At 69.5% G+C, this 55,764-nt stretch carries 52 protein-coding genes and 3 pseudogenes (1 of these 55 only partly in view); 30 read left to right on the top strand and 25 right to left on the bottom strand.

The window, feature by feature from the left end:
- On the bottom strand, positions 1-989 hold the 5' portion of the coding sequence (gene ggt, locus GSE44_RS13550; RefSeq protein WP_159349366.1) for a gamma-glutamyltransferase. The gene continues 622 nt to the left of window position 1, outside the view; 989 of the gene's 1,611 nt are visible here — the first part of the coding sequence; it begins with the start codon at positions 987-989; its stop codon lies beyond the left edge, outside the window.
- 386 nt (positions 990-1,375) lie between these two features.
- On the opposite strand from ggt, the gene GSE44_RS13545 reads away from it, so the two are divergent.
- The 4 genes from GSE44_RS13545 (at position 1,376) to GSE44_RS13530 (ending at position 3,641) form a co-directional block, all read left to right on the top strand.
- A complete protein-coding gene (locus GSE44_RS13545; RefSeq protein WP_159349365.1) occupies positions 1,376-1,723 on the top strand; it encodes a tRNA-binding protein in 348 nt (115 codons plus the stop codon).
- A gap of 14 nt (positions 1,724-1,737) precedes the next feature.
- Positions 1,738-2,235: a xanthine phosphoribosyltransferase gene (gpt, locus tag GSE44_RS13540; RefSeq protein ID WP_159349364.1), complete on the top strand. Its 498-nt coding sequence runs from the start codon at positions 1,738-1,740 to the stop codon at positions 2,233-2,235.
- Positions 2,236-2,374: 139 nt separating this feature from the next.
- Complete coding sequence (locus tag GSE44_RS13535) at positions 2,375-2,794, top strand: DoxX family protein (RefSeq protein WP_159349363.1); 420 nt, start codon at positions 2,375-2,377, stop codon at positions 2,792-2,794.
- A gap of 4 nt (positions 2,795-2,798) precedes the next feature.
- Positions 2,799-3,641: a PhzF family phenazine biosynthesis protein gene (locus GSE44_RS13530; RefSeq protein ID WP_159349362.1), complete on the top strand. Its 843-nt coding sequence runs from the start codon at positions 2,799-2,801 to the stop codon at positions 3,639-3,641.
- A gap of 7 nt (positions 3,642-3,648) precedes the next feature.
- Here the strand turns inward: GSE44_RS13530 and GSE44_RS13525 are convergent, their stop codons facing one another.
- On the bottom strand, positions 3,649-4,956 hold the full coding sequence (locus GSE44_RS13525) for a hemolysin family protein (protein ID WP_159349361.1): 1,308 nt from the start codon (positions 4,954-4,956) through the stop codon (positions 3,649-3,651).
- Positions 4,957-5,233: 277 nt separating this feature from the next.
- Between GSE44_RS13525 and GSE44_RS13520 the strand changes: the two genes are divergently transcribed.
- Positions 5,234-8,047, top strand: a complete 2,814-nt coding sequence (locus tag GSE44_RS13520) for a glycosyltransferase (RefSeq protein WP_159349360.1) — start codon at positions 5,234-5,236, stop codon at positions 8,045-8,047.
- Between the two features lie 169 nt (positions 8,048-8,216).
- The gene (locus GSE44_RS13515) at positions 8,217-8,474 is read left to right on the top strand and encodes a hypothetical protein (RefSeq protein ID WP_159349359.1); all 258 of its coding nucleotides are present in this window, start codon (positions 8,217-8,219) and stop codon (positions 8,472-8,474) included.
- Between the two features lie 4 nt (positions 8,475-8,478).
- On the opposite strand, the gene GSE44_RS13510 is transcribed toward GSE44_RS13515, so the two are convergent.
- Genes GSE44_RS13510 through GSE44_RS13490 form a run of 5 tightly spaced genes read right to left on the bottom strand, consistent with a single transcriptional unit; the run spans position 8,479 to position 13,339 of the window.
- Complete coding sequence (locus tag GSE44_RS13510; protein WP_159349358.1) at positions 8,479-8,916, bottom strand: GNAT family N-acetyltransferase; 438 nt, start codon at positions 8,914-8,916, stop codon at positions 8,479-8,481.
- Positions 8,913-9,305 (bottom strand): VOC family protein, encoded by a 393-nt coding sequence (locus GSE44_RS13505; RefSeq protein ID WP_159349357.1) that lies wholly within the window; start codon positions 9,303-9,305, stop codon positions 8,913-8,915. Before GSE44_RS13505 ends, GSE44_RS13510 begins: the two co-directional genes overlap by 4 nt.
- A 4-nt stretch (positions 9,306-9,309) precedes the next feature.
- The gene (locus tag GSE44_RS13500; protein ID WP_159349356.1) at positions 9,310-10,803 is read right to left on the bottom strand and encodes a M81 family metallopeptidase; all 1,494 of its coding nucleotides are present in this window, start codon (positions 10,801-10,803) and stop codon (positions 9,310-9,312) included.
- 5 nt (positions 10,804-10,808) lie between these two features.
- Positions 10,809-12,050: a Zn-dependent hydrolase gene (locus GSE44_RS13495; protein WP_159349355.1), complete on the bottom strand. Its 1,242-nt coding sequence runs from the start codon at positions 12,048-12,050 to the stop codon at positions 10,809-10,811.
- Positions 12,047-13,339 carry an ArgE/DapE family deacylase gene (locus tag GSE44_RS13490; RefSeq protein ID WP_159349354.1) on the bottom strand — a complete coding sequence of 431 codons (1,293 nt, stop codon included), beginning with the start codon at positions 13,337-13,339 and terminating at the stop codon, positions 12,047-12,049. Before GSE44_RS13490 ends, GSE44_RS13495 begins: the two co-directional genes overlap by 4 nt.
- 101 nt (positions 13,340-13,440) lie before the next feature.
- On the opposite strand from GSE44_RS13490, the gene GSE44_RS13485 reads away from it, so the two are divergent.
- Together GSE44_RS13485 and GSE44_RS13480 are read left to right on the top strand one after the other, a co-directional pair.
- Positions 13,441-14,472, top strand: a complete 1,032-nt coding sequence (locus tag GSE44_RS13485) for an arginase family protein (RefSeq protein WP_159349353.1) — start codon at positions 13,441-13,443, stop codon at positions 14,470-14,472.
- Positions 14,460-15,976, top strand: a pseudogene (locus GSE44_RS13480) (YifB family Mg chelatase-like AAA ATPase). The gene GSE44_RS13485 and the pseudogene GSE44_RS13480 overlap by 13 nt, the downstream one beginning before the upstream one ends.
- Before the next feature lie 21 nt (positions 15,977-15,997).
- Here the strand turns inward: GSE44_RS13480 and GSE44_RS13475 are convergent.
- The 8 genes from GSE44_RS13475 to GSE44_RS13440 all read right to left on the bottom strand — a co-directional run bounded on the left by GSE44_RS13475 (position 15,998) and on the right by GSE44_RS13440 (position 24,874).
- Positions 15,998-17,233 (bottom strand): phenylacetate--CoA ligase family protein, encoded by a 1,236-nt coding sequence (locus GSE44_RS13475; protein WP_235924799.1) that lies wholly within the window; start codon positions 17,231-17,233, stop codon positions 15,998-16,000.
- Positions 17,230-18,069, bottom strand: a complete 840-nt coding sequence (locus tag GSE44_RS13470) for an ABC transporter ATP-binding protein (protein ID WP_159349352.1) — start codon at positions 18,067-18,069, stop codon at positions 17,230-17,232. Before GSE44_RS13470 ends, GSE44_RS13475 begins: the two co-directional genes overlap by 4 nt.
- Entirely contained in the window at positions 18,069-19,352 is a 1,284-nt protein-coding gene (locus tag GSE44_RS13465; RefSeq protein WP_159349351.1) for an ABC transporter substrate-binding protein, read from the bottom strand. Before GSE44_RS13465 ends, GSE44_RS13470 begins: the two co-directional genes overlap by 1 nt.
- 40 nt (positions 19,353-19,392) lie before the next feature.
- Positions 19,393-20,460: a branched-chain amino acid ABC transporter permease gene (locus GSE44_RS13460; RefSeq protein WP_159349350.1), complete on the bottom strand. Its 1,068-nt coding sequence runs from the start codon at positions 20,458-20,460 to the stop codon at positions 19,393-19,395.
- A 4-nt stretch (positions 20,461-20,464) separates the two neighbouring features.
- Positions 20,465-21,358, bottom strand: a complete 894-nt coding sequence (locus tag GSE44_RS13455; protein WP_159349349.1) for a branched-chain amino acid ABC transporter permease — start codon at positions 21,356-21,358, stop codon at positions 20,465-20,467.
- 2 nt (positions 21,359-21,360) lie between these two features.
- Positions 21,361-23,262: a long-chain fatty acid--CoA ligase gene (locus GSE44_RS13450; protein ID WP_159349348.1), complete on the bottom strand. Its 1,902-nt coding sequence runs from the start codon at positions 23,260-23,262 to the stop codon at positions 21,361-21,363.
- Complete coding sequence (locus tag GSE44_RS13445) at positions 23,259-24,065, bottom strand: ABC transporter ATP-binding protein (protein ID WP_201306065.1); 807 nt, start codon at positions 24,063-24,065, stop codon at positions 23,259-23,261. The genes GSE44_RS13450 and GSE44_RS13445 overlap by 4 nt, the downstream gene beginning before the upstream one ends.
- A gap of 77 nt (positions 24,066-24,142) precedes the next feature.
- Complete coding sequence (locus tag GSE44_RS13440) at positions 24,143-24,874, bottom strand: glycerophosphodiester phosphodiesterase (RefSeq protein ID WP_159349347.1); 732 nt, start codon at positions 24,872-24,874, stop codon at positions 24,143-24,145.
- Between the two features lie 128 nt (positions 24,875-25,002).
- Between GSE44_RS13440 and GSE44_RS13435 the strand changes: the two genes are divergently transcribed.
- On the top strand, positions 25,003-25,293 hold the full coding sequence (locus GSE44_RS13435; protein WP_159349346.1) for a hypothetical protein: 291 nt from the start codon (positions 25,003-25,005) through the stop codon (positions 25,291-25,293).
- Between the two features lie 5 nt (positions 25,294-25,298).
- Here the strand turns inward: GSE44_RS13435 and GSE44_RS13430 are convergent, their stop codons facing one another.
- Positions 25,299-26,228, bottom strand: a complete 930-nt coding sequence (locus GSE44_RS13430) for a nucleoside hydrolase (RefSeq protein WP_201306064.1) — start codon at positions 26,226-26,228, stop codon at positions 25,299-25,301.
- Positions 26,229-26,248: 20 nt separating this feature from the next.
- Entirely contained in the window at positions 26,249-27,439 is a 1,191-nt protein-coding gene (locus tag GSE44_RS13425) for a M20 aminoacylase family protein (protein ID WP_235924798.1), read from the bottom strand.
- A 471-nt stretch (positions 27,440-27,910) separates the two neighbouring features.
- Between GSE44_RS13425 and GSE44_RS13420 the strand changes: the two genes are divergently transcribed.
- Both GSE44_RS13420 and GSE44_RS13415 read left to right on the top strand, forming a co-directional pair.
- Positions 27,911-29,332, top strand: a complete 1,422-nt coding sequence (locus GSE44_RS13420) for an MBOAT family O-acyltransferase (protein ID WP_159349345.1) — start codon at positions 27,911-27,913, stop codon at positions 29,330-29,332.
- Between the two features lie 19 nt (positions 29,333-29,351).
- Complete coding sequence (locus GSE44_RS13415) at positions 29,352-30,470, top strand: alginate O-acetyltransferase AlgX-related protein (protein ID WP_159349344.1); 1,119 nt, start codon at positions 29,352-29,354, stop codon at positions 30,468-30,470.
- A 19-nt stretch (positions 30,471-30,489) separates the two neighbouring features.
- Here the strand turns inward: GSE44_RS13415 and GSE44_RS13410 are convergent, their stop codons facing one another.
- The 4 genes from GSE44_RS13410 to GSE44_RS13395 form a co-directional block, all read right to left on the bottom strand.
- A complete protein-coding gene (locus tag GSE44_RS13410) occupies positions 30,490-31,275 on the bottom strand; it encodes a GDSL-type esterase/lipase family protein (protein WP_235924797.1) in 786 nt (261 codons plus the stop codon).
- Between the two features lie 113 nt (positions 31,276-31,388).
- Positions 31,389-32,279: a glycosyltransferase gene (locus GSE44_RS13405; protein ID WP_159349343.1), complete on the bottom strand. Its 891-nt coding sequence runs from the start codon at positions 32,277-32,279 to the stop codon at positions 31,389-31,391.
- A gap of 60 nt (positions 32,280-32,339) precedes the next feature.
- On the bottom strand, positions 32,340-32,663 hold the full coding sequence (locus GSE44_RS13400) for a glycosyltransferase family protein (protein WP_159349342.1): 324 nt from the start codon (positions 32,661-32,663) through the stop codon (positions 32,340-32,342).
- A complete protein-coding gene (locus tag GSE44_RS13395; RefSeq protein WP_159349341.1) occupies positions 32,660-34,159 on the bottom strand; it encodes a hypothetical protein in 1,500 nt (499 codons plus the stop codon). Before GSE44_RS13395 ends, GSE44_RS13400 begins: the two co-directional genes overlap by 4 nt.
- Positions 34,160-34,681: 522 nt before the next feature.
- On the opposite strand from GSE44_RS13395, the gene GSE44_RS13390 reads away from it, so the two are divergent.
- The 4 genes from GSE44_RS13390 (at position 34,682) to GSE44_RS13375 (ending at position 37,366) form a co-directional block, all read left to right on the top strand.
- Complete coding sequence (locus GSE44_RS13390) at positions 34,682-34,936, top strand: hypothetical protein (protein WP_159349340.1); 255 nt, start codon at positions 34,682-34,684, stop codon at positions 34,934-34,936.
- Positions 34,937-35,023: 87 nt separating this feature from the next.
- Positions 35,024-35,767 carry a glycosyltransferase family protein gene (locus tag GSE44_RS13385; RefSeq protein ID WP_159349339.1) on the top strand — a complete coding sequence of 248 codons (744 nt, stop codon included), beginning with the start codon at positions 35,024-35,026 and terminating at the stop codon, positions 35,765-35,767.
- Positions 35,719-36,795, top strand: a complete 1,077-nt coding sequence (locus tag GSE44_RS13380) for a glycosyltransferase family 4 protein (RefSeq protein ID WP_159349338.1) — start codon at positions 35,719-35,721, stop codon at positions 36,793-36,795. Before GSE44_RS13385 ends, GSE44_RS13380 begins: the two co-directional genes overlap by 49 nt.
- On the top strand, positions 36,779-37,366 hold the full coding sequence (locus GSE44_RS13375) for a hypothetical protein (RefSeq protein WP_159349337.1): 588 nt from the start codon (positions 36,779-36,781) through the stop codon (positions 37,364-37,366). Before GSE44_RS13380 ends, GSE44_RS13375 begins: the two co-directional genes overlap by 17 nt.
- Positions 37,367-37,375: 9 nt before the next feature.
- Here the strand turns inward: GSE44_RS13375 and GSE44_RS13370 are convergent, their stop codons facing one another.
- Entirely contained in the window at positions 37,376-38,047 is a 672-nt protein-coding gene (locus GSE44_RS13370) for a hypothetical protein (RefSeq protein ID WP_159349336.1), read from the bottom strand.
- 64 nt (positions 38,048-38,111) lie between these two features.
- On the opposite strand from GSE44_RS13370, the gene GSE44_RS13365 reads away from it, so the two are divergent.
- Positions 38,112-38,513: a hypothetical protein gene (locus GSE44_RS13365; protein ID WP_159349335.1), complete on the top strand. Its 402-nt coding sequence runs from the start codon at positions 38,112-38,114 to the stop codon at positions 38,511-38,513.
- Here GSE44_RS13365 and galE read toward each other — a convergent pair.
- A complete protein-coding gene (gene galE / locus GSE44_RS13360) occupies positions 38,480-39,490 on the bottom strand; it encodes a UDP-glucose 4-epimerase GalE (protein WP_159349334.1) in 1,011 nt (336 codons plus the stop codon). The genes GSE44_RS13365 and galE overlap by 34 nt on opposite strands.
- Before the next feature lie 90 nt (positions 39,491-39,580).
- On the opposite strand from galE, the gene GSE44_RS13355 reads away from it, so the two are divergent.
- From GSE44_RS13355 to GSE44_RS13335, 5 genes and pseudogenes are all read left to right on the top strand, one after another.
- Positions 39,581-40,726, top strand: coding sequence for a glycosyltransferase family 4 protein (locus tag GSE44_RS13355; RefSeq protein ID WP_159349333.1), 1,146 nt, complete (start codon positions 39,581-39,583; stop codon positions 40,724-40,726).
- Positions 40,727-41,392: 666 nt separating this feature from the next.
- Positions 41,393-42,778: pseudogene (locus tag GSE44_RS26490) on the top strand (glycosyltransferase); the annotation flags it as partial.
- A 262-nt stretch (positions 42,779-43,040) separates the two neighbouring features.
- Entirely contained in the window at positions 43,041-43,385 is a 345-nt protein-coding gene (locus tag GSE44_RS26485) for a glycosyltransferase (protein WP_408015107.1), read from the top strand.
- A gap of 49 nt (positions 43,386-43,434) precedes the next feature.
- A pseudogene (locus GSE44_RS25705) lies at positions 43,435-45,267 on the top strand (DUF6212 domain-containing protein).
- Positions 45,173-45,715 carry a hypothetical protein gene (locus GSE44_RS13335; RefSeq protein ID WP_159349329.1) on the top strand — a complete coding sequence of 181 codons (543 nt, stop codon included), beginning with the start codon at positions 45,173-45,175 and terminating at the stop codon, positions 45,713-45,715. The pseudogene GSE44_RS25705 and the gene GSE44_RS13335 overlap by 95 nt, the downstream one beginning before the upstream one ends.
- A 39-nt stretch (positions 45,716-45,754) precedes the next feature.
- Here the strand turns inward: GSE44_RS13335 and pcaF are convergent, their stop codons facing one another.
- Positions 45,755-46,963, bottom strand: coding sequence for a 3-oxoadipyl-CoA thiolase (gene pcaF / locus GSE44_RS13330; protein WP_159349328.1), 1,209 nt, complete (start codon positions 46,961-46,963; stop codon positions 45,755-45,757).
- 221 nt (positions 46,964-47,184) lie between these two features.
- Complete coding sequence (locus tag GSE44_RS13325) at positions 47,185-47,682, bottom strand: GvpL/GvpF family gas vesicle protein (protein WP_159349327.1); 498 nt, start codon at positions 47,680-47,682, stop codon at positions 47,185-47,187.
- 281 nt (positions 47,683-47,963) lie between these two features.
- Here GSE44_RS13325 and ugpB point away from each other — a divergent pair, with 281 nt between their 5' ends.
- The 9 genes from ugpB to GSE44_RS13275 form a co-directional block, all read left to right on the top strand.
- A complete protein-coding gene (gene ugpB / locus GSE44_RS13320; protein WP_159349326.1) occupies positions 47,964-49,313 on the top strand; it encodes a sn-glycerol-3-phosphate ABC transporter substrate-binding protein UgpB in 1,350 nt (449 codons plus the stop codon).
- 49 nt (positions 49,314-49,362) lie between these two features.
- Complete coding sequence (ugpA, locus tag GSE44_RS13315; protein WP_159349325.1) at positions 49,363-50,244, top strand: sn-glycerol-3-phosphate ABC transporter permease UgpA; 882 nt, start codon at positions 49,363-49,365, stop codon at positions 50,242-50,244.
- Positions 50,244-51,161 carry a sn-glycerol-3-phosphate ABC transporter permease UgpE gene (gene ugpE, locus GSE44_RS13310; protein ID WP_159349324.1) on the top strand — a complete coding sequence of 306 codons (918 nt, stop codon included), beginning with the start codon at positions 50,244-50,246 and terminating at the stop codon, positions 51,159-51,161. The genes ugpA and ugpE overlap by 1 nt, the downstream gene beginning before the upstream one ends.
- Before the next feature lie 4 nt (positions 51,162-51,165).
- Positions 51,166-52,233: a sn-glycerol-3-phosphate ABC transporter ATP-binding protein UgpC gene (gene ugpC, locus GSE44_RS13305; RefSeq protein ID WP_159349323.1), complete on the top strand. Its 1,068-nt coding sequence runs from the start codon at positions 51,166-51,168 to the stop codon at positions 52,231-52,233.
- Positions 52,234-52,286: 53 nt separating this feature from the next.
- On the top strand, positions 52,287-54,320 hold the full coding sequence (locus GSE44_RS26250; RefSeq protein WP_201306063.1) for a glycosyltransferase: 2,034 nt from the start codon (positions 52,287-52,289) through the stop codon (positions 54,318-54,320).
- Positions 54,290-54,610: a hypothetical protein gene (locus GSE44_RS13290; RefSeq protein WP_159349320.1), complete on the top strand. Its 321-nt coding sequence runs from the start codon at positions 54,290-54,292 to the stop codon at positions 54,608-54,610. The genes GSE44_RS26250 and GSE44_RS13290 overlap by 31 nt, the downstream gene beginning before the upstream one ends.
- A 66-nt stretch (positions 54,611-54,676) precedes the next feature.
- Entirely contained in the window at positions 54,677-54,955 is a 279-nt protein-coding gene (locus tag GSE44_RS13285; RefSeq protein WP_159349319.1) for a hypothetical protein, read from the top strand.
- Positions 54,956-55,031: 76 nt separating this feature from the next.
- The gene (locus tag GSE44_RS13280) at positions 55,032-55,571 is read left to right on the top strand and encodes an NUDIX hydrolase (RefSeq protein WP_235924796.1); all 540 of its coding nucleotides are present in this window, start codon (positions 55,032-55,034) and stop codon (positions 55,569-55,571) included.
- A partial coding sequence (locus tag GSE44_RS13275) for a hypothetical protein (protein WP_201306062.1) occupies positions 55,568-55,764 on the top strand: 197 nt, incomplete at its 3' end. The genes GSE44_RS13280 and GSE44_RS13275, both read left to right, overlap by 4 nt.

Below are 55,764 nucleotides of genomic sequence, written 5' to 3'. Positions count from 1 at the left end.
ATGCCGCGCAGCTTCGTCAGGTAATCATCCGAGAGCAGCTTCGCGAGCGGCACCTCGACCTGCGAGGGATCGGCGAGGAAGGCGTCACGGTCCCGGTAGACCAGGCGCGCGGCCTCCAGGTGGCGGTGCAGGCGGGTGGCGGTCAGCGGCCCGCCCGGGTCGGGGAAGCCCTCGAGGATGCCGAGCAGCATCAGCACCAGCAGGCCCGAGCCATTGGGCGGGCACTGGAACACATCCATGCCCTGCCACTGGCGCGAAATCGGGTCGACGAAGTTGGCAACGTTCTGCCCCTCCGCGAAATCCTCCTCCGTGTGCAACCCGCCGGCGGCGCGCAGGGTGGCGACCATGTCGGCCGCGATCTCGCCGGTGTAGAAGGCGCGCGCGCCGTCCTTGGCGATGGCGCGCAGGGTCTTCGCCAGCTCGGGCTGGGTGAAGCGATCTCCGAAGGCATAGGGCTTGCCGTCCTTCAGGAAGCGCCGCGCCGTCTGCGGCTGCTTGGACAGCTTGGCCACGCTGTCCTCCCAATCCGCCGAGACGCGGGAGGAGACGGCGAAGCCTTCCTCTGCATAGCGAATGGCCGGCTGCAGGATCTGGTCCATCCCGAGCTTGCCATGGGCCTTGTTCAGCGCTTCCCAGGCGGAGATGGCGCCGGGCACCGTCACCGAATGGACCGAGGTGTTGACCATGGCGGTCAGGCCGGCGGCGCGCAGCGCCTCGGGCGTCGCGGCGGCCGGGGCGCGTCCGGAGCCGTTGATGGCGATCACCCCGCCCGAGGCAGGGGCGTAGAGGCAGAAGCAGTCGCCGCCGATGCCGGTGGATTGCGGCTCCACCACGCAGAGGGTCGCGCAGGCGGCGATGGCGCCGTCCAGCGCGTTGCCGCCCGCGCGCATGATATCGAGCGCCGCGAGGGTCGCCGCCGGCATGGAGGTGGCGGCCATCGCGTTGAGGGCCATGGCCGGGCTGCGGCCGGGAAGGTGAAGGTCACGCATCAGGTCGAACTAAGCCCCCGTCGATGAGCAGGCCCGCCCCCTTGGGTCGGCCAAGGCCGGGGGGCGAGGAAGAAGATTGCGCCCATCACGTCCTCGACGATCAGGATGCGTCCGAGGGGGATACGCCTGGATTGCCGAAGGCGAAAGGCGGGGGTGTTAAGGATTCCTTCGGCCGACTTTCCGGGAGGGTGCCGCCGGGTCTGCCGACGCCTTCCCACTCAGGAGGCATCGGCCCCGGGTCCGGCCCCCGCGGAGCCCCAAAAATGGGCCCGCGGCCGCTGCCGAAGCCGCGTTTCTTCCCTGGAATGTGACCTTTCACGAGGCCGGCGGGGACCTTGGAGCCCCCTGCCCTTCCGCCCCGGCTCCACCTCCGCTATGCGCCGGGGATGGAAGACGCGACGCCCGCCACCCTCGCCGAATTCGACCGCATCGACATCCGAGCCGGCACGGTGGTGGACGCCAAGCCCTTTCCCGAGGCGCGCAAGCCTTCCATCAAGCTCTGGGTCGATTTCGGTGAGGGGATCGGCGTCTGGCGCTCCTCCGCCCAGGTCACGGTGCATTACGCGCCCGAGACTCTGATCGGCCGGCAGGTGATGGCCGTGGTGAACTTCGCGCCGCGCCGGATCGCTGGTTTCGCGAGCGAGGTGCTGGTCCTTGGCGTCCCCGATGCGGAGGGCGCGGTCGTGCTGCTGCGTCCCGACCTGGCGGTGCCGAACGGCGCCCGGATGTTCTGAGAGGACCGCAATTCATGCCCCCGCGTTACTACACCGTCACCTGGGACCAGCTTCACCGCGATGCCAAGGCGCTGGCTTGGCGGCTGGTCGGCAAGGGGCCGGTTTCGGGCGGCTTCAGCGGCATCGTCGCCATCACGCGCGGCGGGCTGATCCCGGCCGCCATCGTGGCGCGTGAACTGGATTGCCGGCTGATCGAGAGCGTCTCCGTCATCACCTATGATGATGAAAAGAAGGGCGAGCCCATAGTCGCCAAGCCCCCGGTGGCGGCCGGGGACGGCACCGGCTGGCTGGTGCTGGATGACCTCGTGGACACAGGTACCACCGCCCGCGTGGTCCGGGCCATGCTGCCGGGCGCGCATTTCGCGACGATCTACGCGAAGCCCGCCGGCAAGCCCCTGGTGGATAGCTTCGTCACCGAGGTGAGCCAGGACACCTGGATCCTCTTCCCCTGGGACACCGAGCCGCAATTCGTCGCGCCGATCGCCCGCACGGCCGCCGGTGGAGCTGCCTAGAGCAGATCGTCCCTGTCCGCGAGCGTGATCCACCCGGCGGAACGGGCAACTCGCCGGAACGCTGGCGAAACGGTACAGACCGCCGCATGATTTGGGCCGCGAGCCGGCCGCACCTCGCGGTCCGGAGGGGGAATTCACCATGAGCGCCACGCCGCGGCCGATCGCCGCCATCCTGGATAGCCGCGTCTTCGGCGTGCTGATGCGGATCATCCTCACCCTTCCCTATTGGGCGAGCGGCCTTGTGAAGCTGGCGGATTTCAGCGGCGCCCAGGCCGAGATGGGCATGTTCGGCCTGCACCCGACCGCTCCCTTCGCTATTGCCGTCATCATCACCCAGCTGGTCGGCGCGGCGCTGGTCATCCATGGGCGCCACGCCTGGCTCGGCGCCGGGGCCCTGGCGGTCTTCACCCTGCTGACCATCCTCCTTGTCCATTCCTTCTGGACCAAGACCGGCGAGGCGGCGGTGATGACCATGCATGTGGCGGTGGAACATATCGGCATGTGCGGCGGCCTGGCCCTGGCCGCCATCCAGGCACATTGGGCGCGGCAGCATCGCTGAGCCGATGCAGGTTCAGCGCATTGCAGCCTTCTCGAATGGCGACTCGGGCGGAAATCCGGCCGGGGTGGTGATCGCCCCGGCACTGCCCGACGCGCCTGCCATGCAGGGCATCGCTGCGGAGGTCGGCTATTCCGAGACAGCCTTCGCCGCGCCCGAAGGCAATGGCTGGCGCGTGCGCTACTTCGCCCCGGCCATGGAGGTGCCGTTCTGCGGCCATGCAACGATCGCCCTCGGAGCGGCCCTCGCGCTGCGCCAGGGAGATGGGCGGTTTCCCCTGCGGCTGAACCAGGCGGAGATCACGGTAGAGGGCTGGCGGGAGGGAGGCCGGCTGCAGGCGGCGCTGCAGTCGCCGCCCACCACCAGCACGCCGGCCCGGGACGACCTGGTCGAACGTACCCTCTACCTTTTCGGGTGGGATGCATCGATGCTCGATTCGAGGATTCCGCCTTCCGTCGCCCAGGCCGGCGCGCGGCATTTGGTCCTTGCGCTGAGAGACCATGCCACGTTGCGGGACATGCACTACGCCATGGATGCCGGGCGCGCGCTGATGGAGGCAGAGGGACTGGTGACCATCGCCATCGTCCATTCCGCGGCACCGGATCTCTTCCATGCCCGCAACGCCTTCGCCGCGGGAGGCGTGGCGGAGGACCCGGCCACCGGCGCAGCGGCCGCGGCCCTGGGTGGCCTGTTGCGCGACATCGGCTGGCCGCATGGAGGTCGGATCACCATCCAACAGGGAGACGACATGGGCATGCCATCCCGTCTCCTGACCAGCATCCCGCATGGACAGGGTGTGTCGGTTCGCGTGTCCGGTCAGGCCCGGATCATGGCGGAGGTGGAGGGCTGAGCGCCCCTCAGGCAGCCAGTGGATCGTCCTTCGCCACCAGCACCTTGTCGACGCGGCGTCCGTCCATGTCCATGATCTCGAAGCGCCAACCGCCGAAGACGATCCGGTCGCCCTCCTTCGGCACGCGGCGCAACAGGGCCAGCATCAGCCCGGCCACCGTGTGGTAGCTGCCAGGCTGCGGCAGCACGGGAAGGTCCAGCCGGGCGCGCAGCTCGTCGCTCGGCATCATGCCGTCCAGCAACAGGCTACCGTCATGGCGCTCCACCGCCGGGCCAGCCCCGGCGGGTTGCGCCGCGGGGGCGCCCAACTCGCCAACGATGGCCTCTAGCAGGTCCGAGGCGGTCACCACCCCCTCGAAAGAGCCGTATTCATCCATCACCAAGGCTAGTCCGAGTGGATCCTGGCGAATCCGCTCCAGTGCATCGAGGGCGGAGAGGTTATCGGGAAGCACCATCGGCTGGCGCAGCACGCCCGCCACCGAGAGGGGCTGGCCGGAGAGCACCTGGTCGAGCAGATCCTTGGCGGCGGCGACGCCGACCACATTGTCCACCCTTCCGTCGGCCACGACGAATCGGTTGACCGTCTCGCCCTTCAGCTTCTCGGACACTTCTTCGGAGGTCGCGTTGCGGTCGAGCCAGGCGATCTCGGGGCGGGGCGTCATGAGGGCGCGGATCGGCTTATCAGCGAGACGGAGCACGCGCTCGATCATGTGGCGCTCCTCGGTCTCGAGCGCCCCGGCCTCGGCGCCCTCGGCCACCACCGCCTTGACCTCCTCTTCCGTCACGGACTGCTCAACCGAATGGTGGGCACCGAGCAGGCGGAGAACGAGGGCGGAGGAGGTGGACAGCACCCAGACAACGGGCGCCGAAACGCGCGAGAGCGCCGACATGGGACGGGCGACCAGCGCCGCGATTCGCTCAGGGTGCCGCAGCGCGAGTTGCTTCGGCACCAGCTCACCGAGGATCAGGGAGAGATAGGTGATCAGCACGACGACGATGACCAGCGCCGCCTCGGTGCCATAGGGTGCGACGAAGGGAATAGAGTCCAGCGCCGGCCCGAGGGTGGCCGAGAGCCGCGCGCCACCGAAGGTGCCGGCCAATACGCCGATGAGGGTGATGCCGACCTGCACCGTCGGCAGGAAGCGCTGCGGATCATCCGCCAATTCCATTGCCGTTCCGGCACCGACCGAGCCGGAGCGCTCCAGCGCCGTGAGGCGGGCGCGTCGCGAAGACACGATCGCGAGCTCGCTCATCGCGAAGACGCCGTTCAGCAGCACCAGCAGCAGGATGATGCCGATTTCCAGGAGCACCGACATGGTGTGGGGGAGATTCCTTTTCGTTCGATCGTGATGGGCGGGAGGCCAAAATAGCGCCTTGTCACCCGTCAGCCTAATCCGGACAGCGAGTCACGCCGCAGGGGCGTTCACGGCGTATTCCGCCGCTACGTACCGCGCCGCAATATTGCCCAGATTGGGCCGGACGGGCGCCTCAGCCAGGGGCCTTTATGGGATGGAGCGCAGAAGGCGCCCAGACCATGCCAGCTCGGATCGGCCGGGCGGTGGTCCGGGCCCTCGCGCCGGAGCCCTGCACGCGATGAACGCGCACGTTGCCCCGCGCCCGACCCCCGGTTCTTCGGCCGGACAGTCATTCCGGCCTGCCCCTTCGCGCCTGGCGCGCCAGCGTGGGACGCTGCTGGTGCTGGTCCTCGTGGCCCTGGCCCATCTGGGAAGCTGGTGGGTGCTGAATCGTCCTGTCGAAATGCCCGGCTTCCGCGGGCAGGTGAACGGCCTCGCCTTCGCGCCCTATCAGCGCGGCCAGAGCGCCGAAGGCAATAACTGGCCGACCGCCGACCAGATCGAAGGCGACCTGCGCAAGGTGGCCCCACTCACCCGCCACATCCGCACCTATGCGGCGCATGGCGGCATCGAACGCATCCCCGAGATCGCCTGGAACACGGGCCTCGACCTGAAGATCACCCTTGGCTCCTGGCTGGATAAGCGTCTCGACCGCAACGCAGCCGAGATTCGGCGCCTGGTGCAGATCGCGCGAGAGAGCCGCAACGTCGAGCGCGTGCTAGTCGGCAACGAGGCGGTGCTGCGCGGCGACGTCACCCCGGCGCAGATGGTCGGCTATATCGAACAGGTGCGGCGCCAGGTGCGCCAGCCCGTCTCCACCGCCGAGCCCTGGCACGTATGGATGGACCACCCGGAACTCGGCAATGCGGTCGACTACATCACCATCCACCTCCTTCCCTATTGGGAGGGGCTGCCGGTCGATGACGCGCTGCGTTTCATCATGGAGAAGTACGATGCCGTGCAGGCGCGCTTCCCCGGCAAGAAGATCGTGATCGGCGAGGTGGGCTGGCCCTCCGACGGCGTGGCCCAGGGCGCCGCCCGCGCCACCCGCGTGAACCAGGCGCTGTTCATGCGCAGCTTCTTCAACATCGCCGAACAGCGCGGCCTTGAATACTTCGTCATGGAAGCCTTCGACCAGCCGTGGAAGGTCTCATTCGAAGGCCGTGCCGCCGGCCACTGGGGCATGTATGACCTCGACCGGCACCAGAAGTGGCCGCTGACGGGGCCCGTGCAGGAGACGCCGGGCTGGCTTGGCTGGGCGCTCGGCGCGAGCCTTGCCGCCTTCCTCGCCACCTTCTTCTTTCTCTCCCGCCGGCCCGACATCCGCTGGCAGGGCAAGCTGATGCTGGCCGTGCTGTCCCAGGGCTTCGTCGCCCTTGGCACCTGCGTGGTGCTGGCGATGACCGAAACCTACATGTCCACCACCGCCGGCGTGGTCTGGAGCTTCCTGATCGCGGGCCAGGTGCTGCTGCTGGCGCTTCTGCTGTCGGATGGCTTCGAGCTGGCGGAGACGGTGTTCGGCCGGGTGAGCAAGCGCCGCTGGCCCGCCCTGCCCGCCACCGAGGGCGCGCGCCTGCCCAAGGTCTCGATCCACCTGCCGATCTGCAACGAGCCGCCGCACATGGTCCGCCAGACGCTCGATGCCCTGGCTGAGTTGGACTACCCGGAGTTCGAGGTGCTGGTGGTGGACAACAACACCACCGACCCGGCGATCTGGGAGCCGGTGGCCGAGCATTGCGCGCGCCTCGGTGCCCGCTTCCGCTTCTATCACCTTGGCAAGTGGCCCGGCTTCAAGGCGGGCGCGCTAAACTTCGCCCTGCGCGAGACGGCGCCGGATGCCGAGATCGTCGGCGTGATCGACAGTGACTATCTGGTCCGCCCGGACTGGCTGCGGCGGATGGTGCCCTTCTTCGATCGCCCCGAGGTAGGCTTCACGCAGAGCCCGCAGGACTACCGCGACGCCCATGGCGGTCTCTTCAAGCGGCTGATGTTCTGGGAGTATGCCGGGTTCTTCAAGGCGGGCATGGTCACGCGCAACGAGCGCAACGCCATCATCCAGCACGGCACCATGACGCTTATCCGCAAGTCCGCGATGGTGCAGGCGGCGGTGAACGGCAAGTTCTGGGCCGAGTGGTGCATCTGCGAGGACAGCGAGCTTGGTCTGCGCCTGATGCGCCAGGGCTGGGAGGCGGTGTACTGCCCGGACAGCATGGGCCGCGGCGTGATGCCGGACGACTTCTCGGCCTATCGCAAGCAGCGCCATCGCTGGGCCTTCGGCGCGGTGCAGATCGTGAAGGGCCATTGGCGCGCCCTGCTCAACCCCTTCGACCGCAGCCTGACCCAGGGCCAGCGCTTCCACTTCGTCATGGGCTGGATGCCCTGGCTGGGCGATGCGCTGGGGCTGGCCTTCGTGGTGGGCGGCCTCGTCTGGTCGGTGGGCCTGACGCTGATCCCGCTCACCCGCCTCTACCCGGCCATCGACCTCTTCGGCTTGCAGATCGCGACCGAGGGGCTGCGCACCGCGCTGGTCTCGCTGGGGCTGTCGGACGAGTTCCCGATTACTCTCTTCATGCTGCCGAGCCTCGGCCTCTTCGCCTTCAAGCTGGCGCAGATCTGGATGCTCTACAGCGCCCGCGTCTCCTGCGGCCCGCTCGACCGGCTAGGCGCGGCCCTGGGCGGCCTCGCGCTCACGCACACCATCGGCAAGGCGGTGTGGCAGGGCTTTTTCAAGCGCCGGGCGCATTTCGCCCGCACGCCGAAGATGGAGAACGCGCCCGCGCTGGTGCAGGGACTGCTGACGGCGCGGCAGGAAGGTGTCTTCCTGGCGCTGGTCTGGACGGCCGCCATCGGCATCACCGTCGCGCATCGCGGTGGCACTTGGGAGGCGATCCTCTGGACCGTCATCCTGCTGGTGCAGTCGGTGCCCTATCTGGCGGCGGTATCGATGGCTTTGATCGCGGCGATGCCGGCGACGCAGGTCGCGGTGCTGCCGGGAGCGGTGCCGGCGCAATCCACGGCCGGGCAGGTCGTGGCGCATAGCGAAGTCCAGTAGCGAGAAGGCATGACAGGAGCGGCCCGCGGGAGTGATCCCGCGGGCCGCTTCGCGTTTGGCCCCCCCGTGAGGCGGGGTTCAGAAGTGAACTTCGTTAACGCGGTTTCAAGATGCACGGTCACGGCACGCAGCGTTAAGCCTTCGCTTACCTTTTGCCGGAGCGATGTGCATGGCCGAGATTCTTCCCCTCACCCGCGGCCCGCAGGATCGGCTGCAAACCGCGCTGCGCCTCCTGTCCGTGGCGCAGGAGGAGCAGCGCGCCGCGCTTGGCGACTTCAGGGAGAGCCTCTATGCGCTGCGCGACACGACGGCGCGGCTGCAGGACAGCGTTCAAGGCCTGCGCCGCAACCTCGCCGCGACGGGCCGCGAACTCGAAACCACCCGTCAGACCGTGCGCAGCCTCCAGGCCACCGCCGCGAGCCTCTGATGGATCAGAGGGGACGGATATGGGTTGCGGAACGCATGACGGCCGGCAGGAAGCCGCAGGCCTCGTAGAAGGCGCCCGCCGCGGCCGGAGCACGCACGCGAATCATGCGGAATCCATGTGCCGTCGCCGCATCCGTGGCGGCCTCGATCAGGCCGCGGCCAATTCCGTATCCCCGATGCGGCGGAGCGACATAAAGCCGGCGCAGCCGCGCGACGGATTCCGTCTCTGAATAGGGGTCGACGCTCAGCCCGGCCATCCCGGCGAGAGCGCCATTCCGCCAGGCGGCGAACAGCGCCTCGCCTGAGGCGACGAAGCGGAGCGCGCCGCTGTTCCAGTCCTCCTCCAGCACGCGCAGCAGCTTCCAACCTTCGGCCAGGGCGGCATCCCGCAGCAGAGGGAAGCCAGCCGGAAGGGCGGTGACCCGTGCGACCCCGTTCTTCATCCGCCGCGATGGACGACGTGGAGCTTGTTGCCCTCCGGGTCACGAACATAGGCGCCGTAGTAATCAGGGGCGTAGCGCGTCCGCAGGCCGGGCGCGCCTTCATCCGTTCCGCCATGGGCCAGGGCGGCGGAATGGGCCGTATCCACCGCGGCGCGGCTGGGCGCCATGAAGGCAATCATGCAGCCATTGCCGGGGCTGGGCGGCTGTCCGTCAAAGGGTTCCTGCACGTCGAAGGTCGGGTGGTCCTCACCTGGCCGGTGGTAGGAGATCCCCTTCGGTCCCTCAACAGCATCTGGTCCGCGGACGAGGCCGAGCGGGAGCAAAACGGCATCGTAAAAGCGCGCCATTACATCCAGGTCCCGCGCCCCGACCATCACATGGCTGAACATCGCCTCACCTCGTCACGTCATTCGCTCCGGGACGAAGGCGCAGGCCCGGCCGAAGGTTGCGGAAGGGAAGCGTGGCCGGATCGGCCACCACTGGGCCAGGGGCGGCCACCACCAGCACGCGCTCGGCGATTGGCTGAAAATCGGCGCGGAAATGCACGCTGGACTTTACCACCACGATCCGCTCTTCCGAGGGCTCGATGCCAATATGGCGGAAGAGGGCGAGGTCATAGGCCTGCATCTTGCGGCTGGTGACGATCACCCGCACGCCACCGATAGCGATCAGCGCCGAAGGCCCGAGATCCGCAGGATTGCCCCCGGCCATCGCCCCCGTGCAGGTGAAACGCCCATTGGAGAGCCGCAGCACCCGCGCCGTCACCTCAAGCGGTGCGCCATCGCTTTTGCCGCCGAGCTTGAGGGAGAGCGTCGCCCCCTCCCCGGCCACATGGCACGCCTTGGCGCTCTCAGCATCGTTGATGGAGCCGACCACGGCCTTGCGGGCACCTTGCCGGACCAGCTCGGCCAGGAGGCCGGTGGTGTCGCCATGGCCGCCGCCGCCGGGGTTGTCCTGCGTGTCCGCCAGGATGACGGGTTTGCTGCCGTTAGCCTTCATGGCCTCCGCTACGGCACGCCCGGCCGGCAGAATCTCCCCGGCGAAGTCGCGCTCACGGCGGTTGATCAGGGCGAGGAACTCGTCGGCGGCGGCGTCCGCGGCCGCTTGGTCCGCGGCATAGGCGGCGAGTGCCATGCCGCAGCCCGGGAAATCCGCATAGGGAAAGCCGAAGCAGAAGGCGAGCTCGGTGACGCCGTGCCGCGTCGCGATGCGCTCGCGTTCGGCATAGACCTCGCTCATCGGCGGCACCAGCGTGCACTGGCTGGTGATGGGCAGCCAGAAATCCACTTGGCGGTAGGCGCGGGCGAAGGGCCTGCCGCGGCGAATTCGCTCCACCAGCAGGCGCATGGCGCGGGCGCCAGCCTGCTTCATGTCCACATGCGGATAGGTGCGGAAGGGTGCCACGGCATCCGAGCGCTCCACCATCGCGGCGGTCAGGTTGCAGTGCGGGTCCAGGCTGCAGACGATCGGCATGTCCGGCCCGGCCAGGGCACGCACGCGTCGCAGCAGCTCGCCCTCGGCGTCCGGGAAGTCCTCCGCGACCATGGCGCCGTGCAGGTCGAGATAGATGCCGTCGAGCGGACCTTCGGTGAGTGCCGCCGAAAGGTCTGAGACGATCCAGGCGGCGACGCGTTCGAACGCCTCGGGCACCACTGGACCGGCAGGGTTCGCGAAGGCCCAGGAGAGCGGCGCGATGTGGATGCCGCTGCGCTCGGCCGCCGCGATGGCACCGGCCGAGGGAACACCGGTGTTGCGCAGCCCGTCCAGCAGGGTGGCAGGACGCTGCGGCGCAGGCCAGCCGCCCGGTTCCGCGAAGTCCTTCCAAAGGGTGGGAACCGGCGCGAAGGAATGGCTTTCATGCATGAAGCCGCCAAGGGCGATTCGCATGGTCTTCAGCCCTTCGCCAGGCCGGCGGTGGCGACCACCGCATCGGCCAGGACGAGCAGCCCCGCCTCCGCCTGCTGCGGCGTGATGCTCTCCGCCTCGTTATGGCTGATCCCGCCAAGGCAAGGGGTGAAGATCAGGATGCTGGGCACGCGGCGCGCGGCATAGACGGCATCATGGCCAATGCCGGTCGGAAGATCGCGGAAGCTGATGCCGCGCGCCTCGGCCGCGTCCCGCACGTGTTGCGCCAGGTTCGGGTCAAAGGGCGTCTGCGGGAAGGCCCAGAAGGGGGTGACCTCAATTGCCAGGCCACGCTCGGCAGCCAGCGCGGCGGCGCGGCTGCGAAGCGCGTCGGCCATCCGGTCCAGCGCGGCCTCATCACCATGCCGCAGGTCCACGCTGAACACGGTGCGTGAGGGCACCACATTACGGCTCGAAGGCTCGACGGCGATCTGTCCCACCGTCGCACGCCCGTCTCCGCCGGCTTCCAGAGCGATGGCTTCCAGCGCCTGGATCAGCACGGCGGCGGCGATCAAAGCATCGCGGCGATGCGCCATGGTGCCGCCGGCATGGGATTCCTCCCCCGTCACCGTCACGGTGAACCATTGCTGGGCGAGAGCATGGGTCACCACACCAATGTTCAGCCCCTCACGCTCGAGGATGGTGCCCTGCTCGATATGCAGCTCGAAATAGGCTTCCAGGTTCCGCAACGCGGCGGGATCAGCCTCGCCGACCCAGCCGATCTCCTTCAGGGCATCCCCGAAGCGAATGCCCTCGGGATCAAGCGTGTCGAGCACCTGCTGCTCGGAGAAGGCGCCCATGACGGCGCCGCTGCCCATCATGGGGGGCGAGAAGCGCGCGCCCTCCTCATTGGTCCAGTTGATCAGCATGATGGGCGCCTCGGTCTCGGTGCCCGACTCATGCAGGGCGCGCATCACCTCAAGCCCCGCGAGCACGCCCAGTACGCCATCGAACTTGCCGCCCGTGGGCTGGGTGTCGAGATGGCTGCCGATAGCGACGGGCTTGCGCGACGGGTCTCGTCCCGGACGGAGCAGCGCCATGTTGCCGAGGCGGTCGGTCGTGAGGGTCAGTCCGACCTCGGCGCCCCAGCGGGCGAGCAGCGCGCGGCCCTCGCCGTCCAGTGCCGTGAGCGTCTGCCGGTTGCAGCCGCCCTTCGGCGTGGCGCCGATCCTCGCCATTTCCATCAGCGAATCCCAGAGCCGCGCCCCGGAAAAAGGAATGTTGCTCATGCCACCTTCTCCACGCCGCACCACTCGGCCATCAGCAGCGCAATGCTGCGCGTGATGTCATGCATCGAGGCGAGCGAGACGCTTTCATCGATGCCGTGGATTTCCTGCGCATCCGGGCCGAAGCAGGCGACCGGCGTATCCTGATACAGCGTGAAGAAGCGACCATCCGTCAGGCCCGTGGCGGGGTATTCGCGCAACTCGCTGCCCGAGACCTCGGCATAGGATCGGCGCGCGAGGCGGCAGATCTCGCTCTCCATGTCGAAGGCGCAGGGATCGGCCATGAAGCCCTTGAACTCCAGCTTCACCTGCGTGCCGCGCAGCGCCGCATCGCCCGCCGCCTCGGCCACGATCCGCTCAATGTCTGCCCTGGTGCGGGCCGCGCTGTAGCCGAGCATGACACCGACACGAAGCCCGATCCGCGCGCGGGTGGGCACGCTGCTGTTCCATTCGCCACCCTCGACGGTGCCGAGGTTGACGTTCACCGGGTGGTTCACGCCACGGAAGGCCGCGTGGATGTTCTCGGCGCGGTTACGCTCATTCTCGTAATCCTTGAAGCGCCGCGCGATGTGCATGGCCGCCTCGATGGCGTTGATGCCCGCATGCATGTCCCGCACATGGGTCGGGCGCCCTGTGACCGTGACCCAGGCCCAGACCACGCCCACCTCGGCGGAATACATGGCGGCCATGGAAGGGCCGGGCTCCGGGATCACCACCCCATCGGTGCGCGGCATGGCGAGCATGGTGGCCAGGGCGCCGTTGCCGCTGCACTCCTCCTCGATCACCGCCTGCATCTGCACCGGGGCGGCCGGCTGCAACCCGGCGAGCTTCAGGGCCTGAAAGGCGGTGAGGTAGGAGACGATCCCCGCCTTCATGTCCCCCGCGCCGCGCCCATACATGCGCCCGTCCCGGACCGAGGGCTCGTAAGGCGGCGTGATCCAGAGATCGGCCGCACCCTCCGGCACCACGTCCACATGCCCCTGCAGCGCCAGACTGCGGCCCTTCACCTCCCGCGGGGTGTGGATGGCGGCGACGTTGTCGCGGCCCTCATAGGAGATGAGCGGGGGGGAGAAGCCCGGATGGTCCTTCAGCGCCTCCGGCTCAGTCGGGATGCGGCGCGGGGTGAGGCCGAGGGATTCGTAGTTCGCGGCCATGAGGTCCAGCACCCCGGCCTCCTTCCCCAGGGTGGAATCGCAGCGTACCAGGGCGGCAAGGCGGTCCACCGCCGCCCCTTCCAGGGCCGCCACCGCATCGAGGATCGCACGCTTCGCACCAGGGTCGAGTGGGGTCATGGAACATCCTGCGTCGCAATAGAGGGGCGCAGGCTACTCGCTCCGGCAGCCGTGTCGAGGCGCGTGGACAAGGTTCCGGCACGCCCATAGGGTCTATTCCCATGCAGGCCTTCGACCATCCGCTGGAGTCGGCGCATGCGCCGCAATTCTTCCTCATGCGCGGCGTGCTGCGCCCGAATTTCGAGATCCCGGCCCGGGCGGCCGCCCTGCGGGAGGGGCTGAAGGCCCTGGGCATCGCGCCCGACACCCCTGCCCTGGCCGACCGGGCATTGCTGGAGCGCATCCACGCCCCGGACTACCTGGACTGGCTTCGGGACGGACCCGCGGAATGGGCCTCGGCGCCCGATGCGGGGCCGGAGATCGTCGCGAACATTCACCCCTCCCCGGAGATGCTCGCCCAGGGCGCGCGGCCTTCGAGCAAGGCCGCCGGCAAGGCGGGCTGGTACACGGCGGACACGGCCTGCCCGGTCGGGCCCGGCACCTGGCAGGCGGCAACCGCCGCCGCCGGCTGCGCCCTGGCCGCCGCCGCGGTGGCAGCCAGGGGCGGCACGGCCTATGCGCTGTGCCGGCCACCGGGCCACCATGCCTATGCCGCGCGGGCGGGCGGGCATTGCTACGTGAATAACGCGGCCCTGGCGGCACAGGCATTGCGGGATGCCGGCGTGGCACGGGTGGCGGTGCTGGACATCGACAGCCATCACGGCAACGGCACCCAGGGCATCTTTTGGTCCCGGGCCGACGTGCTCACCGTTTCCATCCATGCCGATCCCAATTCCTATTATCCCTGGTTCGTCGGCCATGAAGCGGAGGCCGGTGCAGGGACCGGCGCGGGCTTCAACCTCAACCTGCCGCTGCCCATGGGCACCGGCGACGAGCACTGGCTTGAAGCCGTGGCCGCCGGCATCGCACGCGTCCGGGCCTTCGGGGCCGAGGCGCTGGTGCTGTCCCTGGGCTTCGACGCATCGGAGCACGAGCCGCTGGCGGCGCTGCGTGTGACCGCGGACGGTTTTTCGCGTGCCGGGGCCGCGATCGCCGCCCTGGGCCTGCCGACGGCGATCATTCAGGAGGGCGGCTACAACACGGAGGTCATCGGCGGGTTGCTGGCGCGCTTCCTGGGAGAATGGCGCGGGTGAGCCTCGCCCGAGTCACGACCTTCTCCTTCCAGGGTATCGAGGCAGTTCCGGTCGAGGTGCAGGTGCAGGTGGCTTCCGGCCTGCCCGCCTTCACCGTGGTCGGTCTGCCGAACAAGGCGGTGGGTGAAAGCCGGGAGCGGGTGCGCGCCGTGCTCTCCGTACTCGGCCTCTCCCTGCCGCCGAAGCGCATCCTGGTGAACCTCGCCCCGGCAGACCTGGTGAAGGAAGGCAGCCATTTCGACCTGCCCATCGCCCTCGGCCTGCTCGGCGCCATGGAGGTCATCCCCCCCGACGAGTTGGCGCACTTCGCCGCCATGGGGGAGTTGGCGCTGGACGGCAGCATCCAGCCCGTGGCCGGCGTGCTGCCGGCCGCCCTGGCCTGCGGCGAGCGGGAGCTGGGGCTGGTCTGCCCTGCTGCCCAGGGCGCGGAGGCCAGCTGGGCCGGCGCCACGGAGGCATTGGCTGCGCCCGACCTCCGTTCGCTGATCGCGCATTTCCAGGGACGGCAGGCGCTTGGCCCGCCGGCGCCCCCACTGCGGCGACGGCCGAGCCGCGTGGCCCCTGCCTCTCGGAGGTGCGCGGGCAGGAAAGCGCCAAGCGCGCGCTGGAGATCGCCGCGGCGGGATCCCACAACCTCCTGATGATCGGGCCGCCGGGCTCGGGCAAGTCCATGCTCGCCGCGCGGCTGCCAGGGCTGCTGCCGGATCTCTCGCCGATGGAAGCGCTGGAGGTCAGCCTCGTCCGCTCGGTCGCGGGCGGGCTGGAATCCGGCCGGATCAGCGCTCGCCCGCCCTTCCGGGACCCGCACCACTCCGCCTCCCAGGCGGCGCTCACGGGCGGCGGCCCCCGTGCTCGCCCTGGGGAGGTCAGTCTCGCGCATCGCGGCGTGCTCTTCCTCGACGAATTGCCGGAATTCCCCCGTCCCGCGCTGGAGGCGTTGCGCCAGCCGCTGGAGAGCGGGCGCGTGACCGTCAGCCGGGCGGCGGCCCATGTCTCCTACCCGGCGCGTGTGCAGCTCGTCGCCGCGATGAACCCGTGCCGCTGCGGCTATCTTGGCGATGCCGCGCGCGAATGCGGCCAAGCCCCCCGCTGTGGAGAGTCCTATCAGGGCAAGCTGTCCGGCCCGCTGATCGACCGGATCGACCTGACCATCGAGGTGCAGCCCATCCCGCCCCGCGAGCTGGCCCGGGCGCCGGCGGGGGAGACGAGCGCCACCACCGCCACACGCGTGGCCACCGCCCGCACACTGCAACGGACCCGCTACGAGGGGCTCGGCTTCGCTACCAATGCCGAGGCCCCGATCCAGGCGATCCGGGACGGATTCGCGCCGGAAGCGCTGGCCCTTGCCGAGACGGCGTCGGAGCGGCTCGGCCTGTCGAACCGCGGCTTCACGCGCACGCTGAGGGTCGCGCGCAGCATCGCCGACCTTGCGGGAGAAGACATGGTCGGGCGGGCCCATGTCGCGGAGGCGCTGAGCTTCCGGCACCGCAAGCCGGGCGGATGAACCGGCCGCCGGCGGAGGCGATCAGGCCGGGAGGGGCCGGGTGTCGTCCACCACGCGCCCGTCATTCGGCAGCGTGCCGGGTGGCACCAGCTCTACCTCGCCCCGCAGCCGTGTGACGGCCTGAAGCGCCGCCGCCAGTCGCTCGCGAAGCCCCGCATCCTCCGCCGCCTCCGCACGCAGCACCATTCGGTCGCGTCCTTGCTCTTCCGCCACGACCAGGCGCAGGCGGCCGAGACCGGGGCATTGCCGCGCCACCTCCGCCACCATTTCCGGCCGAACGAAGAGTCCGCGCACCTTGGTGGCTTGGTCGGCCCGCCCCATCCAGCCGCGGATGCGGCCATTGGTGCGGCCGCAAGGGCTGGTGCCGGGCAGGAAGGCCGACAGGTCGCCGGTCGCGAAGCGGATCAGCGGATAGGCGTCATCGAAAACGGTCACCACCACCTCGCCGACCTCGCCTTGCGGCACGGGGTCGCCTGTGCCGGGGCGGACGATCTCGACGATGACCTCCTCATCGAGGATCAGCCCCTCGCGTGCCTCGCTTTCATAGGCGATCACGCCGCATTCGGCGGTGGCGTAGGATTGCAGCACGGTCAGCCCGCGATCCGCATAGAACTGCCGCAGCCCCGGCAGGTAGGCGCCGCCCGAGACATGACCGAGGCGGAGCGCGGAAACATCCAGGCCCAACTCATCCGCACGTTCCAGGATGGTCCTCAGGAAATCCGGCGTGCCCGAATAGGCGCGCGGCCGCAGGTGCGCCATGGCGCGCGCCTGCGCCTCGGTGTTGCCCGTCCCGGCCGGGATGACCGGACAGCCGAGAGCGCGTGCCCCGCCTTCCAGCATGAATCCGGCCGGGGTGAAGTGGTAGGCGAAACAGTTCTGCATCACGTCGCCGGCGCGAAGCCCGGTGGCATGCAGGGCGCGGGCGAAGCGGAAGGTATCCACCCCCTGCCCTTGCGGCTCGTGGATCGGGCCAGGCGAGACGAAGATCCGTGCCAGCGCCGAGACCGGCACGCCATTCAGCCCCGCGAAGGGGGGATCGAGTGCCTGCGCAGCGATGAGATCGGATTTCCGCGTCACCGGCAGGCGGGCCAGGGCATCGCGCGACGTGATGTCGGACGAAGCGGCGCGGTCCAGAATACGAGCAGCATGGGCCGAGCCGGCAGCGGCACGTTCCAGGAAGCCCGGAAGGCGTGCCATCAGCGCGGCCTCCCGCAGCTCGGGCGCTCGTGTTTCCAGCGCGTCGAAATGCGCGCTCAAAGCCAGCGCTTCCGGCGCTTGTAGGATTTGAGGTTGCGGAAGGACTTCCGCTCCGCGCCATGGCCGCCGAGGTAGAATTCCTTCACGTCCTCATTCGAGGCGAGCGCCTCCGCGGTGCCGTCCAGCACGACCCTTCCCTGCTCCATGACATAGCCATAATCGGCGACCGATAGCGCCATCCGCGCATTCTGCTCCACCAGCAGGATGGTCACGCCCAGCTCGGCATTGATCCGCCGGATGATGCCGAAGACCTCCTTCACCAGCAGTGGCGAGAGGCCCATGGAGGGTTCGTCCATCAAGATGAGCTTCGGCCGCGCCATCAGCGCGCGGCCGATCGCGAGCATCTGCTGCTCGCCGCCCGAGAGATAGCCGGCGAGGCCGGTGCGTTCCTTCAGCCGGGGAAAGAAGGAATAGACGCGATCGATGTCCTGGCGCACTTCGCCGTCCCGACGCGTGAAGGCGCCCAGGCGGAGGTTCTCCAGGCAGGTCATGTCCGCCACGATGCGGCGCCCTTCCATCACCTGGAAGATGCCGCGCCGGACGATCTGATGCGGGTCGATGCCGTCGATCCGCTCGCCGGCAAAGCGCACCTCGCCGCGCGTGACCTCGCCCTCCTCGGTCTTGAGAAGGCCGCTGATGGCCTTCAGCGTCGTGGACTTCCCGGCGCCATTGGCCCCGAGAAGCGCCACGATCTTCCCCTGCGGAACGGCAAGGGAAAGGCCGCGCAGCACGAGGATGACGTCGCTGTAGACGACCTCGATATTCGCCACCTCCAGCAGCGGCGGCGCAGCGGGCGCCATCGCCGCCGGGGCGGGCTGCTGCGTGGCGTCCAGCATCACCAACCCAGCAACTCGCGCTTGCGCTCGAGCTCCACGGTCGTCACCGGCTCCAGCCGCATGGTGCCGGCGCGGATGAGATCGCCGACCGATCCCTGGGAGGTGTCGCCATTCACGACGGCGCGGTAGATCGCGACGCGCATCGTCCCGCGATGGTCCTCGGCGGTGAAGGTGGAGGGGGTGCAAACGCCCTCGAAGCCCTTCGGCACCCAATTCGTGCGCTCGTAGAAGCCCTTTTGGATGCGCTCGCCCGTGACCTGCCCGCCATTGGCCGCGGCGGTTTCCATCGCCTCGACCATCAGCATCGCGGCGCAGGCGCCGGCCATGTAGTGCACGGGACGATAGATGTTGCCGGCAGGATCTGAGATGCGGCTGATCGCGCGGATCGCCTCCATGCCCGGCGCGTCCTGGCCTGTGACCACCTGGGTGCGGACGGGGAAGACGACGCCATTGGCGGCGGTGCCCGCGGCCTTCATGGCATTCTCGTCCATGCCCCAGACATTGCCCATGAACTGCACCTGCACGCCCGCCGTCTGGCACGCGCGCAGCACGGAGATGTTGGAGCCGGCCGTGTTGCCCAGATAGGCGTAGTTCGCGCCCTGCTGCTTCAGCGTCAGGCATTGAGCCGTGTAGTCGCCCGGGGTGAGGGCGAACTGGATGGCCGGCAGCACGTCGAAGCCCAGCTCCCGCGCCATGGCCTCGCCCGCTTCCTTCGGCGAGTTCGGGTAGGGGTGGTTGCCGCCCATATGCACGTATTTGGGCTTGCCCTGCTGCCCGCGCGCCTTCCAGTCATCTGCGGCCCAGCGCAGCATCCCTCGCAACGCGTCCGAATAGGATGGGCCGAAGAAGAAGTTATAGGGCGAAGGCTCCACCCCTGCCCGGCCAGACTTGCCTCCGGCATCGGTCAGCGCCGCGGAGTAGGAGCCGGAGATGAAGGGGATGCGGTCCCGGTTCACGAAGCGGACCAGCGCCTCGGTATCGGCCGTTCCCCAGCCCTGGATCGCGACCACGCGCTCGCGTCCGGTCCAGGCCTGGTATTGCGACACGGCGCGCGGCGCCTGGTAGCCATAGTCGAAGCCAAGCACGTTGAGCTGGCGTCCGTTGATGCCGTTGCGCGTCTGGTTTGCCCAGGCGAGCGTATCCGCCACGCCCTGACCATAGGGCACGCCCACATCCGAGGTGGCGCCCGAATTATCCATCAGATGGCCGACGGGAATGCGCTGCTGCGCCATGGCCGGCGCCGAGATCGCGACTGCCGCCGCCAAAGCGAGAACTGCCTTCATCGTCCGTATCCTCCTGGGGCCGCCATTGCGCGGCTCGTTTTCAATGCGAGTAGGGATAGAGCTTCCAATAAGCCTTGATGAGCCGCCACCGATGCGCCAGCCCATCCGGCTCGAAGATCAGGAAAAGGATGATGGCGGCGCCGATCGCCATCTCCCGCAGGAAGGAGATGTTGCCGCCGATCTTCAGCATCCGGTCCAGCGCCCCGCCCGCGATCGCATCCGCCGCGCTCTGCACCACCTCCGGCAGCGCCACCATGAAGGCGGCGCCCATCAGGCTGCCCATGATGGAACCAAGCCCGCCGATGATGACCATGCCCAGGAACTGGATAGAGAAGAGGATGTTGAAGGCCTCCACGCTGACGAAGAGCAAATGATGGGCATAGAGCGCCCCGCCGATGCCCGCGTAGAAGCTGGCGATCCCGAAGGAGAGGGTGCGGTAATAGGCGAGGTTGATCCCCATGATCTCGGCGGATAGGTAGTGGTCCCGCACCGCCACCAGCGCCCGCCCGTCCCGCGTCCGCATCAGGTTGGCCGCCGCCACGAACATGACGATGACGAACGCCAGCACGAGGTAGAAGTAGCTCTCCTCCCGGTCCATGACGAAGCCGCCGATGGCGGGGCTTTCCGTGATACGCCCGGCAACCCCGCCGGTGAACCATTGGGCGCGGGCGAAGAAGTCCTCGAGGATGAACTGTGCCGCCAGCGTCGCGATGGCGAGGTAAAGGCCCTTCAGCCGTGCCGCCGGCGCGCCGAAGACCAGGCCGACCAGTGCCGTCATCAGCCCAGCAATCGGAATGCAGAGCAGCACCGGGATGCCATAGTGCTCGTGCAGCCAGGCGGAGGCGAAGGCGCCGAGGCCGAAGAAGGCCGCGTGCCCGATGCTGATCTGCCCGGTGAAGCCCACGAGGATGTTCAGCCCAAGCGCCGCGATTCCAAGCGTTCCGATATTGATCAGCAGGCTCAGGAAGAAGCGATCCAGGACCAGCGGCGCGCAGCAGAGCAGCGCGAGCCCCACCCACAGTGCCAGGCGGCCACCCAGTGTGGGGAAGATGGTGGTGTCCGCCCGGTAGCTGGTGCGGAAGTCGCCGGCGGGCGTCATCACCGTCATGGCGTCAGACCCGCTCGATGTTCTTCGTGCCGAACAGGCCATAAGGCTTGATCAGCAGGATCAGAAGCAGCGCATAAAAGGGCGCCACCTGATACATGTTCCCCCAGTTCAGCCATTGGCTGTCCACATACTGGGCCAGGTTCTCCAGCACGCCGACGATGAGCCCCCCCAGCACCGCGCCGAGGATGGAATCCAGCCCGCCCAGGATGACCGCGGGAAACACCTTGATCCCATAGAAGGACAGTGCCGAGGACACCCCGTTCACCATGCCGACAGTGACGCCCGCCACGGCCGAGACCACGGCCGAAATCGCCCAGGACATGGCGAAGACCCGTGGCACTGAAATTCCCAGCGACTGCGCCACCTGCTGGTCGAAGGCGGTGGCGCGCATGGCCAGCCCATGGCGCGAGTAGCGGAAGAACCAGCCGAAGCCCGCCATGATGAGGATGGAGATGCCGAGCGACAGCAGATACGCGGTCTGCACCTCCAGCCCCAGGATCGCCACGCGATCCGCGCTGAAGACCGGCGGGAAAGGCTTTGCGAAGACGCCGAAGATCCACTTCATCAAAGCCTGGAAGAAGATGCCGAGGCCGATCGTCGCCATGATGACGCTGATCACTGGTTCCCCGATCAAGGGGCGCAGCACCACCACCTGAAGGATGATGCCGAACAGCGTCATGAAGGCCAGGGTGAAGAGGAAGCCGACTAAGAAGGGCAGTTGCCAGTCGGTGAGAAACCACCAGCACATCCAGGCACCGACGAGCAGGAACTCGCCCTGGGCGAAGTTCACCACCTGGCTCGCCTTGTAGATCAGCACGAAAGACATGGCGACGACGCCGTAGAGCGCCCCGACGATCAGCCCGTTCAGCAGCAGCTGGAAGAGAAGCGCGCCATCCATGCTCAGGCCACCTCCCTCTCGCGTTCAACCGAGGCGACGGCCAGCGTCGTGCGGATGCGCTGCTTCGTGCCGTCCTGGAAGGTGATGGTGGTGTCCACCGGGATCGCCTCCTGCCCGTCATAGATCGCGTCTATGATCGTGCCGTATTTCTGGTTGATGACACCGCGCCGGACCTTGCGCGTGCGGGTCAGCTCCTCGTCATCGGCGTCCAGCTCCTTGTAGAGCAGAACGAAGCTGCGGATGCGCTGGGCCGGCGGGAGTGTGGCATTTACCTTCTCCACCTCTTGGCGCAGCAACTCCAGCACCTGCGGGCGCGATGAAAGGTCGGTATAGGTGGTGAAGGAGATCCGGTTCCGTTCCGCCCATTTCGAGACGATGGGGAAGCGGATGCAGATCAGCGCCGCCAGATGCGGGCGCCCGTCGCCCAGCACCACCGCCTCGGCGACATAGGGGCTGAACTTCAGCTTGTTCTCGATGAACTGCGGACTGAAGCGCTCGCCCCGGGCCGTGGTGGCGATGTCCTTGATGCGGTCGATCACCACCAGATGCCCGGATTTGTCGAAGTAGCCCGCGTCGCCCGTGTGCAGCCAGCCGTCGCGCATGTCCGGGATGCCCTCCACCCCGTGATAGCCCTGGAACATGTTCGGGTGGCGGGTGAGGATTTCGCCTACTCCGTTCACGTCTGGCTCGTGCACGCGCAGCTCGACGCCCTGGAAGGCGACGCCCACCGTGTCGAAATCCACCTCGCCAGGGCGATGGATGGTGTAGGCGCCCAGGCTCTCCGTTTGGCCGTAGAGCTGGCGCAGCGGCACGCCCATGGCCTGGAAGAAGCGGAACGTGTCCGGGCCCAGCGCCGCGCCGCCGGTCGCGGCCGAGGTCAGTCGGGTGAAGCCCAGCCGGTCCCGCAGGGCGCGGAACAGCAGGAAGTCCGCCAGCCGGGAGCGCCGCCCTTTCGCCTGGGCCGCCAGCCCCAGCCTCATCCCCCAGTCGAAGGCGCGGCGCTTGAGCGGGGAGGCATCCATCACGCGCGCCCGGACATCGGCGGCCAGCGCCTCCCAGACGCGCGGCGCGAAGAGCACGAAGCTCGGGCCGATCTCTCGGAAGTCCGCCATCATCGTCTCCGGCTCCTCCACGAAGGAGACGCGCATCCGTGAGACGAGCGCAAAGCCGAGCGCGTAGATCTGCTCCATGATCCAGGGCAGTGGCAGGACGGAGACATATTCGTCGCGCGGCCCCTTCGGATCGGCGGCCAGGTAGATCTCCGCATGCCGCACCAGCGCACGGCCGCAAAGCATGGCCAGCTTTGGCCGCGCCGTGGTGCCGGAGGTGGTGCAGAGTATGGCCACCCGCTCGCCATCCGTGGCGTCGACGAGGCGATCCCAGGCGGCGGGATCGGTTGCATGCGCCGCCTCGCCCTGCGCCACCAGCTTGGCCATCGGCAGAAGTCGCGGGTCTGAATATTTCCGCATCCCGCGCGGATCGGAATAGATGACGTAGCGCAGGCCGGGCACGGAGTCCGCGATGTTGAGCAGCTTGTCGACCTGCTCCTCATCCTCCGCGATCACGGCCGTGGCACCGGCATAGGCGAGGAGATAGGCGATCTCCTCCTCCAGGCCGTCGCGATATAGTCCCAGCGAACGCGCGCCGAGCGCATGGGCGGCGATCTCGCCCATCACCCAGTCCGGCCGGTTGTCTCCAATGAGCGCCACGACATCTCCGTCGCCGACGCCGAGCCCCTGCAGCCCGAGCGCCATTGCTCGCGTCCGCGCCTCGTATTCCGCCCAGGTGAAGGCGCGCCAGATCCCGAATGCCTTCTCGCGCAGCGCAACATCGCCACCACGGGCCCGCGCGTTGCGCCGCAGCAGCCGCGGCAGGGTGTCGTCTCTTGTGTGGCTGGCGCTCATGCCGGCACGGCCTCCGCCGGCGCGTCCTCCACCTCGCCAAGATAGGCGCGGCGCACCTCGGGATGGGCCATCACCTCCTCCGGCCGCCCCTCGGTCAGCTTGCGGCCGAAATCGAGCACCATCACGCGGTGGGAGATGTCCATCACAACGCCCATGTCGTGCTCGATCATCAGGATGGTCATGCCCCATTCCTCGTTGAGGTCGAGGATGGTGCGCGCCATGTCCTCCTTCTCCTCGAGGTTCATGCCTGCCATGGGCTCGTCGAGCAGGATCAGCTTCGGCCGCAGCGCGACCGCACGGGCCAGTTCCACCCGCTTGCGCAGCCCGTAGGAAAGCGTGCCCGCCTGCGCCTTGCGGATATGCTGAATCTCGAGGAAGTCGATGATCTCCTCGACCTCGCGCCGATGCGCCAGCTCCTCGCGCTGCGCGCCGCCGATCCAATAAACCATGCCGGAGAGGAAGCCGGAGCGCAGCAGGTGGTGGCGGCCGACCATAATGTTGTCGAGCACGCTCATATGGCCGAACAGCGCCAGGTTCTGAAAGGTGCGGCCCAGGCCTAGCGCGGCGCGGCGGCTCGGCCGCATCCGCGTGATGTCCTGCCCGTCGAAGCGGATGCGCCCCTCGGTCGGGCGGTAGCGGCCTGAGACGCAATTGACTATGGAGGTCTTGCCCGCGCCATTGGGCCCGATGATCGAGAAGACCTCGCCGCGATTTACGGCGAAGGACACATCCGTCAGCGCCCTGATTCCGCCGAAGCGCAGGGACACGGATTCCGCCTGCAGGATCGGCGCGTGATCGCCCACCCAGACGCTCCCCTCGATCTTATTGTTGAGAGGAGCATGGGGGCCGCGCGCGGTCCTCGCAAGTGCCTTCTGCGTGGCTAGCGGTCGCGCATAGCCAACGCCAGCACCGGGTCGTCGGTCGCGATCACATCCACGCCGAGCGCGAGCATGCGCTCGATCGAAGCCACGTGATTCACGCCCCAGGCGCCGACGCGCAGGCCGGCCCCGCGAAGCGCGGCGAGCAGTCCGGAATCCAGTACCGACTCATGCGTCTCCACCATGGCGACCCCGAGATGCCGCACCACCGCCAGAACGCCGCCGGTCCCCAGCTTGCCCAGCGTCGCCGGCGAGAAGAGCCAGGCGACGTTGCTGAAGCCGCCGGCCGCCAGGCCAGCGGCGGCCATCTCCGCCTCGAACACGATCAGCTCGGTCCGCGCGCGCAACCCGGCCCCGTCCAGTTGCGCCAGCACGCGGTCCAGGATGCCGACATAGGGCCGGCCGCGCGCATCCTCCTTGATCTCCACCTGCAGCCCAATTTTCGAGGCACTGACCAACCCCGCCAGCTCCGCCAGCCGCGGCACGCCCTCGCCGCCGGCCGAGATAAGCTTCGTCCCCGCAAGCTCCTCTGCGCTCCGCTCGGCCAGCGGGCCGCGTCCGTTGCTCGTGCGGTCAAGGATGGGGTCGTGCATCACCATCACCTCCCCGTCGGCGGAGAGATGAACATCGCATTCCACCGCATCCACGCCGGCCGCGATCGCGTTACGGAACGCCGCCAGGCTGTTCTCTGGCCAGAGGATGGCGCCACCGCGATGCGCGATGATTTCGGTCATGGTTCGTCCCCGTTGATCTGTGCGGCTAGGCCTGGGATGCTCGGCGGGTACCATGCGCGGGGATGGCCTTCCAGGCCGAGCTCCCGCATTAACACGGCCTGTCCAAGGGCCGACCGGAAGCGATCCGAATGGCACTCAGCCTTGTCCTGTACGAACTGCCTCCGGCCGGGCTGGAGGCCATGCAGGCGGCCACCTGGGAATTGAGCGAAAGCCATTGGATGCTGGCGGGCGGAATGCTCGTCGCGACCAGCGTCTCGCCCTCCTACCTGCTCTCCCATCTTCGCCAGGCGGTGCGCCGCGCGGGAGCGGACGGCATGCTGCTGGTCACCAGTGTCACCACTTCGCTGGAGATGGACGGGGTGGACGACGCGATCCGCGGCTGGATCGCGTCCCATCTGGAGGTCACCTCGGCCGAATAGGCCGCTCAGGGAAGCCGCGCCAGCCGCTGCCCCAACAGGGTGAAGAAGCCCGCCACATCCAGGGTTTCGGGAAGCGTGACTTGCGGCAGGGCGCCGCTGCGCCCCCAGCGGTCGACATGGGTTCGGCCACGCGCGGGCCCGTGGCCGCAATCCACCTGGACCGATGCAGGCCGCGTCTGGAACAAGTGCGGCGCGACCAGCCAAGCTACGGCGCAGGCGTCGTGCAACGGATGCCCCAGGCCACCGAGGCGGCGGGAGGGCGGGACAGCAGCCATGATGTCGCAGGCGGCGCGCAGGCAGGCGCCGCCCCCCAGCCCGCGAATGGCGTCGACCCTTTCGGGAGTAACCAAGGCCTGGGCGGTGAAGTCCAGCGTCACCAGCGTGACCGGCACCCCGAGGCCGAGCAGGATGTCGAGCGCCTCCGGATCGCTGGCCGCGTTGAACTCGGCGGAAGGAGTCCAGTTCCCCTCCCCCCAGGCGCCACCCATCAGCACGATCTCGCGCAGCCGCCCGGCCAGTTCCGGCTCCGTTGCCAGCGCCAAAGCGAGGTTGGTGGCGGGCCCGATTCCGACCAGCGTCATCCCGCCGGGCGGCGACGCCCGCAGCAGCGTGCGGATGGCATCGGCCGCCACGGCGGGCATCGGCGGCGGGCCTGGCGGCAGCGCCACCCCGGCGAGGCCGTCGTCGCCATGCACGCGCCCATCGCCGGCGAAGTGCCCGCGCAAGGGCCGCCCGGCCCCGGCGACCACCGGCACCACCGCCCGCGCGAGCCCGACCACGGCGGCTGCATTCGCCACCGTTCGCTCGAGCCCGACATTGCCACCCACCACCGTGACCAGCCGCAGGTCGATCTCCGGCGAGGCCAGAGCCAGCCAGAGCGCCAGGGCGTCATCCGTGCCGGGATCACAGTCCAGAATCACTTGGCGGCGGGGCAAGGCCCGAGCCTGAGCGCCGCTCAAGCGCCAAGCTCCGCTTCCACGATGCTGCAGAGGAAGGCGGCGCCCGCGGGCAGGGCGGCATCGTTGAAATCGAAATGCGGGTTGTGGTGCCAGCCTTCGGGATGGGCCGGATCGCCCGTGCCGAGCCAAGCGTAGGCGCCGGGTCGGGCCTCCAGCATGCAGGCGAAGTCCTCGCCGGCCGTGATCGGCGGATGATCATCGCGCGCCTGCGCGGCGCCGAGGGTGGCCGCCGCCGCCCGGTGCATCAGCACGGCCTGGGCCGGGTGGTTCACCGTCGGCGGCAGGCGGCGGGTGTAGACTGGCACGGCCTCCACCCCATGCATCGCGGCCACGCCCTCGGCAATTGCGCCGATCCGCGCCTCCAGCATGTCCCGCACCTCGGCGGAGAGGGCCCGTGCCGTGCCGCGCATCAGGACTTGGGCGGGGATGACATTCGGCGCCTCGGGATGGCCTGCGGCGATATGGCCGACACTCACCACCCCTGTGGCCATCGGGTCCAGCTCCCGCGCCACGATGGATTGCAGCGCGGTGATGAAGGCGGCCGCCGCCAGGATCGCATCCGTGCCGAGATGCGGCTTCGCCCCATGCGTGCCGCGCCCGCGGAAGCTCACCTCCCAGGTGTCCGAGCTGGCCAGAACCGGGCCCTTCGGTACCGCCACGGTGCCAAGCGGCAGGCCCGGCAGGTTGTGGATGCCGTAGACGGCGTCAACGGGGAAACGCTCGAACAGCCCGTCCGCGAGCATGGCCTGGGCGCCACCGCGCGACTCCTCCGCAGGCTGGAAGATAAACTGGACGGTACCCGCGAAGCGCTCCCGGTTCGCCGCGAGCCATTTCGCCGCCCCCAGCAGCATCGAGGTGTGCCCGTCATGCCCGCAGGCATGCATCCGTCCCGGGGAGAGGCTGGCCCAAGGGGCGCCGGTCGCCTCCTCCATGGCCAGCGCATCCATGTCGGCGCGTAGCCCGATGGCACGGTTGCCGCCCGCGCCGCCCGCGGTTCCCCGCAGCGTGCCGACCACACCTGTGCCCGCGATCCCCCCCTGCACCGTGATCCCGGCGGCGCGCAGCTCCCGCGCGACCAGGGCGGCGGTGCGCTGCTCCTCGAAGCCGAGCTCCGGATGGGCGTGCAGGTCCCGGCGCCAGGTCGTCATGGCCTTGGCGAGCGGTTCCAGCGCCTCGACATTTGGCATAAAGGGGCTCCGTTGCGGGGGGGCGCGGCGTAGATGCCAGTTTGCCCTCCATCCCGCCAGCTGCACCCCGAGCTTCGCCCATTTGCGGAAGGCGGCCGATGCGGTGATGGACTGGAAGCCTCCCTTTCGCGTCTTCCGCGGCATCACCGCTATCTCGCTGGCCTGCAATCCGGGCCCACATCCGACTGATCTGGGCATTTTCGATGCCGCCACGGGAACGCTGTGCGACCCCGCCCAACCGATGGAGGCTGCGGCCAAGGGGTAACAGTGCAGATTTCGTATCACATTCCGGAACAGTCACATCGTCTCAGAATTTGCCACGTTGCGCGCGATTCAGGATTCACCCTAAACCCCCCCGGCGGTCCTGGGGAGGACCGACACGCCGCTGCCCTGATGCGGGCGGCCGCCGTAGGGGGTTTCCATGGCGCGGGTGGTTGGCTCTGACGGGCAGGCGGGGGCGCACGGCACCCGATGATCTTTGCCTCCTTCGAGTTCCTGTGCCTCTTTCTGCCGCTGTTCTTCGCAGCCTATTTCCTCACCCCGTTCCGCCACCGGAACTGGCCGATTCTCATCCTTTCCTGGGCCTTCTACGCCTGGTGGCGCGTCGACTTCCTGCTGTTGCTGCTCTTCTGCACGATCTTCACCTTCTACACCGTGCGGCTGATGGACCGTATCGGTCCGCAAACTCGGCAGGGCACATGGCTGCTGGTCATCGGGCTGGCCGGCAATCTCGGTGTGCTGGCCTATTTCAAATACGCGAATTTCGGCGTGGGCGCCTTCAACGACGTCCGCGCCTCGATGGGCTTCGGGCCGGTCCCCTGGACCGAGATCATCCTGCCGATCGGCCTCTCATTCTATGTGCTGCAATCCGTGTCCTATCTGGTGGACATCTGGCGCGGCACGGTGCCGGTCACGCGCAAGCTGCTGGATTACGCAACTTATAAGGCGATCTTCAGTCAGCTGATCGCGGGCCCCATCGTTCGTTATGCGGAGATCAAGGACGAACTGGTCTCGCGCCCCCATACCCTGGCGCAGTTCGGCCTCGGCGCGCGGCGCTTCATGATCGGGTTCGCGATGAAGGTCTGCCTCGCCGACACGGTGGCGCTGGTGGCGGACGCCGCCTTTGCCTTGCCAAACCCGACGCTGGCCGATGCCTGGACCGGCGCCATCGCCTACACCCTCCAGCTGTATTTCGACTTCGCGGGCTATTCCGCCATGGCGATCGGCCTGGCGCTGATGATTGGCTTCCACTTCCCCGAGAACTTCAACCACCCCTATCTGTCTGGCTCGATCCAGGCCTTCTGGCAGCGCTGGCACATGACGCTGTCGCGCTTCCTGCGCGACTATCTCTACATTTCGCTCGGCGGAAACCGGAAAGGCCGCTTCCGCACCTATCTCAACCTGTTCCTGACGATGGTGATCGGCGGCCTCTGGCACGGCGCCAACTGGACCTTCATCATCTGGGGCGCCTGGCATGGCGCGCTGCTGGCGGCGCACAGGCTGTGGCAACAGGCCGGGCACAGGCCGATGCCCTGGATCCTGGGCAATGCGCTAACCATGCTGGCGGCCGTCATCGGCTGGGTCGTGTTCCGCGCGCATGACCTCGGCAATGCGGCCACCATGTATGGCGGCATGATCGGCGTAAACGGAGCCGGACTGAGCGATGAGCTCGCCTGGCAGGTTACGCCCGACCAGTGGTGGACGATGCTCATCGCGGTGGTGCTTGTCTATCTGCCGCTGCTCGGGCCGCGCCTGCCCGTGCTGCGCGCGCCGGAGCTGATGGGAAGCTACTGGCGCGGCCTTTGGGTGGTCGGGCCGCTGCTTGGCTTCCTGCTCGGCGTCGTGCTGCTCTATAGCCGCGCCGCCGTGCCCTTCCTCTACTTCCAGTTCTGAGCGCCAGGAGAGGACGAGCATGACCGGCACCACCTGGAAGAACGCGCAACCCGCCGCCGCCCTGCAGGGCGCCGCTGCCGTGCTGCTTCTCGTCCTCGGCGCCTGGCAGGGGATCGTCGCCGTCGCCAGCGAGGAGGGCACCCAGCGCCTGCGCCCGGTGCTCAACATCGACTCCTTCTTCTCAGGTCGACTCACCGGCGCGGTGAACACCGTCCTCGCCCATGACCTTCCGACCGACCCGCTCCTGCGCGCCGCCGGCGGCGTGTTCCGCTACAACCTCTTCGGCTCCGGCGGCCCGCAGGTGCGGGTTGGCTGCGATGACACCTTGTTCCTGACCGAGGAGTTCCGCCCCTGGCCACACGCGGAAGCCGCGATGGCCGAGCGGGCCGAGGGTGTGCGCTGGGTGAATGCCGCCTTGGCCGCGCGCGGCATCGCACTGGCCGTGGCCGTCGTGCCTGACAAGGCGCGGGTGAAGGCCGCCGAGCTTTGCGGCGCACCGCGCTCGCGGCAGGCCGATGCCCGCCACGATGCCTTCCTGGCCGCGCTGCGCGTCGAGGGCATCGGCCCGATCGCGCTGCTGCCGGCGCTCCAGGCGCAGGAGGCGCGCGGCGGTGCCTGGTACCGCACGGATACGCATTGGAACCAGGAGGGGGCGAAGGCGGCGGCGGCCGCGATCGCCGGCGCGCTGCACGAGGCGCCGCTGTCGCGCGCCGAGGATTACCGCACCACTCTTGCCGCCGAGGAGACGGACGGCCCGGGCGATCTGCTGCGGCTGATGAGCCTGGACCATGTCCCCAATGCCCTGCGCCCCGACCCCGACCGGCAGCGCCTGGAGCGCAGCGAGGCGCCCGGGGGTGGCGGCGGGCTGCTGGACGAAACGCCAGCGCCGGAGGTGGCGCTGATCGGCTCCTCCTACTCGGTGAATGCGAATTTCCATGGCGCCCTGCAGGTGGCGCTGCGCAGCACCGTGCTGAATGCCGCGACCGCCGGCGGCGGTTTCGCCGGGGCGGCGGCCACCTATTTCGCGGGCGCGTCTTTCCGCCAGTCGCCGCCGAAGCTGGTGGTCTGGGAAATCCCCGAACGTGTGGTGGCCCAGCCCCTGACGCAGGCCGAGCGCGACTTCATCCGGCGCTGGTAGCCCGGGCCGCAGGGTCCGCTCAGCGCCCCAGAAGCTGGCGGATGGAGGGCTCCAGCCCCGCGCCGAGCAGCGCATAGCCGTAGCCGGTCAGGTGCAGGAGGTCGAAGGCGACCTGGTCCGAAAGCCGCCCCTGGCCGTCGAGGAGCAGGCCGCCCGGATCGGTGAAGAAGATGGTGCGGTTATCGGCGCAACGCGCGACGAGTTCGTTCACTCGCTGGTTCAGGCGGCGTGCCGGCTCGGTCGCATCGGCCCCGCGCGGCAGCACGCCGACGAGTAGAATCCGCGTAGCCGGGGAACGCTGGCGGATGAAGCGCAGGATCTCGGCGATGCCGAGCGCGGTGTCATCCGGCGGGCCGTACTGCGTGTTGTTGGTACCGATCAGCAGCACCACCAGCTTCGGGCGGAGCGTGGCCGGCCAGTGCCCGCCCTGCTGGAGCCGCCAGAGCATTCCCTGAGTGAAATCGCCGTTGACGCCAAGGTTCAACGCCGCACGGTGCCCGTAGAAATGATCCCAGAAGAAGGGAAACCAGCCCTGGGTGATCGAATCGCCCAGGAAGACTAGCTGCACCTGGGACAGGTCGCGCGCGGTCTGCCGGCTCAGCTCGGCCACGCGGCCGCGCCAGTTGGGATCCTCAAGATAGGCCGGCACCGCCTCCCGTGGCATGGCGGGCCGTGGCGGCAGGGCCGCGCAATCGAGCGCCGACCGCGACTGGGCCAGGGCAGACGGCACCAGCGCCATGCCCACCAAGCCGAGGCCAATCAGCCGGAGGAGGCGATGCCAACGCGGCGCGTGACGGAATCGCAAGCCGGACCCTCCTGGGACACCAGGCCGGCGGAGCGACGGGCCGCGCCCGCCCTGCGATCCGGCCGAATGGTAATAGCAGCCCGGCTGCGCGCTGGCCACCGCGCCGCTGCTGGTCAAGCAGCGCGGATGATGCGCGGCGCGGAGGTCCCTGGGCGCGCATAGATGGCGCCGAGGGCGGCGACGAATTCCTCGCGCCCGATCACGTCCCGCAGGCTGGCGGAAAGCCGCGCATGGGTCTCGGGAACCGGGGCCTGCAGCAGCGCGCGCGTCAGGTCCGGCACCGATCCCGCCCGCACATGCAGCCCGTCGACACCGTCCTGCACCTTCTCCGCCATGCCGCCGATGCCAGAGACAATGAGCGGCGTGCCGGCGCGGCGCGCCTCCTGGATCACCACGGGCGAATTTTCCCACCAGACGGAGGGCATCACCACCCAGCCGGCCGAGGCCATCAGCGGCAGCACGTCATGCGAGTCGTAGCGCGCTGCGAAGATCAGCCGGTCGGCGCCCGCGGCGACGGGCTTCTCCAGAGCGGGGAAGAAGCGCAGCGCCTCCTCCGCCGTGGTGCCATGGATGACAAGACTCAGCACCGGCTTCTCGCGCAGCGCCGTAGCGAAGGCGGGAACGAGGGTGTCGAGCCCCTTGAACTCGGTGGGCTGGCCGAAGAATGCGAAATGCCCGGCGAGGCCCTCGCTGTCACGGCTTTGCCGGGGCACCGCCAGCAGGTCGTCGCCGAGATAGTTCTCCAGCACCGTCGCACGGTCGGGCGAAAGGCCCCAGGCGCGGTAGCGCTCGGCAATGAAATGGCTTGGATAGACGAAATGGTGGAAGTGCCGCAGGCCGGCCAGCATCATCGCCTTGCGCAGCCGCAGCCGCTCCAGAGTCTGGTCCGGAAAGCAGGTAAGGCAGCGCTGCGCCGTCTCCTTCCTGCACAGTTCGCGGGAGCGGGTGCGGATCATCTGTCCGTGGTGGCTGCAGATGGCGAGCATCTCATGCGCCGTCAGCACCAGCCGCGCATCCGGCCGGGCCTCCGCCAGCTCCGCAATCAGGTCCAGCCCAATGCGCCACTAATGGTGGAAGTGGTACACATCGGCCTTCAAACCGACGAGCAGGCGCAACAGGGCACGCCGCTCCTCCGGGTTGCGCCACCAGAGCCGGTCCTCCTCCATGCCGTTGACGGTGAAGAGATATTCCCTCTCCCCGTAGCCGGCGACCGTCTCGCCGCGATCCGCGGGGGACTGGCCGTTCGGCAGTTCGATGGCCGCAACGAAACTGGCCTCCCAGCCCTCCCCGGCCAGGGTCTGGAACTGGCGATAGGCCGACATCTCCCCGCCGCCCTTGGAGAAGTCGGGATGGGCATGGGAGACGATACAGACGGAAGGGCCGCTCATCGGCGTGCCTCCGTGCCCGCCACCATGTCCCATAGCCCGCGCAGATGTTCCGCGACGAGGCCGCCGATGGCGTCCGGGCGCTGGCCCGGCAGCGGCAGGGCCCCCGGATCGGCGCCCGACATGATGGCGGCGACGCGGCGTAGCGTTGCTTCCATCCCGCCCGTGCCCGCCGCCTCGTGCAGGCTGGACAGGATCGGCATCCGGTCGGCGGGCAGCGCGTGCCCGGCCACCCGTGCCATGCTGCCCTCGATCGCGATGTCGACCAGGGCTGGCGTATCGATCGGGGTGACCGAGGCAGCACCGGCCGAGGCCGCTGCCAGCGCGCCCTCGGCCTCCTCCTCAACCAGCACCTCGACGCGTCCCCGCCGCAGCAGCGCCGCGGCTGCGCGGCCGGCGGCGGCGCCGCTGATCACGATGCGCCGAAACTGCGCCTCCATCTGCGGCGCGAGGAGGGCGAGGAGGCGGGCGGCATAGTCGTCATGCAGGCCGAAGAGCAGCGCCGTCCCGCCAGCCGGCTCCGTGCGGCCGCCAAACCCTGGATCCCGAGGGCCCGCCAGCGGGAGTCCCAGCCCGGAGAGCCGCCCGCGCAGCCGGTCGCTCCGGTCCCGCAGCACTTCGCGCACCCATCCATGCAGCACCCCAGCGTCGCTGCCGGGCAACTCGATTCTCTCCAGGGTGAGGGTCCTAAGGAAGGCGGGCAGCGCCACCGCCTCCGCCTCGGCCCGGAACCACCAGGCTTGGTCACCACGCCGAAGCTGCACCACCAGCTCCACCGTCGCACATGGCGGAAGTGCGAGCTGGCCGCACAGGGCAAAGCCGGTCCCGAGCGGCGCGGACCTCTCCTGCGCAAGCGGCGCGACCATGGGCGGGGCATCGCCCAGCCGGACCAGGGCGCAGGCAGTCACCTCCGACGCTTCGCCAGGCGCGCCGAAATCGCCGGAGATCGCCACCTCGCCGTCGCCGGTGCAGGCGATGGAGAGACGGCGGAAGGCCAGGGAGGGACCGGGAGCGCCGGTGTAGCGCGGCAACCGGTCAAGCCAGCCGCCGAACAGGCCCAGGGGCACATCCCCGGCCGACAGGGCCCGGATCCGCGCAGGATCCCGCGCGGCGGCCTGCAGGAACTGGAAGTTGGCCGCGGGGTCGCGGCCGAGGATCGCAGCCTCCGGCTCCGCCGGCGGGCCATAGGCGAGCAGATCGAGGGCGACCTCCGCTCCTCCGGCGTCGACCACCAGCAGGCGGCCGGCCGCGCCGGGCGGGATGTCATGGATCAGGGTGAAGCCGGAGACCGCGGTCCCCCGGGGCGCGTGGATATCCGTGCGGGGATGGAGCGCGAGCAGGATTGTCGAGACCCGCGTGCCCCCGCTCTTCTCCACATGCAGGAGCGGCGTCTGGCCCGCAGGGTGCCGGACCCAGCCGAACACCGCCCCCTGGTCCGGACCGATGTCGCCCGCGCAGTCGATCTCCGCCTGCAGGGCCTGTCCGAGCTCGAAATACATAAGCTGCCGAATTCTCGCGGCGGGCCCTTCGTTACGGTCCGCCCCATGCCGCCGGCGCGCCTCTGGGGCGCCGCCCTGCCCGGCCCGCCTTGACCGCGCTACCTTCCCCCCCCTCTATGCTGCCCCCCGACCCGAATGCCAGGACGAATGCACTGCCTCGTCATATCGCCGACGCCCACGCATCCGCAGGATGCCGGAAACCGTCAGCGCATCCACACCCTCCTCGCCGCACTTCGTGGCTTCGGGCATCGCGTGGACTTTGCCTTCATCCAGCGCGAGGCGGTCCCGGAGGAGGCGCTAGAGGCGATGCGCGCCGCCTGGAACCGGCTCTACCTCATCCCTATGATCGGACGCAGGAAGCGCCGAGCCTCGGCGAAACCTTCGCCATCGACGACTGGTTCCCGCCCGATCTCGAGGACGCCATTGCCGCTCTCGCGGCGGAGAAGCGCTACGACCTCGTGCTGGTGGAATATGTCTTCCTCAGCCGGGCGCTGGAACTGTCCCCCCCCCGGCACACTGCGGGTGCTCGACACACATGACGTGTTCGCGGATCGCCATCTGCGGCTGAAGGCCCTGGGCCTGCCGGTGGGCTTCTTCCACACGACGCCCGAGCAGGAGGGACGTGGGCTGGACCGCGCCGACCTCGTGCTGGCGATCCAGGACGACGAGCGCCAGGTGCTGGAGGAGGCGACGACTAGCCCCGTCGTAACCCTCGGCTTCATGCCGGCCGTGGAGCCGATGCCAGTCGCCCCGCATGAGGGCCTGCGGATGGGCTAGCTGGGCAGCGGCAACCCGCTGAACGGCCATGCTCTGGGCCATTTCATCGCGGCGCTGGATACGGAGGCCCTCGCTGAGGCTGGCGCCGTGCTGCATGTCGCGGACGGCGCCACGCGCTACGCCGGGCCGGCACGGCCGGGGATCGTCCCGGTCGGCGTCGGGGAGCCGAAGGATTTCTACCTGGCGCTGGACTTGGGCGTGAACCCGCATGAGGGCGGCACCGGGCTGAAGATCAAGACGGTGGAGGCGCTGGCTCATGGCCGCCCGGTTATCGGCACGGCCGAGGCCTTCCGCGGCCTTGGCGCCCATGCCGCCTTCCATGCCGCGCCGGACGCGGTGGCCACCGCCGCCCTGGCGCAGCGTTGCGCGGCGGAGCCGCGCTTCCGGCAGGAGGTGGCGCGGGAAAGCGCGTCCCTCGCCGCGCGCTATGCCCGCACGGTGCGCCGCCAGTTCGCCCCCTTCCGCTTCCGGGAGGCGCTGGAGCGGCTGATCGCACGGCCCCGCGCGTTGCTGGTGACGGACATCCCCTTCTGGCGCGAGAGCCTGGGCAACCAGGCAAGGATCGCCGCCATGCTGCGGGTGGCGCGCGGCGAGATGGATGTGGACGTGCTGTTCCTCGGCAAGGCCGGTCCGGCGGATGATGCCGCGGCCAGCCGCATCCTTGGGCGACGTGGGCGGCTGCTCGCTTCCATGGGCGGTCCAGGAGGCCGTGTCGCAGGCCTGGTTCCGCCCCATGCACGGCTGACCTCCTTCGAACGGCAGCATTTGATGCCGCCCATTTCGTGGCCTATGAGGCGCTGCTGGCGGAGGCTTCCTACGAGGCCGTGGTGATCGAGTACATCCGCCTTTCCTACCTGCGCCACGCCCGCCCTGCCCCGCCGCTGCGCGTGCTGGACACGCATGACGTCATGTCGCTGCGGTCGCGGAACTTCGAGCATTTCGGGCGCGAGCACTTCCTCCGAATCAGCCTCCTGGAGGAGCTCGGAATAATGGATGGCTTGGAGCAGGTTCTCGCCATTCAGGAGACGGAACACGCGCTGCTGCGGGACGCCCTGCCCGGCCGTTCACTGCTCCTGCCGCATACCTTGCCGGACCTCACCCCGGCCGACACCACGCGCGCCGTGCGCCGCATCGTCTTCGTCGGCGGCGACAGCCCGATGAACCGGGACGGGCTGCGCTGGTTCCTGGCGCAGGTCTGGCTCGCCGTCGGCGACCTGGGCGCGGAACTGCACATTGCAGGCCGGGTCTGTGATGCCGTCACCATCCCCTCGGGCTCGGGCGTCCGGCTGCATGGGGAGGTGGAGGATCTGGCCGGCTTCCTCGACGCCGCAGATGTCGGAATCAATCCCGTGTTCTACGGCGGCGGGGTGAAGATCAAGACAGTGGAATATCTCTGCCGCGGCCTTCTCTCCGTGCTCACCGAGGAGGGCGCCTACGGCCTCCATGGCGGAGAGGGTCAGGCCTATCTGGTCGCGAGGTCCCGCGCCGAGTATGTCGCCCATCTGGGCCGGCTGATCCGGGACCCGCACTGGCGCCGCCGGATCGGCGAGGGCGCCTTCCGCTTTGGGCGTTCCCGCTTCGGCCAGCCGGCCGCGCAGGCCGCCCTCCGGCATCTCGCCGACATCGCCCGCAACGCCAGCGCCGCCGCCATGGCGCCGCGTGCCGCCAGACCAGCTGGAGCGTTCCATGCCCCTCGAGACCCCCAGCGACGGACTGGACCTCACCGCCATGCGCGAGGCGGACGAAGCCTTGGATGCCGCCGCCGCCCGGATCGGCAGCATGGCATTGCGCGAGCGCATGGGGAGCGAGCTGTCCCAGCTGCCCCCGTCCATGCGGGGAGCGATGGAACGTCTGATTGACGAGGTCGGGCGCATCGAGGCCCGGGCCGAGGCTGCCTGGCAGGCCGCGACCGAGACCCGCCGCAGCCGGGGTGACTGGCTGCAGATCGATCCGCTCCGCCAGATGCCGGGCGACCGCGGCGCGCCGCCGCCCCTGCCTGCCGCGCGCCACGAGGTGAAGGCGGCCGATCCCGACTTCACCGGCTTCGGCTGGCACCCGGCCGAGCGGCACGGCGACCAGAGCTGGCGCTGGAGCGGGCTTGCGCCGGCCGCCTCCATCATCGTGCCCGATCTCGGCCTCGGCGCCGTGGCGCTCGAACTGGACCTCCTCTTTCCCTTCGACGAGCCGTCCCAGCTGGATACGGTGAGCATCCTGGCGGATGGGGAGCCGCTGCGCCTCACCCCAGTGTGGGTGGATGGCAGCCGCGCAACCCTCGCCGCGCTCTGGGAAGGGCACGAGGTGGCGGGCGTCAATCTGGGGCTCGTCATCCTCGGGCCGAGCATCGGCGACCCGCGCGGCCGCGACCCGCGCCGGCTGGGCGTGGGCGTGCGGCGCGTGGTGGCGGAGCGGATCGGCGGCCGAAGCCTGTAATCTCCGGCTCTAGATCGCCGGGCGCCGCTCGGGCCGCGCGATCGCCACCTGGTAGTCCGTGGTCAGCTCGTTGTAGCCCCAGAAGTTCTTCAGCGAGGTCCGCAGCGCATTCGGCGCCCGGCGGAAGCGCTGCCCGTCAGGGCGCGTGACCGAAACCAGCGGCGCGAGGATGCGGCGCCAGAAATCCGCATCGCCCCATTCATCCACGATGCTGAGATGCTGGCCCGGCACTGCATCGGACCGCCGCTCGGGAAGGTCGAAGGGCGAATCGTAGAGGGTTCGCGTCTCCAGCCCGAAATACCGCGCCTCGGTCAGCACCGAGGAACTGACCCCCACCACGCGTCGGATCCCCTTCGAGGCCATCAGTGCATAGACGTTCTCATAGGTGAGGTTCATCTTCCGCAGCGAGATGCCGGTGGACAGCAGGCCGAAGTCGCTATGCGCATAAGGATGCGGCTTGAAGGTCACGCCTCCATCGCCTACAGCTTCGCGCAGCGCCGGCCCGAAGTCGGACAGGTCCACCACCCGCCCTCCGCGCACCAGTGCGCGGTCGATCCGCGTCTGCCCCACCACCAAGTTCTCGCCGCGCGGACGCAGCTCCGGCCTGAACTTCAACGCCGTGGCAGCGAGCAACCCCGCGGGGCCGAGAAATGCGCCGCTGTCCGTATGGTCGGGCAGCATTGCCTAACACGGCCGCGTCATTCGTCTGCACCGCGAAGAAGATGTCCTGGAGGAAGCGGACCGGATGGACGCTGAAATCGATGAAGGGAATCCCGAGCAGGCTGAGGATGCGCTTCATCGCTTCCGCAAGCTCGAAGCCCACCACCACCGCATCGGCGAAGGCGCGCTCCAGCGCCACCACCACGCCGTCGGGCGCGAAGCCGGCGTCGAAGATCGCGGCCCAGCCGCGCCAGCTCTTCTCTGCGCCCCAGAGTTCGTAGACGCGTTCCGTGTCGATGCCCTCGCCCCATGTCACGGCACTGACGGGGCAGCGTGTCGCCGCCGCGACCTGGGCACGCACGAGGCGGTGGAACCAGCGGATGTTCTCGGTCTGCGCCGGGCGGAATACAGTCTCGCCCGGGCGGAGCACGTCGCCGGTGAAAACGATCCGCTTCAGGCCGCAACCTCCGCGACAGGGCCGAGATAGCCCTTCGGGTGCCGCGCCCGCCAAGCATAGGCGGTGCCCACGATGTCATCCAGCGCGCCAAGACGCGGTGTCCAGCCCGTCTCCCGCCGCAGCAGGTCGTTGGAAGCGACCAGCACAGCCGGATCCCCTTCTCGCCTCGGGCCCAGGACATGTGGCACCGGGCGCCCGGCCGCGCGTTCCACCGCCGCGATCACCTCGAGCACTGAGGCGCCGGTGCCGCTGCCGACATTGTAGCGGCAGGAGGGGCCGTCCTTCAGCCGGTCCAGCACGCGCAGATGCGCATCCGCCAGGTCGGCCACATGCACGTAGTCGCGGATCGCGGTGCCGTCGGGCGTCTCGTAATCGGTGCCGAAGACGGTCAGCGGCGGACCGAGGCCGAGCACGGCGTTGATCGCGTTCGGAATCAGATGCGTCTCGGGATTGTGGTCCTCGCCCAGCCGTCCGCCCGGATCAGCTCCGGCGGCGTTGAAGTAGCGCAGCGCGGCAGAGCGGAGCCCGAGAGCGCGATCAGCCCATTCCAGTCCACGCTCGGCCATCAGCTTGGACTCGCCATAGGCCGAGACGGGGTCCTTGCGCTCCTCCTCGTCGATGGGAATGCGCTGCGGCAGGCCGAACAGGGCGGCCGTGGAGGAGAGGACGAAGCGCATCACCCCCGCCTTCACCGCTTCCTCGGCGAGCCAGAGGGTGTTGCCGACATTCTCCGCGATATAGCGCAGCGGCTCGCGCATGCTCTCGCCGACCAGGGAAAGGGCCGCGAAATGCAGGATGCCGTCGAAGCGCCAGCCGGCGAGCACCTCGCGGACCATCGCGCGGTCCGAAAGGTCGCCGACGACAAGCTTTGCCCCCGGCTGCACCGCGGCGCGATGGCCTTGGCGCAGATTGTCGAACACCACCACATCATCGCCGCGGTCGAGCAGGGCAAGGACCACATGGCTGCCGACATAGCCGGCTCCGCCCGTTACAAGGTATCGTCCCATCCGTGCTCCCAGCTGTCCAAGTCGGGTCCCCCTTTGTAGAGGGGGGGTCGCCCGCATCATAGGGTGCTTGGCGAGGGGTGTTCTTAACCTGTGACGATCCTGCGGATGCGGCGGCTGCTGGTGCTGTTGCCTGGTGACCGCTTCGGCGGCGCCGAAGCCCATACTCTGCGGCTCTGCGCCGCGGCCGAGGCGGCGGGGGTGGCGGTGACGGTGGCGGCCGGCACGGCCCTGTACCCGCTCGTGGCGGCGCCCGGCCGGAGCGTGCGGGACCTGCCGGTCACCTGGCGGCGCGGGCTGGTGGAGACAGCGCGCGAGGCCCAGGCGGGCGCGACCCGGACGGCTCTCTCGGCTGCACGGCCGGATGCGGCGCTACTCCCCCTGCCCTGGCCGGACCGGGGCGGCGGGGCGATGCAGGCGCTGGCGGAGGCCGGCATCCCGGCCCTGATCGTCGCCCATCTCGCCCCACATGGGGCGGAGCGCCCGCCCGGGCTGGACGAGCAGGCCCTGGCGGCCGCGGCGGCGATCCGGGCCGACTGGGTGGCTGCCTCAGCCCCCACGGCGGAGCGGTTCGCGCGCTATCTGAACCTGCCTCCCGGCCGCGTGGCCACCATACCCAATGGTGTCGATCCGCGGCCCGCACTGGATCGGGACACGGCGCGCCAAGACCTGCGGACCCGGCTCGGCCTTTCCAGGGAGACGCCGGTGGCGCTCTTCCTTGGGCGGCTCGACGAGGCCAAGGGCGCAGACCGCCTGCCCCTCCTGGCCGAAGCCTTCGCCCGGCGGTCCAACGGAGTGATCACAAGCGCGGGCACCGGCTCACTCGCTGAGATGCTGCGGAACGCGGCGCCGGACGGGCATCCGCTGCGGCTGCTCGGGCGTCATTCGCGGCCGGCGGAGCTGCTGGCGGCGGTGGATGCGCTCCTCCTGCCCTCGCGGCTGGAGGGGGCGCCGCTCGCCTTCCTCGAGGCCGCATCCTGGGGGCTGCCAGTGGTGGCCAGCCCGGAGGCGCTGGAGGCGCTCGGCCCGGCGGCCGGTTCCCTGGTGCGGGGCGATGATGCGGCAGAGATGGCCGATGCCCTGGCGGAGGCGGTGGGGGGCGGCCATGCGGTCCTGGCGCGGGTGGAATTCGCCCTGCGCCTCGCGGCGTCGGGCACGGCAGAGGACATGGCCGCGCGCTACCTCGCCAGGCTCAGACGGCTGCTGGCACCTCCGCTTGGCGGGTTCGGGGTCGGGTGAGATACTGCGGCCCTCCATATCGACCAGGGATCGGGGGACGGATCGTCGGATGCAGGCGCCGACGGGGCTGAAACAGGATGCAACCGACCAGTGGCGTGGCGCCGAGCTCCCTCCCGAGATCGTGGTGGTCATCCCCAGCCATCGCCAGCCCGCCCTTCTGGCCGAGGCGGTCGAATCCGTCCTTGCGCAGCGCGGGCGCCGCCGCATTGCCGCGCTGGTGGTGGACGACGGCTGCCCCATGCCGGAAACCCGGGAGACAGCGCTTCGCCTCGCCCGCGGGAACCCCGGAAGACAGCGCTTCGCCTCGCCCGCGGGAACCCCGGGCAGGTGCACCTGCTGCGGCGTGCGAATGGGGGGCTTTCCGCCGCCCGCAACACCGGCATCGACTTCGCCCTGCGCGCCTGGCCCTTCTGCCGCGCCGTGTTCCTGCTGGACTCGGACAACCGGCTGGGTCCCTGGCTGATCGACCGCGCCGCCGAGCTGCTGGAGGAATCCGGGCGGGAGACAGGTTGGATCTACCCGGACTTCGACTTCTTCGGCATTCCAGAGCACGCCTCCGCGGCCGGGGAGCACAGCCTGTTCCTGCACCTCCTGGAGAATACGAGCGACGCCGGTAGCCTCATCTCCCGCGCGGTGTTCGAGGCTGGGATCCGCTTCGATGAAACGATGCGCCACGGCTTCGAGGATTGGGACTTCTGGCTGCGCGCTGCCGGCGCCGGTTTTCGCGGACGTCACCTCCCCATGGCCGGCTTCGGATACCGGCGCCGGGCCGGCGGCATGCGGCTGGAAGCGGAGCGACGCCGGGCGGCGATCCTCTCCGGCATGCGGGACCGGCTCCGGCCGCCGCTGGACCCGCGCCGGCTCCTGGCGCTGGAGGCGGCCGAGGTGCCGCGCTTCCTTCTGCACCGATCCGGCGGAACGTTGGCGGAACCGGTGGTGGACCCGCTCCGCCCGGCGCGCCCGCCCTTGCCACGCGCCGCGGCGCGCCGGCTGCTGGTGGAGGCCAGCCGGCATCCGCAGGCGGTGCATGCGCCGCCCTTCCACGTCTTTGCCTCCGACACAGCGCTGGAGGCGCTGCGGGCCGGCAAGCTGCTGCACAACATGCTCTGGCAGTCCGAGATCCTGCTGCGCCACACGGATGCCGTGGCCGTGACGCTCTCGGCGGGGATCGGGGAAACCCTTGCGCTCGAAAGAGGTGGCGGGCCCATCCCGGGCGAAGCCGTCCTCCTCGTCCTGCGGGGCGCCGCATGGCAGGAGGAGGCCGCGGTCGGCTCAGCCTTCGAGGCCGTGACGCGGCGCGCGGCCACCCTTCGCGTCACCCTGCCCGCTGGAATCTCCCATGCCGCACCGCCCGTGCTGGAGGAGGCGAAGGCTGAATATGCGTCCCTGGCGGAGGCCTTCGCCACGCGGCACCCCGACCATGGCGAATGGCGCGGCGACTGGCGCCGCCCCCGGGCAAGGGCCCATGACGGATACCAGGAGCTGATCGGCGCGGGCGCGGTGTTGCCCTGGCAGGCACCTGCCGAGGGCCGCGACATCGGGTTGATGGTCCCGATCTTCGAGCAGGGCGGGGTGGAGCGGGTGCTGGCGAATTACGCCCGGGTCCTGCGCCGCCGGGGCTGGCGGCCGCATCTCTTCGTGACCGGCGCGGACCGCGCGCAGCTGCCGCCCGACGCCGTTGCCGCCTTCGAGACGGTGCAGTTCCCCCAGCCCGGCGGAATCGAGGGGCAGGACCCACTGGCCGCCCATCTGGGCGCTCCGCTGCCAGGCGTCGCGGAGACGCGCGACGCGCTGGGGCAGGCCGCGCCGATGCGGGCGGTGCTGGCGACGCATTCCCAGGGCGCCCATGCCATCGCGGGCGCGCTCCGCAGCCTCGGGACCTTTGTCGTGGCCGGGCTGCATCTGGTGGAGCGGGATGCGTCCGGCGCGCCGCTGGGTCATCCCCATGCGGTGCTGGCGCAGGAGTCCACCTATGATGCGGTCGCCGTTGTCTCCGAAGGTTTGCGCGACTGGTGCATTGCCCAGGGGCTGCCGGAATCAAAGGTGTTCGTGATACCGAATGGCCCCGGCCATGCGACGGCGCCGGGGGCGGCTGAGGCCGCGATCGCCGACCGGGCGCGGCGCAGCGGGCCGCTGCGCGCGCTGTTCCTTGGCCGGCTGGATCCGCAAAAGGGATTAGACCGGCTGCGCGACATCGTGGTGCTGACGCCCGGGACCCAATGGCGCGCCGCCGGCCGCGCGGTGTTGGGAGGGGGTCTGGGGGACATCCCGGGCCTTTCAATCGAGCCGCCGCCCAGGGACCCCGCCGCGCTGGATGCGCTTCTCGCCTGGGCGGACGTGCTCGTACTGCCCTCGCGCTTCGAGGGATCGCCCCTCACCAATCTTGGAGGCGCAGCGCATGGGCTGCGTGCCGGTGGCGACCCGGACGGGGGCGGTGCACGAGATGGTGTCGGACGGGGCCGACGGCTTCCTGATCCCGACCCAGCTCGACCCGGCGGTCGCCTCGGGCTTCGCCGAGCGCCTTGCCGCTCTTTCGGCGGACCGCGCGGCACTGCGGGCGGCCGCCCGCGCCGCCGCCACACACGCCGTCGCCCTCCCTGGCTGGGAGCGGCACATGACGGCCCTCCTGGACCGACTGGACAAGGTTCCTTCTCCGTGACCCTGCGCGCCGACCCCGTCCATCTTTCCGACTGGCCGGCGGTGGTCCAATGCTGCTGGTGGCCGAGGGGGTGATGGACCCTTCGCCCCTCGCCTCCCCGGCGCTGGAGGTCTGGCTCGCCTCCAGCCGCGGCGGTGCGATCCTGCTCCATCCGGCCGGAACCCGTGCGCCGGAGCCGGCCGCCTCGGTGGCGCTGGAGACGCCGCCCATGGGCATGATCGCCCTGGTTGCCACCGAAAGGCTGCGCGTCCTGCCCATCACGCGCTGGTGGACCGAGGTATCCGGCCTGCCTGCGCCGCCCTTCCTGCTGGCCGCAACGGGCCAGGCCGCCCTGGCCGGGTTGGTCCCGATCCTGGCGGGGGAGATGAGCGCCACCCAGGCACGCGAGGCCACCGCGGGACGGGCGCTGGTGGCAGCACGGCAGGAGTTGGAGGAAACGCGGGAGGCCATGGCCGGTGTGTCCCGTGTCATGGCGCATCGTCCGCCGGTCGCGCCACGCCTCGTCCTCTCGGGCGAGATCGGGAATGGCTCGCCGGTGACGGGCACGGCGCGGCATATCCTCGGGACCGGTCTCGCCGCACTGGCCGCGCTGGCTGTGCATGTCACCGGCCCCGGCCAGGGCGGCGGACAGCTGCACTTCCGGCTACGGGGTGGCGAGACGGACCGCGTGGCCGGCGCCTGGGCGGGGCCTGCAGCCGCGCTCGCCACGGGTTGGCTGACGCTCGACCTGCCCACCCCGACCGGCCCGCTACGGGAGACGGCCGTGCTCGAAATCCTGCCTGAGGGCAGCGGCCTGCCCGGGCTGTCGCGCGATACGCGCTGGGCCGGCGCCTCCGGCGACCACCCGCTGGCGCTGCGGGCTTAAGCCGGGGAGCCCGGGGACCGATACCTCGCGCCCGCCTTCTGGGCGCCGGGGGATGTCGGGCTCGCACCGCCTCGCATGGTTCCGCTTGCCCTGCCCTCCGCGACCTGGGCGGCGGCACGGCCCCTGGCGGGCCAGATGGATCTGGTGGCACTGGGCGAGGAGTCCCCTCGACCGCTGCTGCGCGCCCATGCGGGAGAGCAGGCGGTTCTGATGCTGCCCGGATTGCACGGCCCAGGGCTGGACCGAGTACGGATCGCCTTCGCCGAGCCGACCGGGTCCGGCGCTGTGGTTTCGGCCTGGCTTTACCCGGCCGATCATGCGCCGTCCGACCTGGCTGCGCTGGAGCAGCGTGGCGGCGCGGCGGCGGAGACGGGCTGGCGCGTACTTCCGGAGGACGGGGGCGAGCTGACCCTCCCCCTGGCACCGCTTCCGGACGGGCAGGGTTGCCTCGTGATCGGCTTACGCGCGGGTCCCGAGGAGGCCGCCGTCGAGGTGGTGTCCCTCAGGCTATCGGCCGATCGGCATGACATTGGCATCACGTCACCGACTGGAAGGGCAGCCACGCCACGGCCGGCACAGCCGGCCGTGCTTCCCTTTCCACCGCGAGCCCGTGCCGCCGGAGCCGAGCGCTCCGATTCGAGTTGCCGCCGCAGGCGGTGCGACGCGCGAGGCCCTTCCGCCGATGGTTCCGACCTCCGCCACGGACCCAACCGTCTCTCCACCTGCGAGCGCCGCACCGGACCTTGGGGTGCCGCCCGACACGACAGATCAGACCGTAAAGCGGGTGATTGCGGCCCAGGAATCTGCCCCGCCAGCGCCGGCAACCCCAAAGGGCCCCACCCCGGCGACCCCGCGTTACGCGCCACCAAACCTTGCGGTGCCGCCGCCACCCGGCGCGCCGGCCGCGAAGGCGTCGGAGCCGATGCAGCGACCACCCACCGGCGTGGCGGCGAAGCGACCCTCGGCGTCGCCCGCCCCCGCGGCCTTGCGGAAGCCGCGCCCCGCGGCGCGCTATGAGGCGGTGCGCCTGCACCAGTATCTGCCAGGCGAGTCCTACCGCCACCTCGAGCTGACCGTGGCCAGCCTCGCCGCCGGTCCGGCACGCTGGGCGGCGCTGCGGCTAAAGCTGGCGAGCAAGGATGGCGAGCCGCGGCTGGAGTTCCGGCAGGCGCCTGGCTGGCCGCATATGTTTCGGGACTGGCTGGGCCGGGCCAGCGACAAGTTCGGCCCGTTCCTGCGGATCACCCTACCGGAGCTGCAGGAGTTCCTTGCGTCGATCACCGACGAACGCGACGCCGCGATGATGCAGGCGCTGATTTCCGTGCTGCCTCGCCTGGCCGAGGACGCATGCCGGCAGGCTGGCCTCTCCGTCGCGGAAACCGGCGAATGGATCGCCACGGCGAAGCTTCTGCTGGATGAGGCAGGCCGCCCCGTGGCACCCGAGGCGGCCGGCCCGGGCGCATGAACTGGCAGCCCCGACCAGGCCGGGGCGGCCAGCGGCGGCTCAGACCCGCTCGATGATCATGGCGATACCTTGGCCGACGCCGATGCACATGGTGCAGAGCGCATAGCGGCCGCCGCGCCGGTGCAGCTCATGCACCGCCGTCTGCACCAGGCGTGCGCCGCTCATCCCCAGTGGATGGCCAAGAGCGATGGCGCCGCCATTCGGGTTCACATGCTCGGCATCGTCGGGCAGGCCGAGGTCGCGCGTCACGGCCAGCGCCTGGGCGGCGAAGGCTTCGTTCAGCTCGATCACATCCATGTCCGAGAGCTTGAGCCCCGCCTTCTCCAGCACCTTGCGCGCAGCCGGGGCCGGGCCGAAGCCCATGATGCGGGGCGGCACGCCGGCGGTTGCACTGGCCACCACGCGGGCGCGCGGCGTCAGGCCCTGGCGCTTCGCCATCGCCTCGTCAGCCAGAAGGATCGAGCAGGCGCCGTCATTCACACCCGAAGCATTGCCGGCGGTCACGCTGCCGCCTTCCTTGCGGAAGGGCGTGCCGAGCTTCGCCAGCGCCTCAGCGGTGGTGTCGGGACGAAGGTGCTCGTCCTGGGAGAAGACCACCGGGTCGCCCTTGCGGCGCGGGATGGTGACGGGAACGATCTCCTCGGCGAAGCGGCCAGCCTTCTGGGCGGCGCCGGCGCGTTGCTGGCTGCGCAGGGCGAAGGCATCCTGGTCCGCGCGGTTCACCTGGAAGTCCTGCGCGACGTTCTCGGCGGTCTCGGGCATGGAATCGACGCCATGCTTCGACTTCATCAGCGGGTTCACGAAGCGCCAGCCAATGGTGGTGTCATAGATCTCGGCGGAGCGGCTGAAGGCCTCGGTCGCCTTGCCCTGGACGAAGGGCGCGCGAGTCATGCTCTCGACGCCGCCGGCAATCATGAAGCTCGCCTCCCCCGCCTTGATGGCGCGGGCGGCGATGCCCACCGCGTCCATGCCGGAGCCGCAGAGGCGGTTCACCGTGCTGCCGCCGATCGTGTCCGGCAGGCCGGCCAGCAGGAGCGCCATGCGGGCGACGTTGCGGTTGTCCTCGCCCGCCTGGTTGGCGCAGCCGAAGATCACGTCGTCCACCGCGGCCCAGTCCACGCCCTCGTTCCGCGCCATCAGCGCCTTCAGGGGGACGGCGCCGAGGTCGTCCGCGCGCACGGCGGCGAGCCCGCCGGCATAGCGTCCGATCGCGGTGCGGGCGGCGTCGCAAATGAAGGCTTCGGCCATGGCGTCCTCCGGTGATTGGCGTCTGGCGTCAGGAAGCTCATCCGGGCCGCTCTGCCAAGGGGGTGCGCGATCAGGCATTCGGGTGCAGCTCCGCCCCGGGCCGCTGGACAAGCCCCGCGGGGAGGTAGCTGATCGAGCCCGCGGGAGCTGGGCGGAGGTTTTGGGCTCTCGACAACCGCATGGGCGAAATGGTCGCAGGCCCTGGGGCGTGGACCGAGGGGTCAGCCGTCCTGCAGAACTGCGCGGGCAAGTTCGGTGCTCTCGTCGGTAGCGCGGAGATGCAGGGTGAGGCCGGTGCCGGCGAGCTTCCTCGCCTCCATCTCCAGTGCGGCGCGCAGGCGCGCCACGGCAGCCTCCGGAACGGCCACGGCCCAGCTTCCGGGCTGCTCCTCCCGCACCGGATCGGGGAGCACGGCGGCACGGGCCTCGCTTGCCAGGATCGCCTCCACTCGCCGCGCGACCATGGCACGTCGGGCGGCGCGTGCGGGACTGGAGGAGGCGCCGCCCGCAAGCCCACGGTCCCGTGCGCGAAGCCAGGCGGCATGGCGGGGCGCATCCTCCTGCAATTCCAGCCCGACCTCGCGGCACCCAGCCAGGACGCGCAGAGCGGCGGTCAACCGGGCCTCCCGCGCCATCAGCCAGGACCGGACCTCCGCGAGGCCGCCGAAGCCCAGGGGCTGGGGCAGCCGCAATGCGGCCGCCGGAAGCCGGCGCCGCATCCGTCCCGCCATTAGCCCGGTGAGGCGCCCCGCGCTGACTGAGGGCAGACCCGGAACCGCGCGCGAGGCCACGCCAAGGAGAAGGAAGGGCGAGTCGCTTTCCATTGGCCAAGGATGCAGGCAATCAGATGAACGTCAGGTTGATGCCCGGCTTTCCACAAGAGATGACAGCCCTTCCACAAACCGGTCATCAGATTGTAGTCTATCTGCAACACGGGGCGCGTAATCCCCGGGCCACCGCTCCGCCAGGGGCTCCATATGAGGGAAGGATTCACCCACACATGCGGCGACGCCAACTTGCCGCCGGCGCAATCGCGCTGGCCAGCCTCTTCGCCATGCCCTTCACGGCCCGCGCCCAGCAGCCGATTGAGATCCAATTCTGGCACGGGCTGAACCAGCCGCTAGGCGGGATGCTCGAGCAGCTGGCAACCGACTTCAACGGCAGCCAAGCGGCGTACAAGGTCGTGCCGTCCTTCCGCGGCAGCTATTCCGAGACCGCCGTTGCTGCCATCGCAGCATTCCGCGCGAACACGGCGCCCCACATCCTGCAGATGTTCGAGGTCGGCACGGGCACGATGATGTCCGCCGGGCGCGCGGTGAAGCCGCTGCACGAAATCATCGCCGAAAGCGGCGTCGCCATCGATCCACGCGACTTCATCGGCCCCGTCGCCGGCTATTATGCCGCCGCCGATGGGAAGATGATGGCGCTGCCCTTCAACAGCAGCACCGCCATCACTTTCTACAACAAGGACATGTTCCAGCGCGCTGGGCTGGCCCCCAACGCCTTCCCTGCCACCTGGCAGGGCGTGGAGGAAGCGGCGCGCAAGCTGAAGGCGGCCGGCATCGCCTGCCCCATGACCACCTCCTGGCCGAGCTGGTTGATGGTAGAGCAGCTGCTCGCCATCCATGACGTGCCACTCGCCAGCCGCTCCAACGGCTTCGAGGGGCTGAATGCCGAGCTGAACCTGACCAACCCGCTGCTTGTCCGCCATCTGACGAACCTGGTGAACTGGCAGAAGGAAGGGCTCTTCCGCTACGCTGGCCGCGATTCCGCGGCCGATCCAGTGTTCCCCACCGGCGAATGCGCCATCACCTTCGCTTCCTCGGGCCTGCGCGCGCGGATCTCACGCGAGGCGCGCTTCCAGTGGGGCGCCGCGATGCTTCCCTATTACGAGGGCGTGGAAGGCGCACCGCGCAACTCCATCATCGGCGGCGCGGCCTTCTGGGCCATGCAGCGCGGCCCGAACACCCGCCGCACGCCGGAGGAGCTAAGGGGAGTGGCGGAGTTCTACCGCTACATCACCAGCCCGCCGGTCATGGCGAAGTGGCACCAGGACACCGGCTACGTCCCAGTGACCCGCTCGGCCTATGAGGCGAGCAAGCAAGCCGGCTACTACCAGCAGAATCCGGGTGCGGACATTCCGATCGAGCAGATGCTGCGCGGCGGCGATCCCACCCCGAACAGCCGCGGCATCCGCCTCGGCGGCTTCATCGAGATCCGCAACATCATCCAGGAAGAGATGGAGCGGGCCTTCCAGGGCCAGGTGACGCCGGAACAGGCGCTCGCCAGCATGAACACCCGCGGCAACCAGGTGCTGCGGAATTTCGAGCGCACCAACCGCAACAACTGACAGGATGGCACCCGGCGGGACTAACCCGCCGGGTCTCACGAAGGGCGCCATGCAGAAAAAGGTTATCTTCAAGGGCAGGCTGCTGCCACTTGCCCTGCTGGCGCCACAGCTGGCGGTCACCTTCGTGTTCTTCTTCTGGCCGGCGGGGCAGGCAATCTACCAGTCGCTGCTGCGGGAGGACGCCTTCGGCTTCTCCCGCGAATTCGTCGGGCTGGAGAACTTCCAGGAAGTGCTGTCCGACCCCAGCTGGGTGAACGCCGCGCTGAACAGCCTCGTCTTCTCCGGCTGCGTGGCCGGGCTGGCGCTCGGCCTCGCCCTGTTCCTGGCGGTGCAGGCGGATAAGTCGCTGCGTGGCGCCACTGTCTATCGTAGTCTGCTGATCTGGCCTTATGCCGTGGCGCCGGCCGTCGCGGCGGTGCTGTGGCTTTTCCTCTTCCAGCCAAATGTGGGGCTTCTTGGGCGCGGGCTGAATGCCATAGGCATCGCCTGGGACTACCGGCTGAACGGCAACCAGGCGATGATCCTGGTGATCATCGCGGCGGCGTGGAAGCAGCTTGCCTATAACTTCATCTTCTTCCTCGCGGGGCTGCAGTCCATTCCCGCCAGCGTGCTCGAGGCTGCCGCCATCGACGGCGCGCGCCCGGCGCGCCGCTTCTGGACCATCATTTTCCCCCTGCTCTCCCCGACCACCTTCTTCCTGCTGGTGGTAAACCTGACCTACGCCTTCTTCGAGACCTTCGGCATCATCCACGCCCTCACCAGCGGCGGCCCGGCCAAGGCGACGGAGACGCTGATCTACAAGGTTTATGTCGATGGCGTGCAGAACCTGAACCTCGGCTCCTCCTCGGCGCAGAGTGTCATCCTGATGATCCTCGTGATCGGGCTGACGGCCATTCAGTTCCGCGCGGTCGAGAAGAAGGTGCATTACTGATGTCCAGCACCACCCTCCCCGCCACCGCCCGGGTGCCGGCCGTGCGGGACGATGCGCTGTTGCGCGCCACGCGCCGGCGCCTGCTGATATCCAGGATCATTGCCCATGGTGCGCTGATCCTGGGCGTGCTGATCGTGGCCTTCCCCATCTGGATGACCCTGGTGGGCTCGACGCATGACGCGGCCACCATCGGGCGCGGAGACGTGCCACTCCTGCCCGGTCTGCATGCCACCGAGAACTACGCGACCGCCTGGAACGAGGGCGGCGGGCGGACCCGCACCACCCCGGCCTCCATCATGCTGTGGAACAGCCTTCTGATGGCCGTGCTGATCGCGGTGGGAAAGATCGCGATCTCCATCCTTTCGGCCTATGCGGTGGTGTTCTTCAGCTTTCCCGGGCGGATGGCCGCCTTCTGGGCCATCTTCATCACGTTGATGCTGCCGGTGGAGGTGCGGATCATCCCGACCTTCCAGGTCATCGTCGATCTCAACCTAGGCAACACCTGGGCGGGGCTCGTGATTCCCCTGATCGCCTCGGCGACCGCCACGCTGCTCTTCCGCCAGTTCTTCCTGACCATCCCCGACGAGTTCGTGGAGGCGGCGAAGATCGACGGCGCGGGGCCGCTTCGCTTCCTCAAGGACGTCGTGCTGCCGCTGTCCCTGACGAATATCGCGGCACTCTTCGTCATCCTCTTCATTTATGGCTGGAACCAGTATCTCTGGCCGCTGCTCATCATCAACGACCGCTCGATGGAGACAATCGTGGTAGGGCTGTCGAAGATGATCGGGAGCGGCGACTCCCAGAACGAATGGAACACCATCATGGCCACCGCCGTGCTGGCCCTGCTGCCGCCTGTGCTCGTGGTGGCGCTGATGCAGCGCTGGTTCGTCCGTGGCCTGACCGAGACCGAGAAGTAGATCCATGGCCACTCTTTCCCTCCGCGACGTGCGGAAGTCCTTCGGGGCTACCCAGGTGCTCCACGGCATCGAACTGGATGTCGCCGATGGCGAGTTGGTGGTGATCGTCGGCGCTTCCGGCTGCGGCAAGTCCACCCTGCTGCGGATCGTGGCCGGGCTGGAAACCGCAACTTCCGGCCAGGTGGTCATCAACGGGCGCGACGTGACCGAACTCGAGCCCGCCGACCGCGACATCGCCATGGTGTTCCAGAACTACGCCCTCTACCCGCATATGTCGGTCTTCGGGAACATGGCCTACGGGCTGAAGATACGCGGCATGGGCAAGGCCGAGATCGAGAAGCGCGTGAAGGCCGCGGCTGAGATCCTCGGCATTGGCCCGTTGCTGGACCGCAAGCCGAAGCAGCTCTCGGGCGGCCAGCGGCAGCGCGTCGCCATGGGCCGGGCCATCGTGCGCGAGCCGGCGCTGTTCCTCTTCGACGAGCCGCTCTCCAATCTCGATGCCAAGCTGCGCGTGCAGATGCGTGCCGAGATCCGGCGGCTGCAGCGGCGTCTGGGCGTCACCTCCCTGTTCGTGACCCATGACCAGGTGGAGGCGATGACGCTTGGCGACCGGCTGGTGGTGATGAATGCAGGACGTGCCGCCCAGGTGGCGCCACCTATGGAGATCTTCGAGCGGCCCGCCGACACCTATGTCGCCGGCTTCATCGGCAGCCCCGCCATGAACTTCATTCCCGCCACGCTGGACCAGGGCAACGCCTCCGCCCGCCTCAGCGACGGCACGCTGATCCGTTTCGCCGATGGCCCCCGCCCTGGCGAAGCCGGCATGCCCCTCACGCTCGGGCTGCGGCCGGAGCATGTCGAGACGGGCGACGGACCCGATTCGCTCCCGCTGGCGGTGGAGCTGATCGAGCCGCTGGGCTCGGAGACGGTGGTACATGGGCGCGCGGCCAGCGGGATGGCGGTCACGGCCCGGCTGCAGGGGGCCTTCTCCGGCGAGTCCCTGCCCGTTCGCCTGACGCCGACGCATCTGCATGTGTTCGATGCCGAAACGGGACGCCGGCTGGAGCCCTGATCCGGCCCTTTCCCCTTTCGGGCGGGGCCCCTCCCCGGCTACCCATCTCCGTGATGGATGCTTGGCCCGACGAGACCCCGCCCCTCTCCGCTCTGCGGGACAATGCTGCGCGGCTCTGGCATGCAGAGCGGCCCGAAGAGGCCGCACGCCACTATGCCGAGCTGGCGGAACGCTCCTCCGAGCCATTCCAGGCGCTCCTGTGGCGTGGCCATGCGCTGCGTGCCGCAGGAACGCTCGAGGCGGCGCTGGAGGCCTATGCCGGGGCGGCAGCGGAATCCCCGGCAGAATCCGCGCCGCAGACCCATCGCGGCCATACGCTCTGGCTGCTGGGCAGGCGGGAGGAAGCGGCGCGCGCCTATTCCATGGCGCTGACGCTCCAGACCGGCGAGGACGCCCTGCGGGAGGCGGAGGACGGGCTCCGCCGCCTGGAGGAGGCGGGCGCCGCCCCGCCCGCACCGCCACTGCCGCCCCGCCCGGCCGAAAGTGTCGTGGCAACTTCTCTTTCCCCTTCCCAGGCGCCCGCCCCGGCCGTGCCCGTGCTGGCGCAGCCGCCGTCGGCGCTTCGTCGGCCGAGCATGCTGGCGCCACCTCCCCGCCCTCGCATGGCAATGCTGCGTGCCGGCAGTGCGGTCGGCACGCGGGGAGGCAGCACCTCGGCCGGGGCCATTGCCTTCGACATCACCGACCTGCTGCTGCATTTCGGTCATCGCCGGACCCTCACCAGCATCCAGCGCGTGCAAGCGAGCATCGTGGGTGCCGCGCTGCGCTCGGGGACCGAGGCGTCCTATGTCGCCTTCGATGCGGCGCGGGCCGCCTGGCGGACCGTTCCGGCTGACCGGCTCGCATCCCTTCTGGCCCTGGCCGGCGCAGGCGCGAGCACCGAGGACCCGGATTGGATCGCCGCCCGCGACGCGGTGACCGAGGGGATTGCCGCCGCGCCCATCCATGCCTTCGCCGAGGGCGCCATGCTCGTGAATCTCGGCAATTCCTGGGGCATCGCCGGCTATTTCCGAGGGCTGCGCGCGGCCCAGAGGGCCAGCGGCCTGCGCTACGTGCCCTTCCTGCATGACTGCGTGCCGCTGGTCATGCCCGAGCACTGCGTGCGGACGCTGGTGCAGGACTATGTGCGCTGGTTCGCCGGCATGGCCGTCCATGCGCATGGGGTGCTCTGCAACTCCGAATGCACCCGGGCGGATGGGCAGCGCTTCCTCGATGCACTGATTCCGGGGCTCGACCTGCCGATGGAGGTGGTGCGGCTCGACGGAGACCCGCGCGGCCAGGCAGCGCCCGATCCGGCGGCGCTGGAGGGCACTGGCGCACCCCGCCCGCCCGAATCCTACATCCTGTTCGTCGCGACGATCGAAAGCCGCAAGGACCACCTTACGGTCTTCCGCGCCTGGCTTTCCCTCGTGCGGCGGCATGGCACGGGGCGCATCCCACGCCTCGTCTGCGTCGGTGCGGCCGGCTGGCATGCCGAGGCGGCGATGAACCTGCTGCAGGGCAGCCCGGACCTGTCCCGCCAGGTGGTGATGCTGCACGATGTCTCGGATGGGGGTCTGGCGGCGCTGTACCGGGACTGCCTCTTCACGATCTACAATTCCCATTACGAGGGATGGGGCCTTCCGGTGACGGAAAGCCTCGCCTGGGGGAAGGTGCCGGTCGTGCCACGCCATTCCGCGCTGCTGGAGTCGGCAGAGGACGCCGCCGTCTTCGTCGAGCCGCGGAGCGAGCCTGACATGGTGGCGGCGGTGGAGCGGCTACTCTTCGTGCCGGGGGCGCTGACGGAGGCCGAGCGGGTGGTCGCCGGCCGCGCCAATCGCCGACGCTGGGAGGCCGTGCAGGCGCAGGTCCTCTCGGCGGTGGAGCGCTTCGGCAGCGTTCCGGTTACGCCGCCGGCGGAGCGGCTGGCCCTGCCCCTTGGGATGCGCGTCTCGATGCGGCGGACGGATGCCATGCTGCCGGACCGCGCCATGGCGCTTTCGGAGGTGGTCCGCGAGGGCGCCGGATGGGCGCCGGCCGAGGATTGGGGCGCCCCCTGTCCAGGGGCCCCGCCCGGTTGCGCCTGCCGATCCCGCCCGCAACCGTAGGCCTCCTGCGCCTGCACCTGGAGTTGCGTTCGGCGGCCGGAAGCAGCCTCCACCTGGCGCTCTTCGCGGATTCGCTGCCGGCCGGGGCTGCCGCCATCCCCCATCCGCCGGCGGGGGACTATGCCACTGCCATGCCGGTCGTGGTGGTGGAGGGGACGCGCTTCCTGGAGCTGGAGCTGGATGGCCCGGCCGGCACCGGGCTGCGGGGCCTGATGCTCTGCCGCGACGACGACCTGCTGGCACGGCTCGACTTCCTGGAGACCCAGCGCTTTCCGCAGCCGGTCCTCTGAGGGCGCTGCGCAAATCGCAACCAGAGATTGTTGGAGTGTTAACGGCCCGGCCTGGGAGGCTGGGCCATGCGCATCGCCGCCTTTCCCGCCAAGGCTCGCCCCGCCCGCCGGTTAAGGGATGATTTACGTCTTTCGGGCATCATCCTGCGCATGATCAGCACCAACTCCCTGGCTGCGTTCACGCAGGATGTCGCCCGCGCCACCGGGATCGGTCCGGTGCAGCCGGTCCGATCCACCGGCGCACCTGTTGGTCAGGCCAGTCCCGCGCAGCGCCTGCTGGAAGCGGTGCCGCCTGCCCCCAGCTCGCCCATGCCCCGCGGCTCGCTGCTGGACCTCCGCGTCTAGGTTCCACCTGCCGAAAACTCTTGTTACGGCAGATTGCCGTCGCCATTCTCCGGTGATGGCCGGGCATTTCGTGCAGATGCGCCAGGAAGGCGATGACCGCGACCGGCTGACCTGCCCGGACTGCGGCTTCATTGCCTATGAGAATCCCAAGGTCGTGGTGGGCTCCGTCGTCGCCGTGGGCGATGGCGTGCTGCTGTGCCGGCGCGCGATCGAGCCGCGCGCGGGCTTTTGGACGCTCCCGGCCGGCTACCTCGAAATGCATGAGACGGTCGACGAGGGCGCGCAGCGCGAGGCCTGGGAAGAAGCGCAGGCGCGGATCGCGCTGGACGGCATCCTCGCGGTCTATTCCATCGCCCGGCTCGGACAGGTGCAGGTGCTGTTCCGCGCCCGGCTTGCCGAACCCAGCTTCGCGGCTGGTCCCGAGAGCCTCGAGGTTCGCGTTTTCTCCTGGGATGAAATCCCCTGGGGCGAAATTGCCTTCCCCACCGTCCGATGGGCGTTGAACGCCTGGCGCAAGGGCGGCGGCTTTCCCGGCCCGGCCCTACTCAATCCGCCCGAGGATGTGCGGGGTACGCGCCCCCTCCCCGGGCCTGTCCTGGCGGGAGATGCCGGATGATCGCGACACTTGCCCTATCCGCCCTTCTCATGGGAACGCCGGTTCCCCTGGCGGGTACGGCGGGGCAGGCCACCCTCCATCTCGTGCAGGAGACCGCGGCGGTGCCGGACCGCCCGCGCCGCCCGGCGCGGCGTCGGGCGGCGCGCCGCCGCACCGCGCCGCCTGCCGCCGAAGCGCCGCCCCTGCCGCCGCC

Origin of the sequence: Muricoccus harenae, assembly GCF_009848505.1 — a bacterium.
In the GTDB taxonomy this organism is placed as follows: domain Bacteria; phylum Pseudomonadota; class Alphaproteobacteria; order Acetobacterales; family Acetobacteraceae; genus Roseomonas; species Roseomonas harenae.
The sequence above is the reverse complement of the archived record's forward strand: the minus strand, read 5'-3'. Positions and strand labels throughout refer to the sequence as shown.

Coding starts and splice junctions, on each gene's coding strand:
- GSE44_RS26485 (WP_408015107.1), top strand. CDS start 43,041: ATGCGCTTCTCGCCTGGGCGGACGTGCTCGTACTGCCCTCGCGCTTCG.
- GSE44_RS13545 (WP_159349365.1), top strand. CDS start 1,376: ATGGAAGACGCGACGCCCGCCACCCTCGCCGAATTCGACCGCATCGAC.
- GSE44_RS13510 (WP_159349358.1), bottom strand. CDS start 8,916: ATGAAGAACGGGGTCGCACGGGTCACCGCCCTTCCGGCTGGCTTCCCT.
- GSE44_RS13515 (WP_159349359.1), top strand. CDS start 8,217: ATGGCCGAGATTCTTCCCCTCACCCGCGGCCCGCAGGATCGGCTGCAA.
- GSE44_RS13505 (WP_159349357.1), bottom strand. CDS start 9,305: ATGTTCAGCCATGTGATGGTCGGGGCGCGGGACCTGGATGTAATGGCG.
- GSE44_RS13325 (WP_159349327.1), bottom strand. CDS start 47,682: ATGCGGCGCCGGCTTCCGGCGGCCGCATTGCGGCTGCCCCAGCCCCTG.
- GSE44_RS13450 (WP_159349348.1), bottom strand. CDS start 23,262: ATGAGCGCCAGCCACACAAGAGACGACACCCTGCCGCGGCTGCTGCGG.
- GSE44_RS13375 (WP_159349337.1), top strand. CDS start 36,779: ATGGAACGTCTGATTGACGAGGTCGGGCGCATCGAGGCCCGGGCCGAG.
- GSE44_RS13485 (WP_159349353.1), top strand. CDS start 13,441: ATGCAGGCCTTCGACCATCCGCTGGAGTCGGCGCATGCGCCGCAATTC.
- GSE44_RS26250 (WP_201306063.1), top strand. CDS start 52,287: ATGGATGCTTGGCCCGACGAGACCCCGCCCCTCTCCGCTCTGCGGGAC.
- pcaF (WP_159349328.1), bottom strand. CDS start 46,963: ATGGCCGAAGCCTTCATTTGCGACGCCGCCCGCACCGCGATCGGACGC.
- GSE44_RS13370 (WP_159349336.1), bottom strand. CDS start 38,047: ATGCTGCCCGACCATACGGACAGCGGCGCATTTCTCGGCCCCGCGGGG.
- GSE44_RS13395 (WP_159349341.1), bottom strand. CDS start 34,159: ATGTATTTCGAGCTCGGACAGGCCCTGCAGGCGGAGATCGACTGCGCG.
- GSE44_RS13440 (WP_159349347.1), bottom strand. CDS start 24,874: ATGACCGAAATCATCGCGCATCGCGGTGGCGCCATCCTCTGGCCAGAG.
- GSE44_RS13530 (WP_159349362.1), top strand. CDS start 2,799: ATGCAGGTTCAGCGCATTGCAGCCTTCTCGAATGGCGACTCGGGCGGA.
- ugpC (WP_159349323.1), top strand. CDS start 51,166: ATGGCCACTCTTTCCCTCCGCGACGTGCGGAAGTCCTTCGGGGCTACC.
- GSE44_RS13435 (WP_159349346.1), top strand. CDS start 25,003: ATGGCACTCAGCCTTGTCCTGTACGAACTGCCTCCGGCCGGGCTGGAG.
- GSE44_RS13335 (WP_159349329.1), top strand. CDS start 45,173: ATGCAGCGACCACCCACCGGCGTGGCGGCGAAGCGACCCTCGGCGTCG.
- GSE44_RS13455 (WP_159349349.1), bottom strand. CDS start 21,358: ATGGATGGCGCGCTTCTCTTCCAGCTGCTGCTGAACGGGCTGATCGTC.
- galE (WP_159349334.1), bottom strand. CDS start 39,490: ATGGGACGATACCTTGTAACGGGCGGAGCCGGCTATGTCGGCAGCCAT.
- GSE44_RS13520 (WP_159349360.1), top strand. CDS start 5,234: ATGAACGCGCACGTTGCCCCGCGCCCGACCCCCGGTTCTTCGGCCGGA.
- GSE44_RS13365 (WP_159349335.1), top strand. CDS start 38,112: ATGGACGCTGAAATCGATGAAGGGAATCCCGAGCAGGCTGAGGATGCG.
- GSE44_RS13525 (WP_159349361.1), bottom strand. CDS start 4,956: ATGTCGGTGCTCCTGGAAATCGGCATCATCCTGCTGCTGGTGCTGCTG.
- ugpE (WP_159349324.1), top strand. CDS start 50,244: ATGTCCAGCACCACCCTCCCCGCCACCGCCCGGGTGCCGGCCGTGCGG.
- GSE44_RS13425 (WP_235924798.1), bottom strand. CDS start 27,439: ATGCCAAATGTCGAGGCGCTGGAACCGCTCGCCAAGGCCATGACGACC.
- GSE44_RS13460 (WP_159349350.1), bottom strand. CDS start 20,460: ATGACGGTGATGACGCCCGCCGGCGACTTCCGCACCAGCTACCGGGCG.
- GSE44_RS13495 (WP_159349355.1), bottom strand. CDS start 12,050: ATGAGCAACATTCCTTTTTCCGGGGCGCGGCTCTGGGATTCGCTGATG.
- ugpB (WP_159349326.1), top strand. CDS start 47,964: ATGCGGCGACGCCAACTTGCCGCCGGCGCAATCGCGCTGGCCAGCCTC.
- GSE44_RS13420 (WP_159349345.1), top strand. CDS start 27,911: ATGATCTTTGCCTCCTTCGAGTTCCTGTGCCTCTTTCTGCCGCTGTTC.
- GSE44_RS13285 (WP_159349319.1), top strand. CDS start 54,677: ATGCGCATCGCCGCCTTTCCCGCCAAGGCTCGCCCCGCCCGCCGGTTA.
- GSE44_RS13490 (WP_159349354.1), bottom strand. CDS start 13,339: ATGACCCCACTCGACCCTGGTGCGAAGCGTGCGATCCTCGATGCGGTG.
- ugpA (WP_159349325.1), top strand. CDS start 49,363: ATGCAGAAAAAGGTTATCTTCAAGGGCAGGCTGCTGCCACTTGCCCTG.
- GSE44_RS13465 (WP_159349351.1), bottom strand. CDS start 19,352: ATGAAGGCAGTTCTCGCTTTGGCGGCGGCAGTCGCGATCTCGGCGCCG.
- GSE44_RS13500 (WP_159349356.1), bottom strand. CDS start 10,803: ATGCGAATCGCCCTTGGCGGCTTCATGCATGAAAGCCATTCCTTCGCG.
- GSE44_RS13535 (WP_159349363.1), top strand. CDS start 2,375: ATGAGCGCCACGCCGCGGCCGATCGCCGCCATCCTGGATAGCCGCGTC.
- GSE44_RS13400 (WP_159349342.1), bottom strand. CDS start 32,663: ATGAGCGGCCCTTCCGTCTGTATCGTCTCCCATGCCCATCCCGACTTC.
- GSE44_RS13280 (WP_235924796.1), top strand. CDS start 55,032: ATGCGCCAGGAAGGCGATGACCGCGACCGGCTGACCTGCCCGGACTGC.
- GSE44_RS13470 (WP_159349352.1), bottom strand. CDS start 18,069: ATGCTGGACGCCACGCAGCAGCCCGCCCCGGCGGCGATGGCGCCCGCT.
- GSE44_RS13415 (WP_159349344.1), top strand. CDS start 29,352: ATGACCGGCACCACCTGGAAGAACGCGCAACCCGCCGCCGCCCTGCAG.
- gpt (WP_159349364.1), top strand. CDS start 1,738: ATGCCCCCGCGTTACTACACCGTCACCTGGGACCAGCTTCACCGCGAT.